The organism is Variovorax sp. EL159, assembly GCF_900100965.1.
Lineage (GTDB): Bacteria > Pseudomonadota > Gammaproteobacteria > Burkholderiales > Burkholderiaceae_C > Variovorax.
The window spans coordinates 1-57,671 of the sequence record NZ_FMUJ01000003.1 but is presented as its reverse complement, the minus strand read 5'-3'; the positions used below and the strand labels follow the sequence as shown (position 1 = coordinate 57,671).

Annotated in this window: 48 protein-coding genes and 1 tRNA gene (1 of these 49 running past the window's edge); 30 read left to right on the top strand and 19 right to left on the bottom strand. The window is 65.6% G+C overall.

Going from position 1 to position 57,671, the window contains the following annotated elements:
• From nusA to BLQ28_RS12385, 7 genes are all read right to left on the bottom strand, one after another.
• Positions 1-278 carry the start of a transcription termination factor NusA gene (nusA, locus tag BLQ28_RS12415; protein WP_093239560.1) on the bottom strand. 1,216 nt of this gene lie to the left of the window's left edge, so only the first 278 of its 1,494 coding nucleotides appear in the window; its start codon is at positions 276-278; its stop codon lies off the left edge, out of view.
• Positions 279-294: 16 nt separating this feature from the next.
• Positions 295-948, bottom strand: coding sequence for a ribosome maturation factor RimP (gene rimP / locus BLQ28_RS12410; protein WP_093239559.1), 654 nt, complete (start codon positions 946-948; stop codon positions 295-297).
• 187 nt (positions 949-1,135) lie between these two features.
• Positions 1,136-2,335, bottom strand: coding sequence for a YbfB/YjiJ family MFS transporter (locus BLQ28_RS12405; RefSeq protein ID WP_093239557.1), 1,200 nt, complete (start codon positions 2,333-2,335; stop codon positions 1,136-1,138).
• Between the two features lie 16 nt (positions 2,336-2,351).
• The gene (locus BLQ28_RS12400; protein ID WP_093239555.1) at positions 2,352-3,986 is read right to left on the bottom strand and encodes an ABC transporter ATP-binding protein; all 1,635 of its coding nucleotides are present in this window, start codon (positions 3,984-3,986) and stop codon (positions 2,352-2,354) included.
• Positions 3,986-5,050 carry an ABC transporter permease gene (locus BLQ28_RS12395; protein ID WP_093239554.1) on the bottom strand — a complete coding sequence of 355 codons (1,065 nt, stop codon included), beginning with the start codon at positions 5,048-5,050 and terminating at the stop codon, positions 3,986-3,988. Before BLQ28_RS12395 ends, BLQ28_RS12400 begins: the two co-directional genes overlap by 1 nt.
• 10 nt (positions 5,051-5,060) lie before the next feature.
• Complete coding sequence (locus tag BLQ28_RS12390) at positions 5,061-6,092, bottom strand: microcin C ABC transporter permease YejB (RefSeq protein ID WP_093239552.1); 1,032 nt, start codon at positions 6,090-6,092, stop codon at positions 5,061-5,063.
• 61 nt (positions 6,093-6,153) lie between these two features.
• Entirely contained in the window at positions 6,154-7,977 is a 1,824-nt protein-coding gene (locus tag BLQ28_RS12385; RefSeq protein WP_093239550.1) for an extracellular solute-binding protein, read from the bottom strand.
• A 37-nt stretch (positions 7,978-8,014) separates the two neighbouring features.
• On the opposite strand from BLQ28_RS12385, the gene fabI reads away from it, so the two are divergent.
• Positions 8,015-8,797, top strand: a complete 783-nt coding sequence (gene fabI, locus BLQ28_RS12380) for an enoyl-ACP reductase FabI (RefSeq protein WP_093239549.1) — start codon at positions 8,015-8,017, stop codon at positions 8,795-8,797.
• Positions 8,798-8,864: 67 nt separating this feature from the next.
• Entirely contained in the window at positions 8,865-9,719 is an 855-nt protein-coding gene (locus tag BLQ28_RS12375; RefSeq protein WP_093239547.1) for a DNA ligase, read from the top strand.
• 59 nt (positions 9,720-9,778) lie between these two features.
• Here BLQ28_RS12375 and BLQ28_RS12370 read toward each other — a convergent pair whose 3' ends face one another.
• A complete protein-coding gene (locus tag BLQ28_RS12370) occupies positions 9,779-12,076 on the bottom strand; it encodes an arginine/lysine/ornithine decarboxylase (RefSeq protein WP_093239546.1) in 2,298 nt (765 codons plus the stop codon).
• A gap of 214 nt (positions 12,077-12,290) precedes the next feature.
• On the opposite strand from BLQ28_RS12370, the gene BLQ28_RS12365 reads away from it, so the two are divergent.
• The 5 genes from BLQ28_RS12365 to BLQ28_RS12345 all read left to right on the top strand — a co-directional run bounded on the left by BLQ28_RS12365 (position 12,291) and on the right by BLQ28_RS12345 (position 14,866).
• Complete coding sequence (locus BLQ28_RS12365) at positions 12,291-12,716, top strand: NfeD family protein (protein ID WP_093239544.1); 426 nt, start codon at positions 12,291-12,293, stop codon at positions 12,714-12,716.
• A gap of 36 nt (positions 12,717-12,752) precedes the next feature.
• Positions 12,753-13,682, top strand: a complete 930-nt coding sequence (locus tag BLQ28_RS12360) for an SPFH domain-containing protein (protein ID WP_093239542.1) — start codon at positions 12,753-12,755, stop codon at positions 13,680-13,682.
• 35 nt (positions 13,683-13,717) lie between these two features.
• A tRNA-Ser gene (locus tag BLQ28_RS12355) sits at positions 13,718-13,808 on the top strand.
• Between the two features lie 212 nt (positions 13,809-14,020).
• Positions 14,021-14,377: a hypothetical protein gene (locus BLQ28_RS12350; RefSeq protein WP_093239541.1), complete on the top strand. Its 357-nt coding sequence runs from the start codon at positions 14,021-14,023 to the stop codon at positions 14,375-14,377.
• A 99-nt stretch (positions 14,378-14,476) separates the two neighbouring features.
• Positions 14,477-14,866 (top strand): response regulator, encoded by a 390-nt coding sequence (locus BLQ28_RS12345; protein WP_093239539.1) that lies wholly within the window; start codon positions 14,477-14,479, stop codon positions 14,864-14,866.
• A gap of 81 nt (positions 14,867-14,947) precedes the next feature.
• On the opposite strand, the gene BLQ28_RS12340 is transcribed toward BLQ28_RS12345, so the two are convergent.
• The 4 genes from BLQ28_RS12340 to BLQ28_RS12325 all read right to left on the bottom strand — a co-directional run bounded on the left by BLQ28_RS12340 (position 14,948) and on the right by BLQ28_RS12325 (position 18,668).
• Positions 14,948-16,156, bottom strand: a complete 1,209-nt coding sequence (locus BLQ28_RS12340; RefSeq protein WP_093239538.1) for a branched-chain amino acid ABC transporter substrate-binding protein — start codon at positions 16,154-16,156, stop codon at positions 14,948-14,950.
• A 136-nt stretch (positions 16,157-16,292) separates the two neighbouring features.
• On the bottom strand, positions 16,293-16,700 hold the full coding sequence (locus tag BLQ28_RS12335) for a hypothetical protein (RefSeq protein ID WP_093239536.1): 408 nt from the start codon (positions 16,698-16,700) through the stop codon (positions 16,293-16,295).
• A gap of 1 nt (position 16,701) precedes the next feature.
• Positions 16,702-17,142, bottom strand: a complete 441-nt coding sequence (locus BLQ28_RS12330; RefSeq protein ID WP_093239535.1) for a DNA polymerase III subunit chi — start codon at positions 17,140-17,142, stop codon at positions 16,702-16,704.
• A complete protein-coding gene (locus BLQ28_RS12325; protein ID WP_093239533.1) occupies positions 17,139-18,668 on the bottom strand; it encodes a leucyl aminopeptidase in 1,530 nt (509 codons plus the stop codon). Before BLQ28_RS12325 ends, BLQ28_RS12330 begins: the two co-directional genes overlap by 4 nt.
• Positions 18,669-18,689: 21 nt before the next feature.
• Between BLQ28_RS12325 and lptF the strand changes: the two genes are divergently transcribed.
• From lptF to BLQ28_RS12290, 7 genes are all read left to right on the top strand, one after another.
• Positions 18,690-19,820, top strand: coding sequence for an LPS export ABC transporter permease LptF (lptF, locus tag BLQ28_RS12320; protein ID WP_093239532.1), 1,131 nt, complete (start codon positions 18,690-18,692; stop codon positions 19,818-19,820).
• Positions 19,817-20,926 (top strand): LPS export ABC transporter permease LptG, encoded by a 1,110-nt coding sequence (gene lptG / locus BLQ28_RS12315; protein WP_093239530.1) that lies wholly within the window; start codon positions 19,817-19,819, stop codon positions 20,924-20,926. The genes lptF and lptG overlap by 4 nt, the downstream gene beginning before the upstream one ends.
• Positions 20,923-21,300: a sirohydrochlorin chelatase gene (locus BLQ28_RS12310; protein ID WP_093239528.1), complete on the top strand. Its 378-nt coding sequence runs from the start codon at positions 20,923-20,925 to the stop codon at positions 21,298-21,300. The genes lptG and BLQ28_RS12310 overlap by 4 nt, the downstream gene beginning before the upstream one ends.
• 63 nt (positions 21,301-21,363) lie before the next feature.
• Complete coding sequence (locus BLQ28_RS12305) at positions 21,364-22,305, top strand: CysB family HTH-type transcriptional regulator (RefSeq protein WP_093239527.1); 942 nt, start codon at positions 21,364-21,366, stop codon at positions 22,303-22,305.
• Positions 22,306-22,445: 140 nt separating this feature from the next.
• On the top strand, positions 22,446-23,621 hold the full coding sequence (locus BLQ28_RS12300; protein ID WP_093239525.1) for a pyridoxal phosphate-dependent aminotransferase: 1,176 nt from the start codon (positions 22,446-22,448) through the stop codon (positions 23,619-23,621).
• Positions 23,622-23,661: 40 nt separating this feature from the next.
• A complete protein-coding gene (locus BLQ28_RS12295) occupies positions 23,662-24,036 on the top strand; it encodes a rard protein (protein WP_256327277.1) in 375 nt (124 codons plus the stop codon).
• A gap of 155 nt (positions 24,037-24,191) precedes the next feature.
• Complete coding sequence (locus tag BLQ28_RS12290; RefSeq protein ID WP_093239522.1) at positions 24,192-24,350, top strand: DUF3309 family protein; 159 nt, start codon at positions 24,192-24,194, stop codon at positions 24,348-24,350.
• Positions 24,351-24,420: 70 nt separating this feature from the next.
• Here BLQ28_RS12290 and hrpA read toward each other — a convergent pair whose 3' ends face one another.
• On the bottom strand, positions 24,421-28,212 hold the full coding sequence (gene hrpA, locus BLQ28_RS12285; RefSeq protein ID WP_256327276.1) for an ATP-dependent RNA helicase HrpA: 3,792 nt from the start codon (positions 28,210-28,212) through the stop codon (positions 24,421-24,423).
• 471 nt (positions 28,213-28,683) lie between these two features.
• Here hrpA and BLQ28_RS12280 point away from each other — a divergent pair, with 471 nt between their 5' ends.
• The 10 genes from BLQ28_RS12280 (at position 28,684) to BLQ28_RS12235 (ending at position 40,922) form a co-directional block, all read left to right on the top strand.
• Entirely contained in the window at positions 28,684-30,657 is a 1,974-nt protein-coding gene (locus tag BLQ28_RS12280; protein ID WP_093239520.1) for an AAA family ATPase, read from the top strand.
• A gap of 40 nt (positions 30,658-30,697) precedes the next feature.
• Positions 30,698-32,044, top strand: coding sequence for an amino-acid N-acetyltransferase (argA, locus tag BLQ28_RS12275; RefSeq protein WP_093239519.1), 1,347 nt, complete (start codon positions 30,698-30,700; stop codon positions 32,042-32,044).
• A 37-nt stretch (positions 32,045-32,081) separates the two neighbouring features.
• Entirely contained in the window at positions 32,082-32,720 is a 639-nt protein-coding gene (locus BLQ28_RS12270; RefSeq protein WP_093239517.1) for a LysE family translocator, read from the top strand.
• 110 nt (positions 32,721-32,830) lie between these two features.
• Positions 32,831-34,051 carry a succinyldiaminopimelate transaminase gene (gene dapC, locus BLQ28_RS12265; protein ID WP_093239516.1) on the top strand — a complete coding sequence of 407 codons (1,221 nt, stop codon included), beginning with the start codon at positions 32,831-32,833 and terminating at the stop codon, positions 34,049-34,051.
• A gap of 47 nt (positions 34,052-34,098) precedes the next feature.
• Positions 34,099-34,932 carry a 2,3,4,5-tetrahydropyridine-2,6-dicarboxylate N-succinyltransferase gene (gene dapD / locus BLQ28_RS12260; protein WP_093239514.1) on the top strand — a complete coding sequence of 278 codons (834 nt, stop codon included), beginning with the start codon at positions 34,099-34,101 and terminating at the stop codon, positions 34,930-34,932.
• Positions 34,933-34,999: 67 nt separating this feature from the next.
• Positions 35,000-36,148: a PilT/PilU family type 4a pilus ATPase gene (locus BLQ28_RS12255; RefSeq protein WP_093239513.1), complete on the top strand. Its 1,149-nt coding sequence runs from the start codon at positions 35,000-35,002 to the stop codon at positions 36,146-36,148.
• 25 nt (positions 36,149-36,173) lie between these two features.
• Positions 36,174-37,352 carry a succinyl-diaminopimelate desuccinylase gene (dapE, locus tag BLQ28_RS12250; protein WP_093239511.1) on the top strand — a complete coding sequence of 393 codons (1,179 nt, stop codon included), beginning with the start codon at positions 36,174-36,176 and terminating at the stop codon, positions 37,350-37,352.
• Positions 37,349-38,227, top strand: a complete 879-nt coding sequence (gene prmB, locus BLQ28_RS12245) for a 50S ribosomal protein L3 N(5)-glutamine methyltransferase (protein ID WP_093239510.1) — start codon at positions 37,349-37,351, stop codon at positions 38,225-38,227. The genes dapE and prmB overlap by 4 nt, the downstream gene beginning before the upstream one ends.
• A 180-nt stretch (positions 38,228-38,407) precedes the next feature.
• Positions 38,408-40,396, top strand: coding sequence for an ABC-F family ATP-binding cassette domain-containing protein (locus BLQ28_RS12240; protein WP_093239508.1), 1,989 nt, complete (start codon positions 38,408-38,410; stop codon positions 40,394-40,396).
• Positions 40,397-40,418: 22 nt separating this feature from the next.
• Entirely contained in the window at positions 40,419-40,922 is a 504-nt protein-coding gene (locus BLQ28_RS12235) for a hypothetical protein (RefSeq protein WP_093239507.1), read from the top strand.
• Here the strand turns inward: BLQ28_RS12235 and BLQ28_RS12230 are convergent.
• The gene (locus tag BLQ28_RS12230; protein WP_093239505.1) at positions 40,873-41,106 is read right to left on the bottom strand and encodes a hypothetical protein; all 234 of its coding nucleotides are present in this window, start codon (positions 41,104-41,106) and stop codon (positions 40,873-40,875) included. The genes BLQ28_RS12235 and BLQ28_RS12230 overlap by 50 nt on opposite strands.
• Positions 41,107-41,109: 3 nt before the next feature.
• Positions 41,110-41,337 carry a helix-turn-helix domain-containing protein gene (locus BLQ28_RS12225; RefSeq protein ID WP_093239504.1) on the bottom strand — a complete coding sequence of 76 codons (228 nt, stop codon included), beginning with the start codon at positions 41,335-41,337 and terminating at the stop codon, positions 41,110-41,112.
• A 69-nt stretch (positions 41,338-41,406) separates the two neighbouring features.
• Here BLQ28_RS12225 and BLQ28_RS12220 point away from each other — a divergent pair, with 69 nt between their 5' ends.
• Positions 41,407-42,114 carry a helix-turn-helix domain-containing protein gene (locus BLQ28_RS12220; protein WP_093239503.1) on the top strand — a complete coding sequence of 236 codons (708 nt, stop codon included), beginning with the start codon at positions 41,407-41,409 and terminating at the stop codon, positions 42,112-42,114.
• Between the two features lie 297 nt (positions 42,115-42,411).
• On the opposite strand, the gene BLQ28_RS12215 is transcribed toward BLQ28_RS12220, so the two are convergent.
• Entirely contained in the window at positions 42,412-42,972 is a 561-nt protein-coding gene (locus tag BLQ28_RS12215) for a fasciclin domain-containing protein (protein ID WP_093239502.1), read from the bottom strand.
• 254 nt (positions 42,973-43,226) lie between these two features.
• Between BLQ28_RS12215 and BLQ28_RS12210 the strand changes: the two genes are divergently transcribed.
• From BLQ28_RS12210 to BLQ28_RS12200, 3 genes are all read left to right on the top strand, one after another.
• Complete coding sequence (locus tag BLQ28_RS12210; protein ID WP_143012479.1) at positions 43,227-44,825, top strand: efflux transporter outer membrane subunit; 1,599 nt, start codon at positions 43,227-43,229, stop codon at positions 44,823-44,825.
• Between the two features lie 74 nt (positions 44,826-44,899).
• Positions 44,900-46,099 carry an efflux RND transporter periplasmic adaptor subunit gene (locus tag BLQ28_RS12205; RefSeq protein ID WP_093239500.1) on the top strand — a complete coding sequence of 400 codons (1,200 nt, stop codon included), beginning with the start codon at positions 44,900-44,902 and terminating at the stop codon, positions 46,097-46,099.
• A gap of 10 nt (positions 46,100-46,109) precedes the next feature.
• On the top strand, positions 46,110-49,199 hold the full coding sequence (locus BLQ28_RS12200) for an efflux RND transporter permease subunit (protein WP_093239499.1): 3,090 nt from the start codon (positions 46,110-46,112) through the stop codon (positions 49,197-49,199).
• A 79-nt stretch (positions 49,200-49,278) separates the two neighbouring features.
• Here BLQ28_RS12200 and BLQ28_RS12195 read toward each other — a convergent pair whose 3' ends face one another.
• The 3 genes from BLQ28_RS12195 to BLQ28_RS12185 all read right to left on the bottom strand — a co-directional run bounded on the left by BLQ28_RS12195 (position 49,279) and on the right by BLQ28_RS12185 (position 55,423).
• The gene (locus BLQ28_RS12195; protein ID WP_093239497.1) at positions 49,279-49,518 is read right to left on the bottom strand and encodes a hypothetical protein; all 240 of its coding nucleotides are present in this window, start codon (positions 49,516-49,518) and stop codon (positions 49,279-49,281) included.
• A gap of 94 nt (positions 49,519-49,612) precedes the next feature.
• Positions 49,613-52,642: a GH92 family glycosyl hydrolase gene (locus BLQ28_RS12190; RefSeq protein WP_256327275.1), complete on the bottom strand. Its 3,030-nt coding sequence runs from the start codon at positions 52,640-52,642 to the stop codon at positions 49,613-49,615.
• A gap of 132 nt (positions 52,643-52,774) precedes the next feature.
• Positions 52,775-55,423 carry a GH92 family glycosyl hydrolase gene (locus BLQ28_RS12185; protein ID WP_256327274.1) on the bottom strand — a complete coding sequence of 883 codons (2,649 nt, stop codon included), beginning with the start codon at positions 55,421-55,423 and terminating at the stop codon, positions 52,775-52,777.
• Positions 55,424-55,669: 246 nt separating this feature from the next.
• On the opposite strand from BLQ28_RS12185, the gene BLQ28_RS12180 reads away from it, so the two are divergent.
• The gene (locus tag BLQ28_RS12180) at positions 55,670-56,647 is read left to right on the top strand and encodes a LacI family DNA-binding transcriptional regulator (protein WP_093239494.1); all 978 of its coding nucleotides are present in this window, start codon (positions 55,670-55,672) and stop codon (positions 56,645-56,647) included.
• 476 nt (positions 56,648-57,123) lie between these two features.
• On the top strand, positions 57,124-57,671 hold a 548-nt coding region (locus BLQ28_RS12175), incomplete at its 3' end, for a carbohydrate porin (protein ID WP_256327273.1).

Below are 57,671 nucleotides of genomic sequence, written 5' to 3'. Positions count from 1 at the left end.
CCGACTTCGATGTCCGACATTTCTTCCTTGGCTTCGAACAGGAGGATTTCCTGGTCGGGCAGCTGCAGGCCGGCCTCGTCGGGAACGACGTGCCAACGGCGGAAGGTCTCGTAGTCGCCACTGTCGCGATCGACCGAGACGCGGATGTCCACGTCACCCTGATGGAGCTTCTTGGTGGCTTGCGCCAGTGCGGACTCGACTGCGCCGAAGACGACGTCACGCTCGACGTTCTTCTCGCGCGAGATCGCATCCACCAACATCAACATTTCGCGATTCATGCCACCACTCCTCTGGTCAGTCCGGAACATTCGTTCCGTCGTCAATATCCGAAAAACCCGGTTGGGTTTTGGCCTTGCGGCCCTTGAAATCCACAATGGGCGCAAGCCGCGCATCGCGCAGCTCGTCCAGCACAAAGCCCAGCGCATGCAACGGTGCAGGCGCGCGCTTCTTGCTCACTTTTTGACCCGGCTTGGGCTTGGGCGCATCGCTCCAGACGATTTGCCAACCCGGGGCCGCACCTTCGGCAGCCCCTTGCGCCTTTTCGGCACGCTCCAGCGTGCCGCGAAACTTCTTGCGGGTGGCCGACACCTGGCCCGCCGCGGCAGCCCCCATGGGCGCCTTGAGCGTGATGTCGATTTCCGACCCGACAAAACGCTCGAAATCCTGCTCATTGCGCAGCGGGCGATCGATACCGGGCGAGGAAACCTCGAGCCGCTTGTAATCAACGCCATCGACTTCGAGCGCGAACTGCAATTGCCGCGTGACTTTTTCGCAGTCTTCCACCGTCACGAACGGCTCGGGCACGCCGGCAGCCACATCTTCGGAGGTGGGGGCCGTCCAGGGCAAATCAATCGTCACGCGCAGCAATCCCCCGGCCGAGCGTTCGATCTCAACCAGGTCGTAGCCAAGACCGGCCACGGTTTGTTCCACTATTTGCTGCAATGCCACGTGTTTGAAAGTGCCTTTTAAATACCGAACCCGCGCATCCGCCCCGCCGCGGATGCCCGAATCCCAATGATCTCAATGAGTGCTCAGAATGAATAGACCAAAAAAAACGGGCGGTTGGTACCCGCCCGTTTGGTCGTGAGCCTCGAATTATATGCTATTCGTGTGATAAATGAAGGGGCATTCGCACTCAGGCAGCCAGTGGCGCACGAGATTTGGACCAAACCACCGCAAACAACACCGCCCCGAGCGCCAGCGCAGCGGCGGCGACCAGCAACGGGAGTTCGAAAGACCCGGTTCGCTGGGCCAGCGGCGCCGCAAAGAGCGGCCCGATGATCTGCCCCACGCCATACGACGCCGTCGCGTAGCCGATCAGCCCGGCGGCCGCATTGCCACGCAGGCGGCGCGCCTCCCGCATCGCGAAAAGCGTGATGGCCGTGAACGGCATCCCGAGCAACAGGCTGCCAAGCGCGAACCCGCCGATGGTCGGCCATGCCACCGACAGCACCACGCCGAGCGCCTGCAGCGCATAAGCCACGGCCAGCAACAGGCGGTTGTCCCAGTGGGTCGGCGCGCGTGCCCCGATCAGCGCGCCCGGAATGATGGCCAGCCCGAACAGCGGCCAGAAGAAGTCGGGCCACGACGAACCGGGCAACGCCTGGCGCGCGATCACCGGGAGAAAGGTCGCCGTGATGATGTAGCCGAAACCCGCCAGACCATAGAGCGCAACCAGCCAGATCGCGTCGCTGCGGGCGGCCGCCGTTCCAGCAGCAGCGCCTGCCGTCACTGGCGCCGGCGCAGCGGTGCCGCTCGCCGGCTGTTCGCCATCGTCGAACACGCGCCAGATCACGGCGATCAGCGCGATCGCGAGAAGACCAAGGCCCATCCACCCCGCTTCGGAACCCCAGCGCCCCAAAGCGCCGCCCAGCAATCCGGTCATCGCGATCCCGATGCCCGGCCCGGTGTAGATCACGCCCGCCAGCGTCGGCGCATTCGTTTCGGCCAGCCGCCGCATGCCCCAGCCCGAGGCAAAAACGAAGACCCAGGCGCTCATCACGCCCGCCGCAGTACGCAGGACACCCCACCCGATGAAGCTGTGCAGCAGCCCCATGCCGAGCAGAAGCGCCGCGGTGGCAACCAACCCGCCGCGCACCATGCTCGACGCCTTGATCCCGATGGCCGCACAGCTGACCGCACCGAAGAAATAACCCAGGTAATTGAGCGACGCCAGCACGCCGCCGCCCGCCAGCTCCAGCTTTCCCTCGTGCAGCATGATGGGCAGCATGGGCGTGAAGGCAAAGCGCCCCAGGCCCATCGCCACTGCCAGGGTGACCATGCAAGCCAGCGCTGCACGCCAGGCACCGCGCCGGTCGCGTCCGATTTCCGACATTTCCTGCAATCTCCGTTTATTCCAGCAGCGCCGCGGCCACCAATTTTTTTGTATAGGGATGCGCCGGCGCATCGAGCACCCGCTCGACCGGCCCGGCTTCAAGGATCGCCCCGTCCTTCATCACAATGACCTCGTGCGCCATGGCGCGGATCACTTCCACATCGTGCGTGATCAGCAAATAGCTCAGACCCCGCTCCCGCTGCAAGCGCTGCAGCAGGCTCAGCACCTGCTTCTGGATCGTCACGTCGAGCGCACTGGTCGGCTCGTCGAGCACCAGCAATTGCGGATCGACGATCAGTGCGCGCGCAATCGCCAGGCGCTGGCGCTGCCCGCCCGAAAACTCATGCGGGTAACGCTCGAGGAGCGACGGAAACTGCGCCTCGGTCAACCCGACGTCGGCCAGTGCCGTGAGTGCGCGGGCGCGGCGGGCCTCGGTGCCGAGTTCGGGCGCATGCACGCGCAAACCTTCGCCCACGATCTGCTCCACCGTCATGCGCGGCGAGAGCGATGAAAACGGATCCTGGAACACCACCTGCATGACCCGACGCAGGCCCAGGTCGGAAGCCCGATCGACAGCCCACCCCTTGCCATCGACCTTCAACACGCCCTGGTGCTTCAGCAGGCCAAGCGCCGCAAGCGCGAGCGTCGACTTGCCCGAACCCGACTCCCCGACCACGCCCAGCGTTTCGCCCGGCACGATGCGGAAGTCCGCGCCTTGCACGGCGACGAATTCACCCTTGCGGAACCAGCCCGCGAAGCCGGGGCGCGGCACCGGGTAGATCACGCGCAGGGCTTTGGCTTCGAGCACCGGTGCCGCCTCGTCCCGTGCGGCGACCGCCACCACATCGCGCTGCGGATGGCTGTCGATCAGCTTGCGTGTGTACGGATGCTGCGGCGCCTCGAACACGCCCGCCACGGCGCCATGCTCGACCACGTGGCCGCTCTCCATGACCACCACCCGGTCGGCGAAGCGACGCACCAGGTTCAGGTCGTGCGTGATCAGCAGCACGGCCATGCCGTACTTGCGCTGCAGGCCGGCCAGCAGTTCGAGGATTTGCGCGCGCACGGTGACGTCGAGCGCGGTGGTCGGCTCGTCCGCGAGCAGCAGGCGCGGCTTGCAGGCGAGCGCCATTGCGATCATGGCGCGCTGCCGTTGGCCGCCTGAAAGCTGGTGCGGAAACGCCCTCGCCCGCCGCTCCGGCTCCGGAATACCGGTGTCGGCCAGCAACTGGACGGCTGCCGCTTGCGCGGCACGGGCCGACAACCCTTCATGCAACTCCAGCACCTCGGCGATCTGGTCGCCGACGCTGTAGAGCGCATTGAGTGCGGTCATCGGCTCCTGGAAGATCATCGCGATCTCCTTGCCTCGGATGCCACGCAATTCGCGCTCGGGGATCGACAGCAGATCGCGCGCGTTGTTCTGCGCATGCTCCGGGCCGAAGAGCCTTGCGACGCCAGCAAGATCGGCGTTCTGCACCAGGCGCAGCAGCGACAGCGCCGTGACCGTCTTGCCCGAACCCGATTCGCCGACGAGCGCGAGTTTTTCGCCCGCGGCGATCTGGAAGTCGATGCCGTGCACCACCTCCTTGCCGCTGAACGCGATGCGCAGGCCCTTCACGTCGAGCAGGGGTTGGCTTTTGGTGTCGCTCATCACTTGTCGGCCTTCCGGGGGTCTAGTGCGTCGCGCAGCGCGTCGCCCATGAAGGTCAGCAATGCCAGGGTGAGCACGAGCACGCCAAAGGTAGCCAACGAGATCCACCAAGCGTCGATGCTGGACTTGCCCTGACTGAGCAGTTCCCCCAAAGACGGCGTGCCCGGCGGCACGCCCAGCCCCAGAAAATCGAGCGAGGCCAGCGCCAGGATCGACGCACTGATCCGAAAAGGCAGAAAGGTGACAACAGGGACCATGCTGTTCGGCAGGATATGGCGCCACATGATCTGCAGATTGCTCACTCCGAGTGCACGGGCGGCGCGCACGTAGTCCATCTGCCGGTTGCGCAGGAATTCGGCGCGCACGTAATCGGCCAGGCCAATCCAACCAAACAAGCTCAGGATGATCAGCAGCAGCGCCACACTCGGCGCAAAGATTGCACTGAAGATGATCAACAGGTACAGCTCGGGCATCGAACCCCATATCTCGATCGCCCGTTGCATCAGCAGGTCGGTCTTGCCAGCGAAATAACCCTGGATGGCACCTGCCACCACACCCAGCACCGTGCCGATCGCGGCCAGAGCAAGGCCGAACAGCACGCTCACGCGAAACCCATAGATCAATTGCGCCAAGAGATCACGGCCGCGGTCATCTGTACCCAGCCAGTTTTGCCACGATGGCGGACCCGGTGCCGGGTCCTTGGCGAAGTAATTGATGGTGTTGGCGCCATAGCGGTTGGGCGCATACAGCGCCCAGTTGCCCTTCTCCCGCAAGCGCGCCTCGATGAAGGGGTCAAGATAATCCGTGGGTGTCTGAAAGTCGCCGCCAAACACCGTCTCGGGATACTCACGCAGCACGGGGAAGTAGGTTCGCCCCTCGTAGCGCACGATCAATGGCCGGTCGTTGGACAGCAGTTCAGCGCCCAGGCTCAGCAACACCATCGCGCTGAACAGCATCAAGCTCCAGAAGCCAAGCCTGTTGCGCCGGAAGCGCCGCCAGGCACGGCGCCCCGGGGACAAGGAAACAGGCACCGCATTGCCCCCTTCAGGACCGCCGGAGGTCATTGCGGGAGGGTCAGTCAAACTTGACACGTGGATCCACCCAGACGTAGCAGAGGTCGCTGATCAGCTTGGTCAGCAGGCCGATCAGCGTGAAGAAATAGAGCGTGCCCAGCACCACGGGATAGTCGCGCCGGATCACGCTTTCATAACTCAGCAGGCCCAGCCCATCGAGCGAGAACAGCGTTTCGATCAGCAGTGAACCGGTGAAAAAAGCCCCGATGAAGGCCGCAGGAAAACCCGTGACGATCGGAATCAGCGCGTTGCGAAACACGTGCTTCCACAGCACCTGGCGGTCCTTGAGCCCCTTGGCACGCGCCGTCAGCACGTACTGCTTGCGGATCTCCTCGAGGAAGGAGTTCTTGGTAAGGATCGCGGTGATCGCAAAGCTGCCGAGCACCATGGCAGTCACCGGCAACGTGATGTGCCAGAGGTAGTCGACGATGCGTGCGCCCCAGCTGAGCTCATCCCAGTTCGATGATGTGAGCCCGCGCAATGGAAACCACTGCAGCTGCCCACCGAAGATCACCAAGAGCGCGACGCCGAGCACAAAACCCGGAATCGCATAGCCGACCAAGACGAACACCGACGTCCAGAGGTCGAAGCGGGAGCCCGCGCGCACAGCCTTCGCCACGCCAAGCGGCACCGCAATCGCGTAGCTGATGAAAAAGGTCCACAGACCCAGGCTCAGCGACACCGGCAGCTTTTCAACGATCAGCGCCCATACGCTCTTGTTCTGAAAGAAACTTTGGCCAAGATCGAAGCGTGCAAACCGACTCAGCATCTGGGTGAGCCTCTCGAGCGGTGGCTTGTCAAAGCCATACAGCGCCTTGATCTCCTCCAGCCGTTTGGGGTCCACGCCCTGCCCGCCGCGGTAGGTGCCTCCACCCGAATCGGCACCCGAGCCGCCCGCAGCCACGCGAGACTCGATCAGGTATTGCTGGACAGGCCCTCCAGGCACAAACTGGATGACGCCGAAGGTGATGATGATGACGCCCAGCAACGTGGGAATCATCAGCAGCAGCCGGCGCAGGATGTAGCCGCTCATAGAAAATGCTCCATGCCTGACGCTGCGGTACCCGCGCCGTTAGCCTTGGTGAAGTGCATCTTCACCGTCCACCCACCTCGCCCGGACCGCGCCACCATGTGAGCATGGCCCACTCTTCGGCGAGCGCATAGGGCGGCATGGGATCGTGATGCGCCGTGCGCCATGCGTCGTAGACGATGCGGTGCGACGTCAGCGTCCATTGCGGGATCAACAGGTGGCTGTGCATGATGACGCGGTCGAGCGCGCGGCAGGCGGGCAACAGTTCCTCCTTCGAGGTTGCACCCACGATGCGCCCGAGCAGATCGTCCACCGCGGGACTCTTGACCCCGGTGAAATTTCCCGAGCCCTCGGTGTCCGCGGCCTTGCTGCCGAAAATCTCCATCATTTCCTGGCCCGGGTTGTGGGTGCCCTGGAAGTTGATGGTGACGATGTCGAAGTCGAACTGGTCCATTCGCTGCTGGTACAGCGCGTAGTCCACCGCATTGAAATTCAACCGGATGCCCAGTTTTTCGAGATTGCGTATCCACGGCGAGACGGTCCGTATGCCTCCCTCTCGGCTATCGAGGTAACTCAGCACCATCGGCTGGCCCTGCGCATTGCGCAGAGCACCATCGCGATAGTCCCAGCCGGCTTCGTGCAGCAGGTCGCGCGCTCGGCGCAGGTTGTCTCGAAGCGACCGGCCTTCGCCTTCTGTGGCGGGCGGTGTGTACATGGGCCCGAACACGGCGTCTGGCACCTTGCCGCGCCAGCGCTCCAGCAGGGCGTTTTCTTGTGCCGACGGCAGTCCTGTCGCCTCGCACTGCGTATTGCCGAACAGGTCGTGCACGCGTGGGTATCCCCGGTAGAACAGTTGCCGGTTCATCCAGTCGTAGTCCAGTGCCAGCCCCAGGGCCTCGCGCACCCGGACATCCTTGAGCAAGGGGCGGCGCGTGTTGAGAACATAACTCTGGTATCCAGACGGATGGCGGTGCGGAAACTCCTGCTTGACCAATTGCCCGCTGTCGAAACGCCGTCCATTCACACGGCGAGCCCAATCGCCGGCCGAATAGAAACTCATGAAATCGAACTCGCCAGCCTTCAGGGCTTCGAGCCTGGCCGTGTTGTCCCGGTAGATCTTGACGGTGATCCGCTCGAAGTTCGCGGTCCCACGTCGCACATTGAGCTCACGTCCCCAGTAGTTCGGATCGCGTACATAGGTGATGTCACGCCCAAAAATCACCGGGCCAATACGATAGGGGCCGCTGCCGATCGGCGTGTCGGTCACGATCTGGTCGAACGGCTTGGCCTTGCCGTCCTTCATGCCCCAATGCCGGCTGAACACCGGCACAAGGGTGCCCACAGTCAACGGGAGCTCACGGTCGGGGCGCTTGAAGCGGAAACGCACCGTCAGCCGGTCCAGAACCTGTACGTCGCGCACCTCCTGCAGCAAGGTCGCGAACTGCGGCATCGCCTGCGGACTGCGCAGCGTATCGACCGTGTATTTCACATCGGCCGCCTCCACCGGTGTGCCGTCGTGAAAGCGGGCTTCCTGGCGCAGGCGAAACACCACGCTCAGCCGGTCTGGCGCAACCTCCACGTCCTCGGCCAGCAATCCATATGCAGAGGCGGTCTCGTCGAGCGACGCGCTCAGCAGCGTTTCAAAGAGCAGTTGCTGCAGATAGGCCGGCGGTGAACCCTTGAGGGTGAATGGGTTGTACTTGTCGAAGGTCGAATAGCGCAGATTGCTCACCAGCCGCAGTTCGCCGCCCTTGGGCGCGTCGGGGTTGACGTAATCGAAGGACTTGAAGCCCTGCGCGTACTTCAGGTCGTCCCAAAGTGCATATCCATGCGCGGCCCACGCGGGGAACGCGCACACCAACAACCACCCGACCCAGAGAAACCGCATGCGAGAATTCTGCCCAAGATTTTCACAAGGCAACTTCATGGGCTTTCTTTCCGGCAAAAAACTGTTGATCACCGGTGTGTTGAGCAATCGCTCCATTGCTTATGGCATTGCCAAGGCCTGCCATGAGCAGGGCGCCGAGCTCGCCTTCAGTTATGTCGGCGAACGATTCAAGGACCGTATCACCGAATATGCCGCAGACTTCGGCTCGAAGCTGATTTTCGACTGCGACGTGAGCGACGACGCGCAGATCGACAAGCTCTTCGCCGATCTCGCCCAGGCCTGGCCGAAGTTCGACGGCTTCGTTCACAGCATTGGCTTCGCACCGCGCGAAGCCATCGCGGGCGACTTCCTCGAAGGCCTCTCGCGCGAGGGCTTCAAGGTCGCGCACGACATCAGCGCGTACAGCTTTCCGGCCATGGCCAAGGCGGCCCTGCCCTACCTCAACGACAAGTCGGCCCTGCTCACGCTGACCTACCTGGGCGCCGAACGCGCGCTGCCCAACTACAACACGATGGGCCTGGCCAAGGCTTCGCTCGAAGCCTCGGTGCGCTACACCGCCTCCTCGCTCGGCCCGAAGGGCATGCGCGTGAATGGCATCAGCGCCGGCCCGATCAAGACGCTGGCGGCCAGCGGCATCAAGGGCTTCGGCAAGATGCTGGCCGCCGTGGCCGACGCCTCACCGATCCGCCGCAATGTGACGATCGAGGAAGTTGGCAATGTGGCCGCCTTCCTGCTGAGCGACCTGGCCAGCGGTGTGACAGCAGAGATCACCTACGTGGACGGCGGCTTCAGCAACGTCGTCGGGGGCATGGCGGAATAAGCGCCGAGCCCAACTGGCTTGAAGCGGCCGCCCTGCGGCCGTTTTTCGCTCTTTATTTCATAGCATCGTGCTGAATCGACGCACCCTTCTGCTGGCCGGCCTCGGCGTGTCACTGGCGCGCGGCGCGTTCGCGCGCGACGCCGCGCCCTCGCTGATGCTCGCCGAGGTCTACCGTCGCGGCATGTCGCTGAACGACTACTGGGTCAGCGAAAAATTCGATGGCGTGCGCGGCTACTGGGATGGCAAGCAGCTATGGACGCGCGGCGGCGAAAAGGTCGTGGCGCCAGCGTGGTTCACCGCCCCGCTTCCCCGGCAGCCCATGGACGGCGAACTGTGGGCGGGCCGCGGCCGTTTCTCTCACGCGGTATCGACCGTGCGCAGCCAGACGCCGAACGACGTCGCCTGGCGCGAGATGCGCTTCATGGTGTTCGACCTGCCATCACAAGGCGGCGACTTCACCACCCGACTGGCGGCCCTGCGCAAGCTGTTGCCCATCACCGATGCGCCCTGGATCGTGCCCGTTCCACAACAGCGCGCGACCACGCACGAGGAACTGCAGGCTCTGCTCGACAAGACCGTGAAGATGGGCGGCGAAGGCCTGATGCTGCATCGCGGCAGCTCGCTCTACCTGGGTGGACGCAACAACGACCTGCTGAAGGTCAAGCCCTTCGACGATGCCGAGGCACGCGTCGTAGAGCATGTGCCCGGCAAAGGCAAGCACAGCGGCCGGCTCGGCGCGCTGGTGGTCGAAACGCCCGAGGGCAAGCGCTTCAAGCTCGGCAGCGGCCTGACCGACGCCGAGCGCGAAAACCCGCCGCCGATCGGCAGCTGGGTCACTTACCGCTACAACGGCCTGAACCCGAGCGGCCTGCCCCGCTTCGCGCGCTTCATGCGGATTCGAGAAGACGCTCCGCGTTCCTGAAGAAGAAAACAAAAGGGGCGCCGCTGCGGCGCCCCTTTCTCGATTGCAGCCGTCAGCTGTCAGCTGGCCTTGCGAACGCAATCCGCGTAGTAACGCTTCTTGCCCGTCTCGTCGATGCGCGCCACCAGACCATGGATGTCGGTCTCGAAGCCCGGGCACTGGGTGTTGAACTCGCGCGAGAACTTGAGGTAGTCGACGATCTTCTTGTTGAACACCTCGCCCGGAATCAGAAGCGGAATGCCCGGTGGGTACGGCGTGATCAGGCTGGTGGTGATGCGGCCTTCGAGTTCGTCGATCTCCACGCGCTCGGTCTTACGGTGCGCGATGTGGGCGAAGGCGTCGCTGGGCTTCATGGCCGGCGTGAGGTCGCTCAGGTACATCTCGGTCGTGAGGCGGGCCACGTCGTAGCGCGCATACAGCTGGTGGATGTGCTGGCACAGGTCGCGCAGGCCCAGGCGTTCGTAGCCCGGGTGCTGCTGGCAGAACTCCGGCAGGATGCGCCACATCGGCTGGTTGCGCGCGTAGTCGTCCTTGAACTGCTGCAGCGCAGTCAGCAGCGTGTTCCATCGGCCCTTGGTGATGCCGATGGTGAACATGATGAAGAAGCTGTACAGGCCCGTCTTCTCGACGATCACGCCGTGCTCGGCGAGGAACTTGGTCACCACGCTCGCGGGAATGCCGGTCTCGGCGAAGTTGCCTTCGAGGTCCAGGCCCGGCGTGACGATGGTCGACTTGATCGGGTCGAGCATGTTGAAGCCGTCGGCCAGTTCACCGAAGCCGTGCCAGTTGCGCGGCGACTTCTTGCTCTTCGGCTGGCGATTCTTCTCGCCGTGCATGATCCAGTCTTCGGCACGGCCGATGCCTTCGTCGACGAGCTTCTCGGGGCCCCAGACCTTGAACCACCACTCGTCCTTGCCGAACTCTTCCTCGACCTTGCGCATGGCGCGGCGGAAGTCGAGCGCTTCAAGAATGCTTTCTTCCACCAGCGCGGTGCCGCCGGGCGGCTCCATCATGGCGGCGGCCACGTCGCAGCTCGCGATGATCGCGTACTGCGGGCTCGTGGACGAGTGCATCAGGTAGGCCTCGTTGAAGAGGTCGCGGTCGAGCTGACGGTTCTGCGAATCCTGCACCAGCACGTGGCTGGCCTGGCTGATGCCGGCCAGCAGCTTGTGGGTGGATTGCGTGGCGAACACCAGCGATTCCTTCGGCCGCACGCGGCGCTTGCCCATCGCGTGGTAGGCGCCATAGAACGGGTGGAAGGCGGCGTGCGGCAGCCAGGCCTCGTCGAAGTGCAGCGTGTCGACGTAGCCGTCGAGCATGTTCTTGATGGTCTCGGTGTTGTAGATCACGCCGTCGTAGGTCGACTGGGTGAGCGTCATCACGCGCGGCTTGACCTTGTTCGGGTCCACGTCGGCCAGCAGCGGATTGGCCTTGATCTTGGCCTTGATGGCGCTCTGCTCGAACTCGCTCTTCGGAATCGGGCCGATGATGCCGAAGTGGTTGCGCGTGGGCTTCATGAACACCGGGATCGCGCCGGTCATGATGATCGCGTGCAGGATCGACTTGTGGCAGTTGCGGTCGACCACGACCACGTCGTCGGGCGCCACCGTGTGGTGCCACACCATCTTGTTGCTGGTGCTGGTGCCGTTGGTCACGAAGAAGCAGTGGTCGGCATTGAAGATGCGCGCCGCATTGCGTTCGCTGGCCGCCACGGGGCCGGTGTGGTCGAGCAACTGGCCGAGTTCTTCCACGGCGTTGCAGACGTCGGCGCGCAGCATGTTCTCGCCGAAGAACTGGTGGAACATCTGGCCCACCGGGCTCTTGAGGAACGCCACGCCGCCCGAGTGGCCCGGGCAGTGCCACGAGTACGAACCGTCCTCGGCGTAATCGATCAGCGCCTTGAAGAACGGCGGCTGCACGCCTTCGAGGTAGGCCTTGGCCTCGCGGATGATGTGGCGCGCCACGAACTCGGGCGTGTCCTCGAACATGTGGATGAAGCCATGCAGCTCCCGCAGGATGTCGTTCGGGATGTGGCGCGAGGTCTTGGTTTCGCCGTAGATGTAGATCGGCACGTCGGCGTTCTTGCGCCGCACTTCGCCGATGAAGTTGCGCAGGCTCAGCACGGCGGGGTCGAGGTCGGGGCCGACCGTGAACTCCTCGTCGTCGATCGACAGGATGAACGCGCTGGCGCGGCTTTGCTGCTGCGCGAATTGGCTCAGGTCGCCGTAGCTCGTGACGCCCAGCACCTCGAAGCCCTCGCTTTCGAAGGCTTGCGCGAGCGCGCGGATGCCGAGGCCCGAAGTGTTTTCGTAGCGGAAGTCCTCTTCGATGATGACGATGGGAAAGCGGAATTTCATGAGCGGGGCTCCGGACAGGCAGTAAGGCGAGGCAATGAGGCGAGGCGCGAAGTGTACGGAATTCAGATGAAGAATCTGGTCAGCCTGCAGCAAGACATTCGAGCCATGGCGGCAAGAGCCACTTCCGCAGGGAAAGTACCCCTACGTAACACAAGCGCATGAAACGCTATGCCTCAGAATGGCGCGGATCGAACAAGCATAAAGAGGAGTTGTCATGGCGAATTCCACCGTCTGGTGGCTGATAGCAGGCGCCGCCATCGTGGTCGAGCTGCTGTCCGGCACGGTCTACCTGTTGCTGCTGGCCGCTGGCTTTGCCGCCGCGGCCATCGCGGCGCACCTGGGTTTTGGCACCGTCACGCAATTGCTGGTGGCGGCGGTCATCGGCGTGGGCGCCGTGCTGGTCTGGTATTCGATCCAGCGCAAGCGCCCACCGGCACCGCCGACAGGCACGAACCGCGACGTGAACCTCGACATCGGCGAAAGCGTCTTCGTCGACGCGTGGAACCCCGACGGCACCGCCACCGTGCGCTATCGCGGCGCGCAATGGACCGTGGTGCCGCGTGCGGGCCGCGCACCCTCGACCGGCGAGCATCGCGTGGTCGAGATCATTGGCTCCCGTCTTGTCGTCGACAAGGTCTAGTCAGTCAGAACACAGAACCCGAAAAGGAAGCGCACCATGGAATTTTCCGTACCTCTCATCATCCTGGTCATCGCGATCATCTTCATCAGCCAGTCGGTCAAGTTCGTGCCGCAGCAGAACGCCTGGGTGCGCGAGCGCCTGGGCAAGTACCACGGCACCATGACGCCCGGGCCGAACTTCCTGATCCCGTTCATCGACCGGGTGGCTTACAAGCACAGCCTGAAGGAAATCCCGCTCGACGTGCCGAGCCAGATCTGCATCACGCGCGACAACACGCAGCTGCAGGTCGACGGCATCCTGTACTTCCAGGTGACCGACCCGATGCGCGCGAGCTATGGCTCGTCGAACTACATCGTGGCCGTGACGCAGCTCGCACAGACCTCGCTGCGCAGCGTGATCGGCAAGCTGGAACTCGACAAGACCTTCGAGGAACGCGACGTCATCAACGCCCAGGTGGTGGCCGCCATCGACGAAGCCGCGCTCAACTGGGGCGTGAAGGTGCTGCGCTACGAAATCAAGGACCTGACGCCGCCCAAGGAAATCCTGCTGGCCATGCAGGCGCAGATCACGGCCGAGCGCGGCAAGCGCGCGCTGATTGCCGCATCGGAAGGCCGCCGCCAGGAACAGATCAACATCGCCACTGGCGAGCGCGAGGCGTTCATCGCCCGCTCCGAGGGTGAAAAGCAGGCCCAGATCAACAACGCCCAGGGCGAGGCCGCAGCCATCACGGCCGTGGCGACCGCAACGGCGGACGCCATCGAACGCGTGGCTGCCGCCATCCGGCAGCCCGGCGGCGAGCAGGCCGTGCAGCTCAAGGTGGCCGAACGCGCCGTCGATGCCTACGGCAAGGTGGCCGCGGACTCCAAGACCACGCTGATCGTGCCGAGCAACATGACCGAGACCGCAGCGCTGATCTCTTCGGCCATGCGCATGATCCAGACTGGCAAAAGCTCCGGCCCAACCTGAAAACGGCCCGAAGCCACGCTACAATCGTGGGCTCAGGAGCGGTGGATGAGCGGTTTAAGTCGCACGCCTGGAAAGCGTGTGAGGGTTAATAGCCCTCCGCGGGTTCGAATCCCGCCTGCTCCGCCAGAGATTGATTGTTCGTAACCGTTCGCGAACATGCAGACAGCAAGAAGCCCAAGTCGCCACAAGCACTTGGGCTTTTTTGTTGCCCACGCTGTCCTTGCTGCCTGCAAGACACGCGATGCGTTGCTTTGCAGCAACTGCGCGTCGCAAGCACGGGCCCTTTCGTCTGGCGTACGATCCAAACGTTTTACTTTCAAGCCCGCAAAGGAACCTCGATGGCTGGACAACCCGAAACCTCGCCGCGTGGCACGACACCACTCGACAAGACACTCGCCAAAAGCGAGCAGGTGGCTGCCGATGTGCAGAGGGCATCGGACAACCTCGCCGTGGTGAGCACCGTGCTCGAACAGGAACTGCCCGACGAAGTCCAGGTCGGCGAGGTGGCGCAGGCCATCGAGCACACGAGCCAGCTCGAAGAAAAGTTGGCCAAGTCGGCCAAGAAGCTCGCCGAAGTGAATGCGGCCCTGAGCGAAGAGATCGAGAAGCGCCTCGAAGTGACCGCCGAACGCGACGAGAGCCAGGCGCTGGCCGAAAAGCTCAAGGCCAAGATCCGTTCCGACGGCGCAGGCTGACCCCGGATCGCGCGCGGATCCCTCCGTCCGTATCCCTTCTCCTACGCTGCGGCGGCGCCAGGCACGCTACGCTATTGGTTCTCAAAGCGAAACCACGGCATGGCCCTCATCACGTTCCTCGTCGAGGACAACAAGACCATCAGGGATAACCTGGTCCCGGCCCTCGAGGATCTGGTCAATGGCCGTGTGGTCGGCTTCGCCGAAACCGAGTCCGACGCGCTCGAATGGCTCGCAGCCCACCCGGACGACTGGCAGTTGCTGATCGTCGATCTCTTCCTGAAGGAAGGCTCCGGCCTCGGCGTGCTGGCCGGGCGCAAGTCGCGCAAGCCGGGCCAGCGTGTGGTGGTGTTGAGCAACTACGTCACGGGGGACATCCGGGCGCGCTGCGAGGCTCTGGGCGCCGACGCCGTGTTCGACAAGTCGCACGACCTCGACGCCTTCATCGAGTACTGCAACACCGACCGCCCTTCGGGCCTTGCCGCGCTCTGAGCCAGCTCAAGCAGCAGACATGAAAAAAGGGCCCGAGGGCCCTTTTTTCTTTGGCGGAAAACCGCCCGGTTGCCGATGCGATCAGCGCACCACGGCGATCTGCGTACGCACGCCACCCTTGTAGGTGTACAGCGTCAGTGCACCATTCTTGATGTCGCCCTTTTCGTCGAAGGCGATCGGGCCGGTCACGCCCTTGTACGAGATCTTGCCGACTTCAGGCAGGTACTTTGCCGGGTCCGAAGAACCAGCAGCGACCATTGCCTGGGCCAGCACGTTGACCGCGTCGTACACGTACGGTGCATAGATCTGCACGTCGACGCCGTTCTTGGTCTTGAACTTGGCCTTGAAGTCTTCCAGCGGCTGCTTGAAGTCGCCGTCGACACCGCCGGCTTCCGCGCACACCACCATGTCTTCGCCGATGGCATCGCCAGCCAGCTTCGGCAGTTCGCCGGTGCACAGGCCGTCGCCGCCCATGAACTTGACGTTCAGGCCGAGCTGCTTGACCTGCTTGAGCATCGGGCCGCCGACAGCGTCCATGCCGCCGAAGAACAGCACGTCGGGCTTGGAGGCCTTGAGCTTGGTCAGGATGGCGTTGAAGTCGGTCGACTTGTCGGTGGTGAATTCGTGGCCCACGATGGTCGCGCCTGCGGCCTTGGCCGACTTCTCGAATTCTTCGGCAACGCCCTGGCCGTAGGCCGTGCGGTCGTCGATCACGGCGATGTTCTTGCCCTTGAGGGTTTCGACGGCGTACTTGCCGAGCGTGCCACCCAGTTGCGTGTCGTCGGCCACCACGCGGAACGTGGTCTTGAAGCCTTGACGCGTGTACTTGGGGTTGGTTGCCGAGGGCGAGATCTGCGGAATGCCGGCGTCGCTGTACAGCTTCGAGGCGGGGATGGTGGTGCCCGAGTTCAGGTGACCGACCACGCCGTTGACCTTTTCGTCCACGAGCTTCTGGGCCACGGCCGTGCCCTGCTTCGGATCGCCTGCGTCGTCTTCGGCGACCAGTTCGAACTTGGCGACCTTGTCACCGATCTTGAGGCCCTTTGCATTCAGGTCTTCGATGGCCATCTTGGCGCCGAACTCGTTGTCCTTGCCCAAGTGGGCGATGGGACCGCTGGTAGGTGCCACGTGACCGATCTTGACGACCAGGGTGTCTCCGGCAGGTGCTGCAGGTGCGGGGGCCGCAGCCGTGGGCGCCGGCGTTGCCGCGGGTGCAGCAGCTTCTTCTTTCTTGCCGCAAGCCACAAGCGTGATTGCAGCCAGTGCGACCGCAGTCCATTTCAATTGCATGGGAACCTCCAGAACTTGGATGAAAAGAATAAAAAACCGGTCGTGTGATCCGGGCGCGCAGACCTCGCAAGTTTCGCGCCGCAGACCAGCGGCACCCTCACGCCCTTCCGACCTGCGGCGCAGTTTAGCCGAGGATTTACGCGCCGGAAGCTGGCGTAGACCCTGTGTTTTCGGAGAGTTCGGCGGCCATTGCCTCGATCACCAAAGCACGCAGGACGGCCTCGATTTCATTGCGCAAACGCGGCACCATTGCATCGAGTTGATGCTGAACAGCAGCTGACACGGTGTCGCTCAAACGCTCTTCCAGAGACAGGTCGACACGCTGCAGCACACGGTGCAGAAGCTGCTCTTCGAGGCTGACGATTTCCGCTTGCGAAAGCTGGGCGGAGGGAGGCAAGGCAACGGCGCTCGCCAGGTCGGGCTGGGGCGTCGATGCGGCGGACGCACCATGGAGCGCTTCGGCGGCGACGGGCTCCGCCGGGATCTCGAGCACCGTGGTCAGGGTGGGAACGAACCGGGGCGGCGTGCGCAGCGTACTGGCCATGTCAGGAGCTCTTTGCGAAGTCGTGCGGCTGGATGGTGTAGCCGCGGTCGGCATAGTGGCGCCAGCGCGAGCGACCGACCTGTCGGTCGTTGGTCTCGTCGCTCACGATGTCGATGAGGCGCTCGTAGCGCTCGAAACCGGCAGGCACTTCGAGGCCGAGGTTCACCAGCATCTCGCGGTGCGGCAACGCCGTCGCATCGGCGCCGTCCACGGAAAGAACGACCGGCGAACGGGCGACAACATGCGCCGGCGCATCGCCGCGGCAATGCGCGACGAAGTCCACGGGCGACAGCTGCCAAAGGGCGGCATCCACTGCGTCCAGCATCTGCGGGTCGCCCACGACCACCACGCGCAGGCCGCGCGCATTGACGGCCTTGCGAACCAGCCGGCAGGCATAGTTCAGCTTGTCGGGCGCGTTGTAGTGAAAGCCGATTTCCGTCACTTTGCGGACCGGGCCTTTCGAGCCGGCGCATCCGAAGCCTTCGACGACGCCTTGCGTTCAGCCTTCGCGGCCGTGTCGGCCGCACCGCTGCTCGCGCGATTCGTCAGGTAGGACACCAGCAGGCCCACCGGTCGACCGGTTGAGCCCTTGGCCGCCCCGCTCTTCCAGGCGGTGCCCGCGATGTCCAGGTGCGCCCACGGGAAGTCACTGGCAAAACGCTGCAGGAACTTGGCGGCGGTGATCGCGCCACCGGCACGGCCCGCGATGTTGGCCACGTCGGCGAAGTTGCTCTTGAGGCCTTCGGCGTAGTCGTCGTCGAGCGGCAGGCGCCAGCAGCGGTCTTGCGATGCCTCGCCGGCTGCTTCGAGTGCCGAGGCCAGCGTCTCGTCGCTCGAGAACAATCCGCTGCGCACACCGCCGAGCGCCACCACGCAGGCGCCAGTCAGCGTGGCGATGTCGATCACCGCGGCCGGGTCGAAGCGCTTGGCATAGGTCAACGCATCGCACAGGATAAGGCGGCCTTCGGCGTCGGTGTTGAGCACCTCGATGGTCTGCCCGCTCATGCTGGTCACCACGTCGCCCGGCTTGACAGCCTTGCCGTCGTTCATGTTTTCGCACGAGGGAATGAGACCGACAACATTGATGGCGGGCTGGATGTCGCCGAGCGCGCGGAAGGTGCCGAGCACGCTCGCGGCGCCGCACATGTCGAACTTCATCTCGTCCATCTCGGCCGCCGGCTTGAGCGACACGCCGCCGGTATCGAAAGTGATGCCCTTGCCGACCAGCACGACGGGCGCCTGATCTTTCGACGCGCCCTGGTAGCGGAGCACGATGAAGCGCAGCGGCTCGGCCGAGCCTTGGGCCACTGCAGCGAACGAACCCATGCCGAGCTTTTCGACTTCCTTCGGGCCGAGCACCTCGCACTTGATGCGCGGCAGCTTGGCAAGGTCCTTGGCGGCTTCGCCAAGCAGCGTGGGGGTGGCATGGTTGGCGGGCCGGTTGCCCCACTCCTTGGCCAGTTCGATGCCCAGCACGGTGGCACGGGCCTCATTGAAAGCACCGTTCACGCCGGAAGCATCGGCCACGCCGACGGTCAGGTGGCGGATGCTGCGCGGCTCGGCTTTCGACTTGGTGGTGGTGTAGACATAGCTGGCATCGGCCGCGGCCGTGACGGCGCCAGCCACTGCGGTGCCGTCCGCGGCCTGCGCGAACACCACGACCACCCGTTTCGGCCCCTGAGCCTTGACCGCATTGACTGCCGCGGTCACGCCGCTGCGCACCGACGCGAGCTTGCCGTCGCCGATGGCCGCGAACACGACGCGCGACGCCACGACGTCGTCGGGGCGGTACAGCGTGAGCAGCTTGCCGGCCTTGTCGGGCAGGTCGCCGGCCTTGCGGGCACTGGCGGCCAGCACGGAAAGCGGGTCTTTGGTGGTGAGGGGAGCGCTGCCGACGAGCACGATCAGGACATCGGATTTCTCGGCTGCAGCCTGGGCGACGGTGAGGGTCTTGAGTTGAAAGTCCATAATCCTTTTTTTCCTCGAACGATGTTATTCCATTCTTCCCTACGCAAGGAGCTGTCGCGCAGCTTCGGAGCGACCCTCGTGGTTCTGGTCACCATCGTGATGACCATGATGCTCATCCGTACCCTCGGGCTCGCGTCCAAGGGCAGTGTGAATCCGCAGGAGGTGTTCCTCGTGATGGCCTACACGGTGCTCGGCTACATGCCGACCATCCTGAGCCTGAGCCTGTTCATCGCCATCGTCGGGACGCTCTCGCGCATGTACCGCGACAGCGAAATGGTGATCTGGTTCTCCAGCGGACGCGGGCTGGTGGACTTCGTGAAGCCGCTGTTCCGCTTTGCCTGGCCGGTGCTGGTGCTGATCACCGCCATGGCGCTGATCGGCTGGCCATGGGCCAACTCGCAGACCATCGGCATGCGCCAGCAGTACGAGCAGCGCAGCGACATCGAACGCGTCTCGCCAGGAGAGTTCCGCGAGTCGGCCGGGCGCATCCGCGTCTTCTTCGTCGACAAGGAAACGCCGGGCGACGCCACGGCCACGAACGTCTTCATCTGGTCGATGGAAACCCTCAAGCAGGTCACCACGTCGGCACGCAGCGGCCACATCGACACCATCGGCGATAGCAAGTACCTGATCCTGGAGAACGGCCAGCGCCTGGAACGCCCCTTCACGCCGACCGAACCTCTCAAGATCAGCGAGTTCAAGACCTACGGCACCCGGGCCGGCGGCAGCTCCGGCCTGACCGACAACACGACGCCACCGCGCGCCCTCAACACCCTTGCGCTTCTTCGCGAACCCAACGACGCCAACCTCGGCGAACTGGGCTGGCGCCTCGGCATGCTGCTGGCCGCCATCAATTTCGTGTTGCTTGCGCTGACGGTGTCCAGCGGCAACCCGCGCGTGGGCCGCAGCGGCAACATGGTGCTGGCGCTCTTCGCGTTCATTCTTTACTACAACATGCTCAACCTCGGGCAGAGCTGGGTCAGCGCCGGGCGTTATGGCCTGGGCTCCTTCATGCTCCTGCTGCACGGCGGTGTGTTCCTCGCCGCCATGGTCTGGCTGACCCTGCGCAACAACAACTGGAGCCGCAAGAAGACAGTCCGCGCAAGCTTGCCGCAGACGCTCTCGCCTCCAAAGATCGACCCTACCTCGTGAAAACCATCCGACGCCTGATCTACGTCGAGGCACTGAAGGCCGTTGCCTTCGTGACGCTCGGCTTTCTGAGCCTGTTCTTCTTCTTCGACTTCGTCGACGAGCTTCAGTCCGTCGGCAGGCCGGAGAGCCTGGCCTACGGGCCGATGCAGGCGCTCATCTACGTCACGCTGATGATCCCGAACCACCTCTACGAATTGCTGCCGATCACCGTGCTGATCGGCTGCATCTTCGTGATGGCGCGGCTCGCGCAGAGTTCGGAATACACCATCCTGCGCACCAGCGGCCTGGGCCCCTGGCGTGCGCTGCGCACGTTGCTGCTGCTGGGCATGGGCTTCGTCATCCTGACCTTTGCGGTCGGCGACTACGTGGCGCCGATCTCCGGCCGCACGGGCCAACTGATCAAGTCGCGCTACCAGGGGACCTATTCGTTCGTCGGCAACACCGGCGCCTGGCTCAAGGAGAAACGCGACAACATGTCGTATGCGGTCAACGTGCTGTCGATTTCCCGCGACGGCGAACTTCGCAATGCGCGCATCTTCGAGTTCGACCCGAACGGCTACGTGAACAGGCAACTGGCCGTCAGCAGCGCGCGCATCTACGACGGCCACTGGGTGCTGTCGGACATCGAGCAGCAGGACTACGACACGAGCGGCAAGAACGACACCGCCCACATCACCACCACCAAGATCCCGCAGATGGACTGGCCCACCTCGCTGACCGCCGAAATGGTGTCGGTCGCGCTGCTGCGGCCGGACCGCATGAGCACCATCGACCTGTTCGACTACATCCGCCACCTGGATGCCAACGGCCAGACCGCGCAGCGCTACGAGATCGAGTTCTGGCGCAAGGTGTTCTACCCGCTCTCGTGTCTGGTGATGGTGGTGCTCGCCCTGCCCTTTGCCTACCTGCACTTCCGCCAGGCCGGCATCACCACCTACGTGTTCGGCGGCGTGATGATCGGCATCAGCTTCTTCCTGCTGAACAACGTGTTCGGCTACCTCGGCAATCTCAGCAACTGGTCGCCATGGCTGACGGCCGCCGCGCCGGGAATGATCTATTCGGTGATGTCGTTGACGGCCTTCAGCTGGCTGGTCTTGCGAAGATGACCCCCGCCGGATCGGTGCTGGGCATCGTCCTGCTGGCGCACGGTTCGCGCGACGAGCGCTGGCGCCAGCCGATCGAAGCCGTGGCCGCGCGCGTGTGCCAGTACGCGCCCGACGCCCGCGTGACCTGCGCCTACATGGAACTGGCCACGCCCGACCTGCCGACGGCAACCGCCGCGCTGATTGCCAGCGGCGCGCGTGCCATCCGCGTGGTTCCGCTGTTCCTGGGCATGGGCAAGCACGCCCGCGAAGACCTCCCGCTGCAGATCGAGGCGCTGCGGCAGCGCTGGCCCGACATCGACTTCACGCTCGCCCGCATCGTGGGCGAAGAGCCCGAACTGGTCGACCTGCTGGCCAAAATTGCCATCAAATCCTGAACATCCGGCAATTTCGATAGATTCCGAAGGCATAATGAATTCCGCAATAAGACGGAATTTGATATGAATCTGCATCAGTTCAAGTTTGTTCAGGAAGCCGTGCGGCGCAACCTGAACCTCACCGAGGCGGCCAAGGCGCTGCATACCTCGCAACCGGGCGTCTCCAAGGCGATCATCGAACTCGAGGAAGAGCTGGGCGTCGAAATCTTCGCGCGCCACGGCAAGCGGCTCAAGCGCGTGACCGAACCGGGCCAGCACGTCATCGCCAGCATCGAACTGATCATGCGGGAGGTCGGCAACCTCAAGCGCATCGGCGAACAGTTCAGCGCACAAGACAGCGGCACCCTTTCGATTGCCACCACCCACACCCAGGCCCGCTACGTGTTGCCGGTGCCCGTGGCCAACCTGCGCGAGGCGTACCCGAAGGTCAACGTCAGCCTGCACCAGGGCTCGCCCGACCAGGTGGCGCGCATGGTGATCGACGAGATCGCCGAGATCGGCATCGCCACGGAGTCGCTCGACGGCTATGCCGAGCTGGTGACGCTGCCCTGCTACGAATGGCAGCACGTGCTGGTGCTGCCCAAGGACCATCCGCTGGCGGCCAAAGAGCGCGTGTCGCTCGAAGACCTGGCGAGCGAACCGATCATCACCTACCACCCGTCGTTCACCGGCCGCACGCGCATCGACCACGCCTTCGCGCAGAAGAAGCTCACCCCGCGCATCGCGCTCGAGGCGATCGACTCCGACGTGATCAAGACCTACGTGCGCCTCGGGCTGGGCGTGGGCATCGTGGCCGAAATGGCGGTGCGCGACGAGTCGAATGCCGACCTCGTGGTGCGCCCGATGGGCCATGTGTTCGGCCAGAATATTGCGCGTGTCGCCTTCAAGCGCAGCGCCTACCTGCGCAACTTCGTCTTCAAGTTCGCAGAACTGCTGTCCGACCGGCTCGACCGCAACCTGATCGCCAAGGCCCTGAGCGGCCATCAACAAGACTACGAGCTATAGGATCACCCCCAGTCTTCGCGCACTTCGTGTCGCTACGCCACCCCCCTTCCAGGGGGCAACACCAGCGGCCCGGCAAAGCCGGTTCCGCGGTGTTCCACGAAGGAGTGCGAGGCGGCAGAACATCCGAACCTACGACCACCATGAGTACCGTTCTTTCTTCTCCCCGCACGCCCGGGATCACCACTAAGCTGCCGGCTGTCGGCACCACCATCTTCACGGTCATGTCGACGCTGGCCGTCGAGAAGAACGCGGTCAACCTGGGCCAGGGTTTTCCGGATTTCAACTGCGATCCGAAGCTGCTCGAAGACGTGACGGCCGCCATGGCCGCGGGCCATAACCAGTACCCGCCGATGCCCGGCATCCCGGCACTGCGCGATGCCATCTCGGCCAAGATCTCGGCGCTCTATGGCCACAGCTACAGCGCGGCCACCGAGATCACTGTCACCGCCGGCGCCACGCAGGCCATCATCACGGCCATCCTCGCCATCGTGCGGCCTGGCGACGAAGTGATCGTGCTGGAGCCCTGCTACGACAGCTACGTGCCCAACATCGACCTGGCCGGTGGCCGCGTGGTGCGCGTGCCGCTGGTGCCCGGCACCTTCCGCCCCGACTTCGACAAGATCGCAGCCGCGCTCACGCCGCGCACACGCGCGATCATCATCAACACGCCGCACAACCCGAGCGCCACGGTCTGGACCGACGCCGAGATGCGCAAGCTCGAAGAGCTGCTCGCGCCGACCGACGTGTTCGTGATCGCCGACGAGGTCTACGAGCACATGGTCTTCGACCAGGCGCGGCACGAGAGCGTGGCGCGCTACCCCGGCCTTGCGGCACGCAGCTTCATCGTGAGCAGCTTCGGCAAGACCTACCACGTCACCGGCTGGAAGGTGGGCTTCGTGGCCGCGCCGGCGCCGCTGATGGCCGAGTTCCGCAAGGTGCACCAGTTCAATGTGTTCACCGTCAACACGCCGATGCAGCACGCACTGGCACGGTACATGGCCGACCCGAAGCCGTACCTCGAACTGCCGGCTTTCTACCAGCGCAAGCGCGACCTGTTCGCCGCCGGCCTGGCCGAGAAGACGCGATTCAAGCTGCTGCGCAGCGAAGGCAGCTACTTCCAGTGCGTCGACATCTCGGCCGTGAGCGATCTGTCCGAGGCCGATTTCTGCCTCTGGCTCACCAGCGAGATCGGCGTGGCGGCGATCCCGCTGTCGGCCTTCTACGGCGATGGCTTCGACCAGCGCGTGGTGCGCTTCTGCTTCGCCAAGAAAGACGAGACGCTGCTCGCCGCGCTGGACCGGCTCGCGCGGCTCTGACGTCGGCAACCGCCCTGCAGCAGGCAACACTGGCATGACGATGAATCGTCCGCGTTGGGTCTTGTTGCTGCTGGGTGCGTCTTTCTTCGTCGCGGGCGTGGCAGATGCATTCCTTCCGCCGCTGCGGGGCAAGGACTACACCGTGGTCGATGTCGTCCATGCCTTCGTCATCGGGGCGCTGTGCTACACGTGGTGCAGGGCCGAAGCGCTGGCACGCGGCGTCGTCCCGCCCGGCCGCTCGGCGCTGGTCGCCGGCCTCTTCCCGTTGCTGGGTCTACCGATCTACTTCTTCCGTACGCGCCCCTGGCGACTCGCCCTGGTGGCCACGCTGTGGGCGCTCGGTTTTCTGCTCGCGGGCCTCCTGCTCTCGGCCGCGGGCACCTTGCTGACCGAGCAGGTGCTGGTCCGAAGATAGGCCTCGCGGTACTGCGCCTGCCTGCAAGCGAGCCGGCAAAGCGCCGACACCGCAGTAGGACGGCCCTGACCGTCGGAGGGCCGCCCCTCCCGCGCTTCATGCCCCTGGAGACGATGAGCATCAAGGCTCGTCACAACAACGTCCCAGGAGAAAACATGTCGCTCTCGTTCATTCTGTTGATCGTCCTGATCCTGATATTGATAGGCGCACTGCCGAGCTGGGGCTACAGCCGGTCATGGGGCTACGGGCCCAGCGGCGGCCTGGGGCTGGTGGTGCTGATCGTGGTGATCCTCGTGCTCATGGGACGCATATAGGCCCATCGCATCCCCCCAATGAAAAAGCCCGCGCTGCGGGCTTTTTCTTTGTCTTGTGGCACCGGCCCCGTCAGGCCTGCAGTTGCGCCCAGGCCTTGTCCAGCCGCTTCACGCTCACGGGTTGCGGCGTGCGCAGCTCCTGCGCGAAGAAGCTCACGCGCAGCTCTTCGAGCAGCCAGCGGAACTCGAGCATGCGGTCGTCCACCACGCCCTTGCGCTCCGCCACCAGGCGCCAATAGCGCTGGTCCTGCGGGCGCAGTTCGGACAGCTTGGCGGTGTCGCGCGCAGGGTCGGCGCGCAGCTTGTCGAGCCGCAGCACGATCGCCTTCAGGTAGCGCGCAAAGTGCTGCAGCTGCGTCCAGGGCGCATCGGCGATGAAGCGCTTGCCGACCAGCCGTTGCAGTTGCTGCGCGGCGTCCTGCACGGCTTCGGGCTGGATCTTCGTGTCCTTGATCTTGCGTGCGGCGGCGGCGTACTCGACGAGGATGATCGACGCGAGCCGCGCCACCTCGTTGGCGATCAGCGTGAGGCGGCCACGGCCCTCTTCGAGCCGCTTCTTGAAGGCGAACTCGTCGGTGGGCAGAGGCTCCTGCAGGAAGGCTCGGTCGATCGCCACGTCGATGATCTGGGTGCGCAATTCTTCAGACGTGCCGAGCGGCATGTAGGCCACCGACATCTTCTGCAAGTCGGGAATGTTCTTCTCGAGGTACTTGAGCGCGTCTTTCAGCTGCAGCGCGAACAGGCGGCGCAGACCGGCGCGGTGCTTGGCGGCGGCCACGGCCGGCTCGTCGAACACCTCGATGGTCACGGCGTCGCCTTCATCGCGCAACGCAGGGAAGCCGATCAGCGATTGCGAGCCACGGCGCACTTCCATCAGCTCGGGCAGCTCGCCGAAAGTCCAGGTCGTGTAACGCTGGCCTGCGGGCAAGGCCGCGACGGCCGGCTCGGCCGCGGCATTCTTCTTCGCGCTTGCCTGCGGCTGCCCATCGGCCGAAGCCGCTGTCTTCTTCTCGGGTGACGCCTTGACGTTGAGCCCCGCCAGCGCCTGGAACGCACCGCGTGCCTGCGCACCCAGCTCCGCCTTCAGCGCACCAAGGTTGCGCCCCATGCCGAGCTGCCGCCCGTGCTCGTCGATCACGCGCAGGTTCATGAACAGGTGCGGCGGCAGCATATCGAGCTTGAAGTCGGCGCGCTTGACGTCGATGCTCGTCATGTCGCGCACGCGCTTGAGCAGCACATCGGTCAGCGAACCGGTGCCGAACAGTTCGGGCACCGACAATGCCTCGGCCAGCTTCGACGCCGACTCGGGCAGCGGCACCAGCCGCGAACGCGGACGCTGCGGCAGGCTCTTGAGCAGCGCCTGGATCTTGTCCTTGAGCATGCCGGTCACGAGCCACTCGCAACGCTCTTCGCTCACCTGGTTGAGCACGAACAGCGGCACGCTGACGGTCAGGCCGTCTTTCGCGTCGCCGGGCTCGTGTAGGTAGCTGGCGGCGCAATCGACACCGCCGAGCCGCAGGGTGGGCGGGAACGACTGCGTCGTGATGCCCGCCGCCTGGTGGCGCATCAGCTCATCGCGCGTCAGGTACAGCAGACGCGGCTGCTCCCTCGATGCGTGGCGATACCAGTTCTCGAAGGTGATGCCGCTGGCCACGTCGGCTGGCAGTTGCGCGTCGTAGAAGGCAAAGATCAGTTCGTCGTCGACCAGCACGTCTTGCCGGCGCGATTTGTGCTCCAGCCCCTCGACCTCGCGCACCAGCTTGCGGTTGGCCGTGAGAAATGGGAACTTGCTTTCCCACTGGCCGCCGACCAGTGCTTCGCGGATGAAGATCTCGCGCGCCGCGACCGGATCGACCTTGGTGAAATCAACGCGGCGCCCGCTGTAGACCACCAGCCCATACAGCGTGGCCCGCTCCAGCGCGGAAACCTGCGCGCCCTTCTTCTCCCAATGCGGATCGAGCAGCTGCTTCTTCAGCAGATGGCCCGCCACCTGCTCCAGCCACTGCGGTTCGATGTTGGCGATGCCGCGACCAAACAGGCGCGTGGTCTCGACCAGCTCGGCCGCAACGATCCAGCGACCGGGCTTCTTCTTCAGGTGAGCACCTGGGTGCTTGTAGAACTTGATGCCGCGCGCACCGAGGTAGGCCTCGTCGTCTTCCAGCTTCCAGCCGACGTTGCCCAGCAGGCCCGCGAGCATCGACAGGTGCAGCGGCTCGTAGCCCGCAGGCTCGGCATTGATGCGCCACTTGTGCTCGGTCACCACCGTGAGCAGCTGCGAGTGAATGTCGCGCCATTCGCGCACGCGGCGGATGTTGATGAAGTTCTGCCGCAGCAACTGCTCGTACTGGCGGTTGCTGAGCTTGTGCGTGTCACCGTGGCCGCCGCGTGCGTCGGCGATCCATTTCCACAGCCGCAGGTAGCCGCTGAATTCGCTCTTCTCGTCGTCGAACTTCGAATGCGCCTGGTCGGCCTGCTGCTGGGCTTCCATCGGCCGGTCGCGCACGTCCTGCACGCTGAGGGCGGAGGCGATGACAAGCACTTCTTCGAGCGCGCCGCGCGTGCGGGCCTCCAGGATCATCCGGCCCACGCGCGGATCGAGCGGCAGCTTGGCCAGCTCGGCACCGGTGGCCGTGAGTTCGTTGGCGTCGTCGACCGCGCCGAGTTCGTTGAGCAACTGGTAGCCGTCGGCGATGGCGCGCGGCGACGGCGCTTCGAGGAATGGGAAGCGCGCCACGTCGCCCAGGCGCAGCGACTTCATGCGCAGGATCACGCCCGCGAGTGAGGAGCGCAGGATTTCCGGATCGGTGAAGCGCGGGCGGCCTTCGAAGTCTTTCTCGTCGTAGAGGCGAACGCAGATGCCGTTGGCCACGCGGCCGCAACGGCCCGCGCGCTGGTTGGCGGCAGCCTGGCTGATTGGCTCGACCAGCAGCTGCTCGACCTTGCTGCGGAAGCTGTAGCGCTTGACGCGCGCCGTGCCGGTGTCGATCACGTAACGGGTGCCCGGCACGGTGAGTGATGTCTCGGCGACGTTGGTGGCGAGCACGATGCGCCGGCCCGTGTGGCTGTCGAAGATGCGGTCTTGCTCAGGGCCCGACAGGCGCGCGAACAGCGGCAGCACCTCGGCGTTGCGAAGCAGCGGCTGGTGGCTCAGGTGGCGGCGCAGGTGGTCGGCCGCCTCGCGAATTTCGCGCTCGCCGGGGAGGAACACGAGGATGTCGCCCGCGTTGTGCGGGTCGCGCCAGAGTTCGTCGACGGCATCGGCGATCGCGTCGTTCAGGTCATGCTCGCGCGATTCCTCGAACGGGCGATAGCGCTGCTCCACCGGAAAGGTGCGGCCCGACACGTAGATGATCGGCGCCGGTCCCTTGGCCGACGCGAAGTGCTGCGCGAAGCGATCGGCGTCGATGGTCGCCGAGGTCACGATCACCTTCAGGTCGGGACGGCGCGGAAGAATCTCGCGCAAGTAGCCGAGCAGAAAGTCGATGTTCAGCGAGCGCTCGTGGGCCTCGTCGATGATGAGCGTGTCGTAGGCCTTGAGCAGCGGATCGGTCTGCGTCTCCGCGAGCAGGATGCCGTCGGTCATGAGCTTGACCGAGGCGTCGCGGCTCAGGCGGTCCTGGAAGCGCACCTTGAAGCCGACCACATCGCCCAGCGGCGTCTTCAGCTCTTCGGCGATGCGCTTGGCCACCGAGCTCGCGGCGATGCGGCGCGGCTGCGTGTGGCCGATCAGCCGGCCCTTGCCCGGCTCGGCATTGAGCTTGCCGCGGCCAAGAGCCAGCGCGATCTTCGGCAGCTGCGTGGTCTTGCCCGAGCCTGTTTCACCGCAAACGATCACGACCTGGTTCGCCAAGATGGCGGCCATGATTTCGTCGCGCCTGCCCGAGACAGGGAGCGATTCGGGGAATTCGATGCGAAGGGGTGTCGTGGTCGTCAAGGGAAGGCAGTCGTCGTCGGTCGCGTGCGCCGCCTGCACGAGGGCAGGCAGGCAAACCGTCGATTATCGACGGCCACCGCGGTTGTTGCACGACATCCACAGCGCGCGGCTTCGTTGCAACACGCGGCGTAAATAGTCTTTACTCCGCCGCAAACCGCCACTACGATCGCACCCCATGTCCTATCGCCTTGCCCCCACCACCTTGCGCCGTCGCTGCGCAAGCCATGCGCTCGCCGCGCATGGACGGGTCAAGTTGCCTCGCCCGGCCTGAAGCCCGCGCCCTTGTGCGCGCTTCGAGCACAGAAGCGCCGCAACTGAATCCCACAGCGTCTGCCTGCCGTGTCCTTCACCCCGAAGGAGCGGCCGCTTTTTCGTACCTGTTCGTTTCATAAAAAAATCATGTCCAAAGACATTCATTCCGACCTGCATGCCCAGCTCTCAGAGCGCACGCGGCACCTGCAGACCGTCGCCGAAGCGCTGAAGACCGAGCTCTTCGGCATCGACGACATCATCGATCGCGTGATCGATTCGCTGCGCGCCTGGTATGTGCTACCCCAGCTCATCAGCCGCCCCGTCATCGTCTGCCTCTGGGGCCTGACCGGCACCGGCAAGACGCAGCTGGTGCGCAAGCTCGCGCAGCACCTGGGCTTCTACGACCGCTTCATCGAAGTGCAGATGGACGGCTTCAGCCACGGCTCGGGCTACCACAGCCGCGGTTCGATCTCGGCCATGCTGGCCGAATCGGGCATTGCCGAGGGCACGCCGGGCATCCTGGTGCTCGACGAGTTCCAGCGCTTTCGCACCGTCGACAACGGCGGCCACGACGCCAAGGTCGAGCGCTACCAGGACGTGTGGGCACTGCTGTCCGATGGCCGCCTGCCGCCCGCGCTGTCGATGCTGGGCGAGATCGAATCGTCGCTCGCCCAGGCCGAGTTCGTGCAGGACCGCGACGGCCCCGCCGACAAGAAGAAGGACGGCAAGAAGCGCAAGCTGCACCTGTCGCCCTGGGAGGCACGCGAAGTGAAGCGCTGCCTGAAGCTGTCCGAAACCCTGCTGCAGATCATGGCGTGGAAGCCCGCCGAGGTGCACGCGCGCCTGCGCGCCTTCCGCGACACGCAGCAGAGCTGGGAAACCGACTACAGCAAGCTGCTGGTGTTCGTCTCGGGCAACCTCGACGAGATGTACGCCGAGACGGCGCAGCGCGTCGAAGACTGCGACACCGACGCCGACATCTTCCATGCGCTGACCAAGAAGCTCTCGGTCATCGACGTCAAGAAGGCGCTGGCCGAGCGCTTTCGCCCCGAGCAGATCGCGCGCCTTGGCAACAACCACGTGATCTACCCCTCGTTCAACCGCGCGACCTACGTGCGCCTGATCCTGTCGATCTGCGACCGCTACGTGGCCGAGATCCAGGAAAGCTCGGGCGTGCGCTTCGTGCTCGACGCCAGCGTGTACGAGCAGATCTACGCCAACGCCGTGTTCCCGGCGCAGGGCACGCGCCCGCTGTTCTCGTCGATCCACGCGATCCTGAGCGCGACGCTGGTCAACGCCGCGCTGTGGGCGCTGGAGCACGGCGCCAACGGCAGCGAGCCGGTGTGGCTGACGCTGGACCCCGACGTCCCGTGCATCGCGGCCAAGTACCGCAAGGCGCGACGACAGTTCCCGATCGCGCTGGAACTCAACCGCCTCAAGCAGCGTTCGAGCGAAGACTTTCGCGCCCTGCTCGCCGTGCACGAGGCAGGCCACGGCGTGATCTACGGCGTGCTGTTCGGCCGCGCACCGCAAGAGATCAAGATCAACGTGGCCTCGTTCGAGGGCGGCTACAACAGCTACGAGCAGCGCAAGACCTGGTCGAAGGAGAACCTGCGCGACCGCATCTGCGTGAGCCTGGCAGGCCGCGCGGCCGAGCAACTGGTGTTCGGCGAGCAGGCCTGCACCTCGGGCGCGTCGCAGGACTTCATGCAGGCCACGTCGAACGCCGCGCAGTACGTGCGCCACTTCGCCTTCGGCACGCGCCTGAGCCGCACCGACGTCGCCAACGACCCGAACGACAACCTGAACACCGATCTGGAGGCCACCAACCCCGAGATCGAGGCCCTGCTGACGCAGGAGCATGCGCGCGCGCTGGCGCTGCTCAAAACGCACACGCCGGCGCTGATGGCGGTGGTCGATGCGCTGATGCGCGAGGGCTCGATCGCGCCCGCCGAACTGGCGGCCATGCTCGGCCTGCCGGCATCCGTGCCCGGCGAGTCGACCGACGCCTACGCCGCGCTGCTGGCGGAGTTCCGTTCGCAGGTGGCCGCCGTCCCGGCACCGGCCCGCGCCAGGGGTCCGAAGGCCAGTGCGGCCCGGGTGCTCAAGGCCCTGGCCTGAGTCAGGCAAATCTCGCTCCATGAATGCACAATCACGCCCCATGTCCACCGTCTTCAATTTCACCTTCGTGCCCTGGTTCCGCTCGGTCGCGCCCTACATCCACACGCATCGCGGTAAGACTTTCGTGGTCGGGCTGGCGGGCGAGGCCATTGCGGCGGGCAAGCTGCAGAACATCGCGCAAGACTTGGCGCTGATCCAGAGCATGGGCGTCAAGATCGTGCTGGTGCACGGCTTCCGCCCGCAGGTCAACGAGCAGTTGGCCGCCAAGGGCCACCAGGCGCAGTACTCGCACGGCATCCGCATTACCGACGCCGTGGCGCTCGACTCCGCGCAAGAGGCCGCCGGCCAGTTGCGCTACGAGATCGAAGCCGCCTTCAGCCAGGGCCTGCCGAACACGCCGATGGCCGGCTCGACGGTGCGGGTGATCTCGGGCAACTTCATCACCGCGCGCCCCGTGGGCGTGGTCGACGGCGTCGACTTCAAGCATTCGGGGCTGGTGCGCAAGGTCGACGCAGCCGGCATCCGCCGCACGCTCGACTTCGGCGCGATGGTGCTGATGTCGCCCTTCGGCTTCTCGCCCACCGGCGAGGCCTTCAACTTGACGATGGAAGAGGTCGCCACCAGCGTCGCCATTTCCATCCAGGCCGACAAGCTGATCTTCTTGACCGAGATCCCGGGTATCCGCATGGACAGCGAGCTGCCCGAGAGCGAGGACAACCCGATCGACACCGAGCTGCCGCTGGACGCCGCCGAAAAGCTGCTCGCCTCGCTGCCGCCCGCGCAGCGCCCGACCGACACCGCCTTCTACCTGCAGCACTGCGTGAAGGCCTGCAAGGCCGGCGTGGAGCGCAACCACATCCTGCCCTTCGCGCTCGACGGTTCGCTGCTGCTCGAGATCTATGTGCACGACGGCGTCGGCACCATGGTGATCGACGAAAAGCTCGAAAGCCTGCGCGAAGCCTCGGTCGACGACATCGGCGGCATCCTGCAGCTGATCGAGCCCTTCGAGCGCGACGGCACGCTGGTCAAGCGCGACCGCACCGAGATCGAGCGCGACGTGGGCCACTACACGGTGATCGAGCACGATGGCGTGATCTTCGGCTGCGCGGCGCTCTACCCCTACCCCGAGGCGAAGACGGCCGAGATGGCGGCGCTGACCGTGTCGCCGCAATCGCAGTCGCAGGGCGACGGCGAGCGCATCCTCAAGCGCATCGAGCACCGCGCCAAGGCCATGGGCCTGGAAAGCATCTTCGTGCTCACCACGCGCACCATGCACTGGTTCCTCAAGCGCGGCTTCCAGCAGGTCAACCCCGACTGGCTGCCCGAAGCGCGCAAGCGCAAGTACAACTGGGACCGCAAGAGCCAGGTGCTGGTCAAGAAGATCTGACGAACCGCTGAAAACCCCGACGAAGGAGATTGCCCCGATGACGCTCGCCACCGCCCTGCTCTTCGCCATCGTGGCCTTCGCCGCCATCGCCACGCCCGGCCCCACCGTGCTGCTCGCGCTCAGCAACGGCTCGCGGCACGGCGTGCGGCGGGCCCTGCCGGGCATGCTCGGCGCGGTGCTGTCGGACTTCGTGCTGGTCGGCGCCGTGGCACTCGGCCTCGGCGCGCTGTTGGCGGCGTCGGAGTTCTGGTTCTCGATGCTGAAGTGGGTTGGCGCGGTGTACCTGGCGTGGCTCGGGCTGCGCATGCTGCGCTCCAAGGGCGGCTTCCAGTTGCCGACCGCCGATGCCGCCGCGTCGGTGACGGCGGGCGAAAGCCGCCGGATCTTCTTCAAGTCCTTCCTGGTGGCGGTGACCAACCCCAAGGGCTACATCTTCTGTTCGGCGCTGCTGCCGCAGTTCATCGACCCTTCGGCTGCGCAAGCGCCGCAGTACCTGATCATTGCCGTGATCTTCGCGGGCCTGGACATGACGGTGATGCTGGCCTACGCCTTCGTCGGAGCCCGCGCGATCCGTCTGCTGACGGTGTCGGCCACGCGCTGGATCGACCGTGCGTGCGGCGGCATGCTGCTGGCGCTGGCCGGCTCGCTGGCCTTCTACCGGCGCAGCGCGACCTGATACCGATCAGTCGGCCCATGTGGTCGACTGGTGGTCGGGGCCACGACGCTGACATTTGTCAGTAGCCGCTTCGCCGGGAGCGGTAACAGGTGTCACCGATAATCCCGGGCATGAATCCCTTGCTTTCCAGGTTGCAGCCCTATCCCTTCGAGCGGCTGAAGCAACTGTTCGCGGGCGTCACGCCCAACCCCGAGTTCCCGGCCATCAGCCTTGGCATCGGCGAGCCCAAGCACGCGACGCCCCCCTTCATCAAGGAAGCACTGAGCGCCAGCCTCGGCTCGCTGGCCGCCTACCCCGCCACCGCAGGCGACCTGAAACTGCGCACGGCCTTCACCGACTGGCTGAAGACCCGCTACAGCCTCGCGCTCGATCCGGCCACGCAGGTGCTGCCCGTCAACGGCTCGCGCGAGGCGCTGTTCTCGCTGGCCCAGACCGTGGTGGACGCCACCGTCTCGCCGCAGCCGGTGGTGATGTCGCCCAACCCGTTCTATCAAATCTACGAGGGTGCCGCGCTGCTCTCGGGCGCCGAGCCGTACTACGTGCCCAGCGTGCCGTCGCGCAACTTCGCGGTCGACTGGGACAGCGTGCCCGAGGCCATCTGGGCCCGCACCCAACTGGTGTTCGTCTGCTCGCCGGGCAACCCCACGGGTGCCGTGATGGCCCTGGACGAATGGAAGAAGCTCTTCGACCTGTCCGACCGCCACGGCTTCGTGATCGCGGCCGACGAGTGCTACAGCGAAATCTACTTCCGCGACGAGCCCCCGCTCAGCGGCCTTGAGGCCTCGGTGAAGCTCGGCCGACCGGATTTCAAGAACCTGATCGCCCTCACCTCGCTGTCCAAGCGCAGCAACGTGCCCGGCCTGCGCAGCGGCTTCGTGGCCGGCGACGCGGCCATCATCAAGAAGTTTTTGCTTTACCGCACCTACCACGGCAGCGCCATGAGCGGCACCGTGGCGGCCGCCAGCATCGCGGCCTGGGGCGACGAAGCGCACGTGATCGAGAACCGCGCCAAGTACCGCGCCAAGTTCGCGGCCGTCACGCCGCTGCTCGAACCCGTGCTCGACGTGCGCCTGCCCGACGCCAGTTTCTACCTCTGGGCCGGCGTGCCCGAAGTGTGGGCTGGCGACGACGAAGCCTTCGCCCGCGCGCTCTACGCTCAATACAATGTGACGGTTTTGCCGGGGAGCTATCTGGCCCGCGATACGGCGCACGGCGCCAATCCTGCGAACCCAGGCAAAGGCCGCATCCGCATGGCGCTGGTGGCCGAAACGGCCGAATGCGTCGAAGCCGCCGAACGCATCGTCCGCTTCGTCAAAGACGGCCGCCGCTGACCCTTCGCCCCGCTTCCCTGCCCCATTTTTCACCCGAGACTTTCTCCATGACACAGCAACTGCAACAGATCATCGACGCCGCGTGGGAAGACCGCGCCAACATCTCGCCCGCCGCGGCCCCCGCCGAAGTGCGCGACGCCGTCGAGCACGTGATCACCGAGCTCAACAACGGCAAGCTGCGCGTGGCCACCCGCGAAAGCGTCGGCAAGTGGACCGTGCACCAGTGGATCAAGAAGGCCGTGCTGCTGTCGTTCCGCCTGAAGGACAACGAACAGATGCAGGCCGGCTCGCTCGGCTTCTACGACAAGGTCGCGACCAAGTTCTCGCACCTGTCGGCCGGCGAGCTGAAGGAATCGGGCGTGCGCATCGTGCCGCCAGCCGTGGCCCGCCGCGGCAGCTTCATCGCCAAGGGCGCGATCCTGATGCCCTCGTACGTGAACATCGGCGCCTACGTGGGTGAAGGCACCATGGTCGACACCTGGGCTACCGTGGGTTCGTGCGCACAGATCGGCGCCAACGTGCACCTGTCGGGCGGCGTCGGCATCGGCGGCGTGCTCGAGCCGCTGCAGGCCGGCCCGACCATCATCGAAGACAACTGCTTCATCGGCGCCCGCTCCGAAGTGGTCGAAGGCGTCGTGGTCGAAGAAAACTCGGTGCTCGGCATGGGCGTGTACCTCGGCCAGAGCACCCCGATCTTCAACCGCGAAACCGGCGAAACCACCTACGGCCGCGTGCCGTCGGGCAGCGTCGTCATCAGCGGCAACCTGCCCAAGAAGACCAAGTCGGGCCAGGACTACAGCACCTACGCCGCGATCATCGTCAAGACGGTCGACGCGCAGACGCGCTCCAAGACCAGCCTGAACGACCTGCTGCGCGACTGATCGCAGCCGGCCTTGCGCCACGACTGATCCTTCCCCTTAGAAAAACAGCACCCGAGGAGAGAGACCGATGAACATGATGGAGCGAATTCTTCGTTTGATGGCCGAGCGCAAGGCCTCCGACATCTACCTCTCGGCCCACTCTCCGGTGCAGATCCGGATCAACGGCAACTGCGTGCCCATCAACGCGCAGGTGCTGCCGCCCGCGGCGCCGCTTGCGCTGCTGGCCGAGGTGGTGCCTGCCGCGCGCATCCAGGAGCTGGAAAGCACGGGCGAGCTGAACGTGGCCATCGCCCTCGAAGGCGCGGGCAACTACCGCATCAGCGCCATGCGCCAACGCGGCAGCTACGCGGTGGTGGTGCGGCATATCGCCTCGAAGATCCCGAGCTTTGCCGACCTGAACCTGCCCGACATCCTCAAGACGCTCATCATGGAAAAGCGCGGGCTGATCCTGATGGTGGGCGCCACCGGCGCGGGCAAGACCACCACGCTGGCCTCGATGCTCGACTACCGCAACGAAAACGCGAGCGGCCACATCCTCACGGTCGAAGAGCCGATCGAGTTCACCTACACCAACAAGAAGTCGCTGGTGAACCAGCGCGACGTGGGCAGCGACACCGCCTCGCTGCAGGTCGCGCTCAAGAACGCGTTGCGCCAGGCGCCCGACGTGATCCAGATCGGTGAAATCCGCGACCGCGAAACCATGAGCGCCGCGATTGCCTATGCGCAATCGGGCCACCTCTGCGTGAGCACGCTGCACGCCAACAACAGCTACCACGCGCTCAACCGCATTTTGAGTTTCTACCCTGTCGAAGTGCGCCCCACGATGCTGGGCGACCTCGGCTCGGCGCTGCGTGCCGTGGTGTCGCAGCGCTTGCTGCGCACGCCGGCCGGCGCCCGCGTGCCGGCGCTCGAAGTCATGCTCAACACCGCGCTGGTGGCCGAGCTGATCGAAAGGGGTGATTTCTCCGCCGTCAAGGAGGCCATGGTGCAATCAATGGCCGAAGGCTCGCAGACCTTCGAGGAAGACATCGCGCGCCTCATCATCGAAGAGCGCGTGACGCGCGAAGAAGGCCTGGCCCAGTCCGACTCGCCCACCAACCTGCTGTGGCGCCTGCAGAACCGCGCCGCTCCCAAGCCGCAAGCCGACGACCGCAACCTCACGGACCAGGTCGACGAACCCACCTTTACCGACATCACGCTCGACGTGAAGTTCTGAACCCAGCCTTTCCGGCTTTTCTCCGATGTCCCGCACGCTCCAGCTCGCCGAACAACTCATCTCGCGCCCCTCGGTCACCCCCGACGACGCGGGCTGCCAGCAGATCCTCGGCGAGCGGCTGGCGCAACTGGGCTTCACGCTGGAAACCATCGAAAGCGGCCCGGCCGACTTTCGCGTGACCAACCTGTGGGCGGTGCGCCGCCCGGCCGGAACGGCCGCAACCAAGACGCTGGTGTTCGCCGGCCACACCGACGTGGTGCCCACCGGCCCGGTCGAGCAATGGACCAGCCACCCGTTCACGCCCACGCACCGCGACGGCAAGCTCTACGGCCGCGGCGCCTGCGACATGAAGACCTCGGTGGCCGCCTTCGTGACCTCCATCGAAGAGTTCCTGCAGGCCACGCCCGAGCCCAGGCTCACGCTGGCCCTGTTGCTCACCAGCGATGAAGAAGGCCCCGGCGTCGACGGCACCGTCATCGTCTGCAATGCGCTGGCCGCGCGCGGAGAAGTCATCGACTACTGCATCGTCGGTGAGCCCACGGCCGTCGAGCGCTGCGGCGACATGATCAAGAACGGCCGCCGCGGCACCATGAGCGGCAAGCTCACGGTCAAGGGCGTGCAGGGCCACATCGCCTACCCGCACCTGGCGAAGAACCCTGTGCATGCAGTGGCGCCCGCGCTGGCCGAACTGGTGGCCATCAACGCCGCCGGCGGCTGGGACGCCGCGAGCAACCCCTACTTCCAGCCGACCAGCTGGCAGATCAGCAATTTCCACTCGGGCGCCGGCGCGAGCAATGTGATTCCGGGCAGCGCGGTGATCGACTTCAACTTCCGCTTCTCGACCGAATCCACGCCCGAGTCGCTGCAGCAGCGCGTGCACGCCGTGCTCGACGCGCATGGCCTCGACTACACGCTGGCCTGGACCGTCGGCGGCCTGCCCTTCCTGACCACGCCCGGCGAACTGGTGGTGGCGGTGCAGGGCGCCATCCGCGAAGAAACCGGCATCGAGACCGAGCTGTCGACCAGCGGCGGCACCAGCGACGCGCGCTTCATCGCCAAGATCTGCAAGCAGGTGGTCGAACTGGGCCCGGTGAACGCCAGCATCCACAAGATCGACGAGCACATCGACGTGACCGAGATCGAGACGCTCAAAAACATCTACGTGCGCACGCTCAAGCAGCTCGACGCCGCGCTCGCCCGATGAGCACCGTCATCGAGCTGATCGAAACCGGCGCCCAGCGCCTGGCTGATGCCGGCGTGGCTTTCGGCCACGGCACGGCCAATGCCTTCGACGAAGCCGCCTGGCTGGTGCTGTGGCGCCTGAAGCTGCCGCTGGACGACATCGACGCGGTGGCCGACAAGCCCGTGTCGCCGGCCGACGCCGGCAAGGTCGTCGCGCTGATCGACGAGCGCATCGCCACGCGCAAGCCCGCCGCCTATCTCACGAAAGAGGCCTGGCTGCAGGGCGTGTCTTTCTACGTGGACGAGCGCGCCATCGTGCCGCGCAGCTTCATTGCCGAACTGATCGCCGATGGCAGCATCGACTACTGGCTTGGCCCGCACACGCAACGCGTGCTCGACCTGTGCACCGGCAATGGCAGCCTTGCCGTTATCGCGGCCCTGACCTACCCGGACGTCACCGTGGACGCGGCCGACCTCTCGGTCGAGGCGCTCGAAGTGGCAGCCATCAACGTCACCCGGCACGAACTCGATGCGCGCGTGAAGCTGGTCGAATCTGATGGCCTGGCCAAGCTGGCCGGCCCCTACGACCTGGTGCTGTGCAACCCGCCCTACGTGAACAGCGCGAGCATGGCCGCCCTGCCCGCCGAATATCGCGCCGAGCCCGAACTCGCGCTGGCCGGTGGCGTCGACGGCATGGATTTCGTGCGCCGGCTGTTCGCCGACGCGCCCTCGCGCATGAGCGAGCAGGCGGTGCTGGTGCTGGAGATCGGCAACGAACGCGATTACTTCGAGGCTGCGTTTCCGCAGCTCGAAGTGGTGTGGCTCGAAACCTCGGCAGGCGAAGACCAGGTCCTGCTCGTGACCCGGGCGGCACTCGCGTCGCTCGCGCGGCCATGACGGTGGCCTGTGCCGGCGTGCGTTAGCTGCGCCCGCCCAAGCCTCTTTTTTTCAGCCGGCCATCGGGCCGGATTTCGCAGCCACTGCTGCGCCCCCTTCATCGGGTGATGTCCCCATTTGCCCCTTCGCGCCAGGCCGCCAAGGGCCGGACGGGATAATCGCCCCCACGGTTCCTATTTCATGATTACTCTCAAAAACGTCATTCTTCGCCGCAGCGCCAAGGTTCTGCTCGACGGCGCCACCGTCACCCTCAACCCCGGCGAGAAGGTCGGGCTGGTGGGCCGCAACGGCGCCGGCAAGTCGACCCTGTTCGCCCTGCTCAATGGCACGCTGCACGAAGACGGCGGCGATTTCTCGGTGCCCAAGCAGTGGCGCATGGCCCAGGTGGCGCAGAACATGCCCGAAACCGAGGAGTCGGCCACCGACTTCGTGGTGGGCGGCGACACCCGCCTGGCCGAGCTGCGCGAGTCGCTGGCAGCCATCGAGGCCGCCTACGCCGAGAACCCCGACGATGCCGACATCGGCATGGAGCTGGCCCACGCCTACACCGACCTGGCCGATGCCGGCGAGCACGACGCCGTGCCGCGCGCACAGGCGCTGATCCTGGGGCTGGGCTTCAAGTCGCACGAGCTCGACCAGCCCGTCAACAGCTTCTCGGGCGGCTGGCGCATGCGCCTGCAGCTGGCCCGCGCGCTGATGTGCCCGAGCGACCTTCTGCTGCTCGACGAACCCACCAACCACCTGGACCTGGACGCGCTCGTCTGGCTCGAAGCCTGGCTGCAGAAGTACCCGGGAACCATGATCGTCATCAGCCACGACCGCGAGTTTCTCGATGCCGTGACCGACGTCACCCTGCACATCGCCAACGCCCAGCTCACACGCTATGGCGGCAACTACAGCAAGTTCGAGGACATGCGCGCGCTGCAGATGGAGCAGCAGCAGCAGGCCTTCGCCAAGCAGCAGGACAAGATCGCCCATCTGCAGAAGTTCATCGACCGCTTCAAGGCCAAGGCCAGCAAGGCCAAGCAGGCGCAAAGCCGGGTCAAGGCGCTGGAGCGCATGGAACGGGTGGCGCCGCTGCTGGCCGAAGCCGACTTCAGCTTCGAGTTCAAGGAGCCGGGCAACATTCCCAATCCGATGCTGTCGATCAGCAACGCGAGCTTCGGCTACGTTGTCGAGAGCGAAGAGCCCAAGACCATCCTGCGCGGCGTCAACCGCTCGGTGCTGGCGGGCCAGCGCATCGGCATCCTGGGGGCCAATGGCCAGGGCAAGTCGACGCTGGTGAAGACCATCGCGCGCGAAATGGGTGCGCTGGCGGGCCAGGTCACCGAAGGCAAGGGCCTGAACATCGGCTACTTCGCGCAGCAGGAGCTCGACGTGCTGCACCCCGGCAGCAACCCGCTCGAACACATGGTGCGCCTGGCGCGCGAGATGGGCGGCAACGCCAAGGAGCCCTCGGGCGAACAGGCGCTGCGCGGCTACCTGGGCAGCTTCAACTTCAGCGGCGACATGGTCAAGCAGCCCGTGGGCACCATGAGCGGCGGCGAAAAGGCCCGCCTTGTGCTCGCGATGATGGTGTGGCAGCGCCCCAACCTGCTGCTGCTGGACGAGCCCACCAACCACCTGGACCTGGCCACCCGCGAGGCCCTGGCCGTGGCGCTCAACGAGTTCGAGGGCACGCTGATGCTGGTGAGCCACGACCGAGCCCTGCTGCGCTCGGTGTGCGACGAGTTCTGGCTCGTGGGCCGAGGCGTGGTCGGCGACTTCGACGGCGACCTCGACGACTACCAGCGCTACCTGCTCGACGAAGCCAAGCGCCTGCGCGAAGAGGCGAAGGTCGCGGTGCGCGAGGCCGAGACCGCCGCAGCCGCTGCTGCAGCCGCGCCGGTTGCAGCAGCAGCACCGCAGCAGCGCAAGCAGGACGCCCAGGAGCGCCAGCAGCGCAGCGACCAGGCCAAGCCGATCAAGCGCGAGATCGCCCAGATCGACGAACGCCTGGCCGCGGCCGGCACCGAACGCACCGCGCTGGAGGAACGGCTGGCACAGCCGCTGCCACCGGCCGAGATCGCCGAAGCGGGCAAGCGCCTGAAGGCGATCAACGACGAAATCGGCCGCCTCGAAGAACGCTGGCTGGCCCTTTCGGATCAACTGGAAGCACTGGCCGCCTGACGCGGCAGAAAAAGGACTCCGCATGCCGTCTGCCATCGAACTCGCCCAAGGCGACGAAAAGCTGATCGCGGCGGTCCACCGCAGCCGCCGCCTGATCGGTCGCAAGGCCCTGATGGCGGCCGCCGCCAGCGCGGTACCGCTGCCCGGCATCGATTGGGCAGCCGACGCGGCCCTGCTCTCGCGGCTGGTGCCGCAGATCAGCGCCGAGTTCGGGCTCTCGGTCACCCAGGTCGAAAGGCTCGCGCCGCACCAGCGCGAGCGCATCCAGAAGGCGGCCACCACGGTGGGCGCCCTGCTGGTCGGGCGGCTGGTCACGCGCGACCTGCTGATCCGGCTGGCCAAGCACGCGGGCGTTCGCCTGACGGCCAAGCAGGCGACCAAGTACGTGCCGATTGCCGGGCAGATCGTGTCTGCCGCACTCGGCTATGCGGCGCTGCGCGCCCTGGGCGAACAGCACATCAAGGACTGCGTGCGCGTCAGCGCCACTCTCGCTCTCGCGCCGCCCGAAGCGCACGCGAGCGCCTGAGCGCCTCGCCGTCGAACAGCACCATCGCCGCGCCCAGCGCGCCGATCAGCCCGAAGGCGCCACCGCCGGCAATGCCATGGCGCGCCGCCAGAAGCCCGTAGATCAGCGTCGCGAGGGACAGCAACGCCAGCAGCGCGCACAGTGCGCGGTCGAGCCACAGGCCCGGCGACGAAGGCCTGCGCACCGTTCATTCATGAAGGCGTGGCCAGGCAAAGGGCGCCGGCCGGATGGTCGCCTCTTTCACCGCCTGTTCGTGGGCGTGCAACAGCGCCAGATAGTGGCGCGACATCACGTCGTTGACCCGCCCCAGCCCGATCTTGCTGACCGTGGGCTGCGGGATCCCGGTTCGTTCCTGTATCTGCTTTTGCGTGAGCCCCATGGCCCTCAGCGCCAGCACCAATTCACGTGGCTTCATGACAAACACTCCCTTTTTTATATTTCTCAGTTTAAAGGTAATATTCACATAGGCTTAAATCTTCAGTCCATGGAGACTATTGCCACACGCGCCAAGGCCGCCCGCAAGTACGCGAAGATGACTCAGCGCCAAGCTGAGGCCGCCTCCGGCGTCAAGCAGGCGAGCATCTCGAAGATCGAACGTGGCGACACCACGCGCACCATCGGCCTGCTGGCGCTGGCACGCGTCTACCGCGCCGACCCCAACTGGCTCGACACGGGCGACGGCCCGGCGCCCTGGGACCCGGTGCAGATCCGCAAGTCGCAGAACAGCGTCAACGAGCCCGCCGCCCTTTACCGCGTCGTGCGCGTGCCGCCGGAAGTGCCGTGCTTCGCGCCCGGCACACCCGACACCGTGCCGCTCATTTCCTGGTCGCAGGTCGCCAAGTGGGAGAAGACCAGCGCACTGACCACCGACCGCTGGATTCCCTGCGTCGCCCATCACAGCCCCGATACCTATGCGCTGCGGGTGCAGGGCGACAGCATGACCGCGCAAAGCGGCGAGTTGAAGAGCTACCCCGAAGGCTCGATCATCTTCGTCGACACCAACCTCAAGACTCCGGACGATGGCGAGCGCGTCATCGCCCGGCTCGAAGAGGGCAACCTGATCACCTTCAAGGAATTCAAGCAGCAGGACGATCGCACCTGGCTGCTGCCGCTGAACCCGAAGCACGAGCCGATCCGCACCAAGTTCACCGTGCTCGGCACCGTCATCGGAAAGTGGGAAGACGAAGACTGAGGCCCTCGCGCATCTTCACATTTCTTCACCTTCGCACGGGGGCAAAAGGTCAGGTTGCGGGCAGGTTCAAAAGAGATAGTCATGGCTCTCCCTGTGGCCTGCACTCTCTGATCCTCCCTCCTCCAGCAGGTCACCTTCCAGCCCGCCTCGTGCGGGCTGTTTTTTTTAGGGCTTGTTGCTCGCCCCCAGGCTGCGCGCACTTCATGTCGCTGCGCCAACCCTCTATCGGGGGCAACACCTGAGGCCCGACGAAGCCGGTTCCCCGGTGTTTCTGGAAGAAGACGAAGACTGCTGAAATTACTTCGGCAGCAGAACCTTGTTGACCACGTGGATCACACCGTTCGACTGGTAGACATTGGGAATGGTCACCGTGGCCGTGCCGCCCTTCTCGTCGGTGATCGTGATCTTGCCGCCCTTCTCCTTGGCAACCAGCAGGCCACCCGCCACGGTCTTGAGTTCGGCCGAACCCTTGCCCGCCTTGATCTCTTTCTTCAGTTCGGCCGCATCGAGCTTGCCGGCCACGACGTGATACGTCAGCACGCCGGTCAACGCGTCCTTGCTCTCGGGCTTGAGCAGCGTGTCGACAGTGCCGGCGGGCAGCGCGGCGAAGGCTTCGTTGGTCGGGGCGAACACGGTGAATGGACCCGGGCCCTTCAACGTATCGACCAGCCCCGCCGCCTTGACGGCAGCGACCAGCGTGGTGTGGTCCTTGGAGTTGACGGCGTTGTCGATGATGTCCTTGGTCGGTAGCATCGGCGCGCCGCCCACCATGACGGAAGCGGCCATGGCCGAGATGGCACCGACGGAAATCGCGATGGCAAGGGTCATGCCGGCGAGGCGATGGAATGTTCTTTGCATGGAGATGCTCCTGGTTGAATGGACCGCTGCAGAATCGCGGCGGCTGTCATCCATACGGGCCTCCGCCTGGAACAGATTCGACTTCGGCGAAAAGAAAAGAGGTTTTCGCAGCCAGTGCACTTCGCGCCATGCCCGCGCTTTTCGCGCCTTGTAGTACCAATTTCGTCGCACCGCTCTTGCGCCGTGGCGCGCGTGCAGCGACATTTCAGGAAAGTCAGTTACCCCGGCCTTTCCGGGTGTACAAACGCTGCCCCATGCCCCATCAAGAAAACAATGCGTTGGAGGATCACCCCAGTTCGTCGCGCGCGGCCATCGCGCGCCGGCGGCCGGGGTGGCCCGCTCATGGTGCCGTGCTCGGCGCGGCCCTGTTCCTGAGCGCCTGTGCGGTCGGTCCCGACTTCGCGACGCCCGATCTGCCAGCCGCCGCCAAGGGCGCCGACTACACGCCCGCCCCCATGCCCCCGCGAACGGCGCAGGCGGCGGTGCCGGGCGGCCAGTCGCAAGAGCTGCTGGCGGGCCGCGACATTCCCGCGCAGTGGTGGGAGGTGTTCCGCTCGGAGCCACTCGACCAGCTGATTCGTGCCTCGCTCGCGCAGAGCCCCACGCTCGCGTCCGCACAGGCCGCGCTGCGCGAAGCCGAAGCCACCTACGAAGCGAAGTCCGGCAACCTGCTGTGGCCGCAGGTCAACGCACAGCTCGGTGCGCAGCGCGAGCGGGCATCGCAGGTCACCACCCAGGTGCCGGGCGGGCAACTGCTTTCTCTTTACAACGCGTCGATCAACGTCAGCTACAACCTCGACGTGTTCGGCGGCGCGCGCCGCCAGGTCGAAGGCGCGCAGGCCGCCGTCGAGGCGCAGCGCTACCAGGTCGAGGCGGTCTACCTCACGCTGACCGCGAACCTCGTGACCACCGCCATCCGCGAAGCCTCGCTGCGGGCGCAGTTGCAGGCCACGCGCGAAGTGCTGCAGGCACAGCGCGAGCAATTGAGCGTGATCGAAAAGCAATTCGACACCGGCGCCATTCCCAAGTCGATCGTGCTGCAGCAACGCACGCAAGTCGCGCAGACGCAGGCCACCCTGCCCCCCATCGAGAAGTCGCTCGCACAAACGCGCCATCAGCTCGCGGTGTTCGCGGGGCGCCTGCCCTCCGAAGCGGGCCTGCCCGAGTTCGACCTGTCGAGCCTCACGCTGCCGCAGGCCGTGCCGCTCTCGCTGCCGTCGGAGCTGGCCCGGCAGCGGCCTGACGTGCGCGCCAGCGAAGCACAGCTGCACCAGGCCAGCGCCGCCGTCGGCGTGGCCACCGCCAACCTCTATCCGCAGATCCAGCTCTCGGGCAGCTACGGCAACAGCGCGACGCGCGCACGCGATCTGTTCAGCGGCCCGACCACCTTGTGGAGCGTCGGCGCCGGGCTCACGCAGCCGCTCTTCAATGGCGGCGCGCTGCGGGCGCAGAAACGCGCAGCAGAGGCTGCATACGACTCGGCGGCGGCGCAGTACCGCAACACCGTGCTCGGGGCCTTCCAGAACGTGGCCGATGCCTTGCGCGCGCTCGAACTCGACGCCACCGCGTTGCAGACCCAGGCCACGGCCGAATCGCTGGCCCGGCAATCGCTCGACCTGACGACGACGCAGTTTCGTGCCGGCGCCGTCAGCTATGTGCAGCTCCTGACCGCGCAGCAGGCCTGGCTCCAGACGCACACCGCGCTGGTGCAGGCCCAGGCCGCGCGCTATGCCGACACGGCCGCCCTCTTCCAGGCCCTGGGCGGCGGCTGGTGGAACCGCGGCGAACTCGCCAACGCGTCCATCGCCCCGGCCGCCGGCGCCACGCCCGCAGCGGCACCGGCGCAGAACTGAACCCCGCTGCGGCATGACCTCGCCATGCCGCAGCACCACACCCCTTCATCCATAACTCGAAGAGAAGCCTACCCATGACCCGGAGAATGATCATCATGATCGGCTGCGTGCTGCTGCTGGTCGCCGCCCTGGCGCTCGGCAAGTTCCTGCAGATCCGCGCGTTGATTGCCGCCGTGCCCAAGCCCGCCCCGCAGACCGTGTCGACGGTGCAGGTGCAGAAGCTGAACTGGCAATCGCAGTTCGCCGCGGTCGGCACGCTGAACCCGGTGCGTGGCGCCGACCTTAGCACCGAAGTGGCCGGACTGGTGCGCAACGTGCACTTCAAGTCCGGGCAGGACGTGAAGGCCGGCGCGCTGCTGGTCGAGCTGAACGCCGACTCCGACATCGCCCTGCTGCATTCCGCCGAAGCCGCCGCCGCGCAAGCCGCCATCGTGCTCAAGCGCGACCAGGCGCAGCTCGCGGTGCAGGCCGTGAGCCAGGCGCAGATCGACGCCGACACGAACGACCTGAAGGCCAAGCGCGCACAGGTCGAGCAGCAGGCCGCCGTGGTGGCCAAGAAGTCGATCCGCGCGCCCTTCTCCGGCCGCCTAGGCATCACCACGCTGAACCCGGGCCAGTACGTGAATGCGGGCGACAAGCTGGTCACGCTGCAGACGCTCGACCCGATCTACGTCGACTTCACGCTGCCGCAGCAACAGCTCTCCGGACTGGCGGTCGGCCAGGTGGTCAACCTCTCGGTCGACACTTTCCCCGGCCAGGCCTTCAGCGGCAAGATCAACGCGATCAGCCCGAAGGTGGACGCCACCACGCGCAACGTGCAGGTCGAGGCGACCATCTCGAATCCGAAGCAGTTGCTGCTGCCGGGCATGTTCGCCACCGTGAAGATCGACATCGGCGGCTCGCAGGAACAGCTCACGCTGCCCTCCACTGCCGTCACCTACAACCCGTACGGCTCGACGGTGTTCGTCGTGAAGACGGCCGATGCATTCAAGGCCGCCACCGCGCCTGCGGCACCCGCTGCCCCTGGCGCACCGGCTGCACCGGCGGCCCCTGCCAACAACAACGCGCCGAGCGGACAACAGCTCGTGGCGCAGCAGGTCTTCGTCGAGACCGGCCCGACGCGCGGCGACCAGATCGCCATCGTCAAGGGCCTGGAAGCCGGCCAGGTGGTCGTGAGCAGCGGACAGAACAAGCTGAAGAACGGCACGCCGGTCGCCGTCGACAACAGCGTCCAGCCGGCCAACAGCCCGAACCCGACGCCGCAGGAAAAGTGAGGCCGACCGCATGAACTTCACCGACATCTTCATCCGCCGGCCCGTGCTGGCGATGGTGGTGAGCCTGCTGATCGTGGTGCTGGGGCTGCGCGCGCTCTCGGGCCTGCCGGTCAACCAGTACCCGAAGACCGAGAACGGCGTGGTCACCATCAGCACCGCCTACTACGGCGCCGATGCGGCCACGGTCGCGGGCTTCATCACGCAGCCGCTCGAAGCCGCCGTGTCGCAGGCTCAGGGCATCGACTACCTGTCGTCGTCCAGCAGCCTGGGCGTGTCGACCATCACCGCCACCCTGCGGCTGAACTACGACTCGAACCGCGCGCTGACCGAGATCAACACGCAGGTCAACTCGGTGCGCAACCAGTTGCCGCCGCAGGCACAGCAGCCGGTGCTGACCGTCGCCACGGGCCAGACCACCGATGCCATGTACATCGGCTTCTACAGCGACACGCTGCCCAACAACAACGTCACCGACTTCCTGGTGCGCGTGGTGCAGCCCAAGCTCAACGCCATTCCCGGCGTGCAGACCGCTGAAATCCTGGGCGCGCGCACCTTCGCGCTGCGCGCCTGGCTCGATGCGCAAAAAATGGCCGCCTTCGGCGTGACCGCCACCGACGTGAGCGCGGCGCTGTCGGCCAACAACTACCTGGCGGCCGTGGGCGCGAGCAAGGGCCAGATGGTGACCGTGCCGCTGACGGCCGGCACCTCGCTGCACAGCGTGGACGAGTTCAAGCAGCTGTCGGTCAAGAGCGCCAACGGCGCGATCGTGCGGCTGCAGGACGTGGCCACCGTCACGCTGGGTTCCGAGAACTACGACTTCAACGTCGCGTTCAACGGCGTGCGCTCGGTGTTCATCGGTATCAAGGTCGCGCCCGAGGCCAACATCCTCGAGGTGGCCAAGCAGGTGCGCACGACCTTCCCCGAGCTGCAGGCACAGCTGCCCAGCGGCCTGACCGGCAAGATCGTCTACGACTCCACCGACTTCATCAACACCTCCATCAGCGAAGTGATCAAGACGCTGGTCGAGGCGCTGCTGATCGTGACGGTGGTGATCTACCTCTTCCTGGGCAGCCTGCGCGCAGTGCTGGTGCCGGTGATCGCGATGCCGCTGTCGCTGATCGGCACCTTCTTCGTGATGCTGGTGCTGGGCTACTCGATCAACCTGCTCACGCTGCTGGCGCTCGTGCTGGCGATCGGTCTGGTGGTGGACGACGCGATCATCGTGGTCGAGAACGTCGACCGCCACATGCGGGAGGGCAAGACACCCATGCAGGCCGCGCTGCTCGCGGCGCGTGAGCTGGGCGGGCCCATTCTGGCGATGACCGTGGTGCTGGTGGCCGTGTACGTGCCCATCGGCTTCCAGGGCGGCCTGACCGGTTCGCTCTTCACCGAGTTCGCCTTCACGCTCGCAGGGGCGGTGGTGGTGTCGGGCGTGGTGGCGCTCACGCTGTCGCCCATGATGTGCTCGCGCATCTTCAAGCCCGAGCAGGACAGCGGCAAGTTCGCGATGAAGATCGAGCACATCTTCGAGCGCGTGCACCATCGCTACCAGCTCATCCTGCGCGGCGTGCTGCGCACCTGGCCGGTGATGATCGTGATGGGCGTCATCCTCATCGGGCTCTTGTTCGTGATGTTCAAGATGTCGAAGTCGGAGCTGGCACCTGAAGAAGACCAGGGCATCGTGCTGTCGCAGGTGGTGGGTGCGCCCACGGCCACCATCACGCAGATGCAGACCTACGCCGACCAGATCTTCAAGGTCGCGCACGACACGCCCGAATACGCGCAGCTGTTCCAGCTGACCGGCGTGCCGAGCACCAACGCGGGCATTGCCGGCGTGCTGCTCAAGCCCTGGGACGAGCGCACGCGCAGCGCGCACGACATCCAGACCGACCTGCAAAAGCGCTGGAACGGCATTGCCGGCGCCAAGGTGGTGGCCTTCCAGTTCCCGGCGCTGCCGGGCGCCTCGGGCCTGCCGGTGCAGTTCGTGATCAAGACCACGGAGCCGTTCGAGAACCTCAACACGCTCGCGCAGCAGATCATGGACAAGGCGCGCGCGGACGGAAAGTTCTACTACATCGATGCCGACCTGAAGATCGACCTGCCGCAGGCCACCGTGGTGGTCGACCGCGACAAGATCGCGTCGCTCGGCATCACGCAGCAGGACGTGGGCAACGCGCTCGGCGCGGCGCTGGGCGGCGGCTACGTCAACTACTTCTCGATCTCGGGCCGCTCCTACAAGGTGATCCCGCAGGTGCAGCAGGTCGACCGGCTCAACCCCTCGGACGTGCTGAACTTCTACATCAAGACGCCCAACGGCGTGGTGCCGGCCAGCACGGTCGCGAGCCTGAAGTACACGGTGCAGCCCGAGACGGTGAACCACTTCCAGCAGCTGAACTCCGTGACCATCCAGGGCGTGCCCAGCGGCACGCAGGGCGAAACGCTGGAGTACCTGCGCGGCGTGGTGCAGCAGCTGGCACCAAGCGGCTATACGGTCGACTACTCGGGGCAGTCGCGCCAGTTCGTGCAGGAGTCGGGCAACTTCGCCATCACCTTCGTGTTTGCGCTGATCATCGTGTTCCTGGCACTGGCCGCGCAGTTCGAGAGCTTCCGCGACCCGGTGGTGATCCTGGTGTCGGTGCCGCTCGCCCTCTTCGGCGCCATGATCTTCATCTTCTGGGGCTTCGCCTCGATGAACATCTACACGCAGGTCGGGCTGGTCACGCTGATGGGCCTCATCAGCAAGCACGGCATCCTGATCGTCGAAGTGGCGAACCGCCTGCAGAAGCAGGGCCTGAGCAAGCTCGACGCCATCGTCGAGGCCTCCGGCACCCGGCTGCGCCCGATCCTGATGACGACGGCGGCCATGGTGTTCGGCGTGCTGCCGCTGGTCATTGCCTCGGGTGCCGGTGCTGCAGGTCGCAAGGCGATGGGCATCGTGATCTTCAGCGGGTTGTCGATCGGCACGCTGTTCACGCTGTTCGTGGTGCCGGCGATGTACCTGTTCATCGCGGCGCGCCACGAGAAGGAAGAGCAACAACCGGCAGCCGAAACGCCGGCGCTCGGCGGCCCCGGCCACGGGTCGGTGGCACCCGAAGCCTGATCGCTTCCCCCTCAGCAAAAAGCCCGCAGTCGAAAAGACTGCGGGCTTTTTTGATGGGCTGGCCTTGCGGCCTTTTGCTTCAGTCGCAGCGGTAGACGACTTCTCCGGCGGGAACGCCGGCTGCCGGGTCTTCCGCTCCCTGGTTGGCCAGGAAGCGCATCGGCGCGCCAAAGTTGCGGCAGTAGTTCTCCGCATCCTGCGCGGTCGGCGACTTGAAGACGCCGTCGCCGAGCGAGGTATAGCGAGGGGCGGCTCGCGTGACACACCCGGCGGCCGACGCGGCCAGGACGAGAACGGAAAGAGCAATGAAGGGGCGCATCGGAAGGAGCAGTTGCCGCAGCTTGAACTGGAAATGAGGAACGGCGACTGTAGCGCCCTTCGCGCCCCCTGCTTCAACGGACCATTTCAGCGCATCACTTCAGCGTCATGGCGAACACGTGCATGACCGCGCCGTTGTCGGTCTGGAACGGCAGCGTCACGCTCTTGACCATGCGCTGCTTGTCCAGGCCGGCGTCCCAGTAGAAGACGAAGGCCTTGGTGGTGTCCGCCTTGCCGCTCTTGTCGACGCGGTGGTCGGTGGTCAGCGCAACCTTGTTGTAGGCACCCACCTTGCCCCCGCCGCCGCCCAGGGTCCAGTCGTCGAAGCGCAGGTCGAAGCCCTGGCTGGTGCCATCGGTGTAGGTCACCGTCAGCTTGCCCGTGGGCGCGGTCGACGCGACGGTGGCGCTGCCGAGCAAGGCCAGCGTGCCTGCCGCCTGCGGCTTGGCGAAGCTCAGCGTCTGCCCTTGCACGACCATGTTGTCGAGCCCCGCCTTGCCGTCCGGCCATGTGAAGTCGATGCCGTTGAAGGACACGGTGCCGCCCGGCGTGGCACCCGCCGCGGCCAGTGCCTTCGCCGAATAGCTCCAGCCGCCCATGTCGAAGGTGTAGCCCTCCAGCGAGCGGTCGGTGGCCTGGCCGTCGACGCCGATGCCACGATTGCTCAGCGCCGCGTCGAGGCTGTCGAAACCGTCGAGCCCGAACGACGGCATCCGCGCGGCCGAGTCCTTGCCCCACTGCGATTCGCCGGTGCCCAGCGCAAAGCCCAGCGTCGATTCTTTCTTGAGGTCCGCCAGCCACACCCACGGCATGTCGATCGCCTGCCCGTCCAGCTTCAGGCTCTGGATGTAGGGCGCGTTGGTGCCGGCACCGGAGGCATCGAGCGTGAGCTTCTTCGCGCCATCGGCCCAGCGGATCACCACCTGGTCGAAGACCGGGCTGCCGATGGTCAGGCCGCCGACCGACTGGATCTCGGGGTAGAGCCCCATCGCCGCCCACACGTACCAGGACGACACGGCACCCAGGTCGTCGTTGCCCGGCAGCCCACCCGCGTCATCGAAGAACACGGTGTTGATCACGTCGCGCACCACCTTCTGGGTGCGCCACGGCGTGCCCGTCCAGTTGTAGAGCCACGGCGTGGCAAAGCTCGGCTCGTTGCCGACATAGAAGTTCGGCTTGTTCATGCCCGCGTTCAGGTCCTGAAAGAACGCATCGAGCCGGGTGACCACCGCGGCATTGCCGCCGACCAGCCCGATCAGGCCACGCGCGTCGTACGCCGACATCCAGGTGTACTGCTCGGCATTGCCCTCCACCATGTCCGCATTGGCCGTCGGGTCGAACATCCAGCTGCCGTCGCGAAAGCGTGGCAGGAGCTGCTTGCGGTCGGTGTTGAACTGGTTCTTCCAGTTGGCCGAACGGCTGAGGAACAGGCGGTGGTTCGTCGTGTCGCCCAGCGCCTTGGCCATCTGCGAGGTCGCGAAGTCGGCCGTCGCGAATTCGAAGGTCAGCGAGCCGGCCCACCAGCCGTTGTCCTTGGCGGCATAGCCGCGCGTCAGGTAGTCGCCCATGCGGTTGGCGTCGTCGCGCAGGCCGCTGCCGGTGCACCTGAGGTCGGCCTTGTTGCCGACCAGGGTCATGTAGCCGAGCGCCTTCTTCGCGTCGAAGTTCGTCGCACCGAAGGCGTAGGCGCCCGCGACCGTCGGCACGCCGGAGTCGCCCGGCATGATGCCCTGGTCCGAGTTGACCGGCGCCCAGCGCGGAATGGCGCCGCACTGGTCGGCGTCGTTCACCAGCGACTGCATCATGTCGCTGGCCTCTCGCGGAAACAGCATGCCGGTCAGCGGCATCAGGCTGCGGTAGATGTCCCAGTTCGAGAAGTTGACGTACTGCGTGCGGCCGTCCTGCACCTGATGCACCGCCTGGTCGAAGCCGATGTAGTCGCCGGTCACGTCGCTGTTGATGTTTGGCGAAAGCAGCGCGTGATAGAGCGCGGTGTAGAACTTGCGCCTTTCGGTCTGCGTGCCGCCGCGCGTCTGGATGGCGTTCAGCCGGTCGTTCCATGCGTCGGATGCGGCGGTGCGCACGGTGTCGAAGCTCCAGCCGGGGCTTTCTTTTTCCAGGTTCTTGCGCGCGTTGTCGCTGCTCACGTACGACAGGCCGATCTTCATCATCACCGCCGGCTTGCTGCCGGTGGCAAAGCTCACGTTGGCCTTGCCGCCCTTGATGGTGGCGGTGATCTCGCGATCGAACTTTGCGTAGAAGTACAGCTTGTACGTGCGCGCGCCACAGAAATTGCCGCCCACCGTGGAGCCCGAAAGGCCGTCCTTTCCTTCCAGCTGGATCGCGCCCGTGGTGGAGGCGATGGTGTTGGTGCGGGTGGCATCGATCACCAGGTACGGTGTCTTGCGGGTGCTGTCCAGCGCCGACTGCGCCGGGTAGGTGAAGCGGCCGAAGCCGGTGCGGGAAGTGGCCGTCAGCTCGGTGGTCACGCCGTCTTTCAGTGTGACCTTGTAGTAGCCGGGGCTGGCCTCTTCGTCCTTGTGGTCGAAGTTTTCCTGGGCGCCGGGACCGACCGAGGCTGTGTCGAAGGTCGGCATGACCGGCAGCTCGCCCTCGTTGCCGTCGCAGCCCGAGCCGCTCATCTGCGTGAGCGGAAAGCCGATGATGGTTTTCTCTTTGTAGATGTAGCCCACGGGGTGGTCGGTGCCGCCGTTGCTCGGCGTCATCGGTGTCCACTGCACCATGCCGAAGGGCGTGGTTGCCCCCGGAAAGGTGCCGCCGCGCGCGCCGGCCGGTACGGGGTCGGAGGCCGGCTTGGTCGCATCCGCCGTGCCGACGAAGGGGTTCACGTAGCCGGTCAGCGATTGCTTGGTGAACGCCTCCACCGGCGTTGCGGGCGGCGGTGCGGCGGTCTTCACCGGCAGTGCCGCCGTGTCCGTGGGCGAGCCGGTGCCCGCGACGGTGACGAGGCTTTCGCCACCCGCACTGCCTGCACTGCCCGTGCTGCCCGCAGCGCCGCTCCCGAGCCCGGCCAGCGATGTGCTCGATCCGCCACCACCGCAACCGAAAAGAGATGCCGCGCTCAAGGCGACCGCGAGCACCCGTGTCCGATGAATCTTCATCATGGTCATGTCTCCTGGATTTCCGATGACAGGGGCGGCCTGCGCCCCAAAGCGAAGCCGATGCGGCTGCTTCGTCGAAAGGAGGCGGCTCCCCGCCCCTTGCTTTGCTGCACGCGCGTCAAGCCGCGCGGCAGTTCAACCCGGCGACGCGGTCGCCTTGGTGTAGTCGGCGGCGGGGCCTGAAGGCGGCGTCAATGCCGGATCGGAGGCCCAGTCGGTGGGCGTGGGCGACAGCGTGAAGCTGAGCGTTCCGCCGCCCCTGATCTTGTCCAGCGGCAGCCACGACCCTGCGTAGGCCGTTCCGTTGAGCTTCATCTCGCCGATGTAGCGCACGTCGTCGAGCAGCGCCTGCCGGTCGGCCTCGATGCGCAGCTTCTTTCCGTTGCCCAGCCAGAGCGTCATGCCCGAGAACTGCGGCGTCGATACCGCCAACCCCGGTGCCGAGGGGATCACCGGATACAGGCCCATCGCCGCCCACACATACCAGCCCGACGTGGCGCCCATGTCGTCATTGCCCGGCAGGCCACCTGCGCCCAGCGAGAAGTTCTTCTTCAGGATGACCGGGATGATGTACTGCGCGTACTTGGCCGAGCCGATCCAGTTGTAGGCCCACGGCGTCTGGAAGGCGGGCTCGTTGCCGATGTAGTAGCCGGAGGAGCTTTCGCCGCCGTTCAGCTTCCTGCCGCTCGGGTCGGGCCCCTTGGTCGGGTCCACCGCATTCACGCTGAACAGGTCGCTGAGCCGCTTGAGCGCCGCGGTCCTGCCGCCGAGCTTGTCGACAAGGCGGGTCCAGTCGTAGGCAAAGGTCCAGATGTAGTTCTGCTCGGTCGACTCGTGGAAGTCGCCGCTGCCCGACCAGTCGCCGGCCGCGGTCTTCGACTGCAGCGACTTCGTGGCGTCGTTGAAGATGTTCTGCCAGTTGCCGGCCCGCTTGAACACCTTCTGAATCACGCCGTCGTCGGCAACCCTCGTGTCGGGGAGCGCATCGAGAAACGCACCGACCGAGCGGTCCGTGGTGATCGCTTCGAGCGTGGTCGACGAGGGCTTGTCGTACTGCCTGTCGGACGGAATCCAGCCGAGCTTGATGTAGTCGATGCGGCTGTCGCCCGGCTTGCCGATCGCGAACTTGTCGTTGCACTGGCTGTTCGTGTCACCGACCGACTGGAGCATGAATTTGCGCGCCGTCGCCAGGTCGAACTTTCTCGCGCCGAACAGGTAGGAGCCCGCGACGACCGTGGGCGCGTGGTCGCCGTTCATCGGCACGGTGTCTTCGCTGCCGTCCACCCAGTGCGGAAAGGCGCCGCATTGCTGCGCGTCGGCCACCAGCGACTGGATCATCTCGCTGGCCTCGTCGGGCGCGATGAGCGCCAGCAGCTGCGACTGGCTGCGGTAGGTGTCCCACATCGAGAAGCCGCTGTAGTGGGTCTTGTAGCCCGCGTCCTTTCCATCGACCTTGAACTTGTAGTTGGCGACGTTCTCGTTGGCCCGCGTGGGCAGCACGTCGTTGGATTGAGAAAGATCGACCTGCTTCATGCTGCGGTAGTCGCCATTGACGTCGCTGTAGACCGTCGGGCCGCTGTAGACGCGGTAGAGCGCGGTATAGAACTTCGTCAGCTGTGTGACGGCATCGTCCTTCTTCTTTGCATCGACCTTGTCGATCTCGCCTGCTTTCGCAAGGTCGAGCTGCACGACGTTCAACCGGCTGTTCCAGTTGTTGTCGGCCGCCGTCCTGACCGTGGCGAAAGACCAGTCGGCGTTTTCCGCATCGAGGTTCTTCCTGGCGTTGACGGTGCTGACCGAAGAGATCCCGACCTTGACCTGCACCGCAAGGTCTGCCGCGCCCAAATCGAACTGCAGGATCGCGGCCTTGCCCGATACGGCGGAGCTTGCCTTCAGCGGCTTGTCGAAGGTCGCGTAGTAGTAGACGGGCTGCTTCCACGTGCCGCCGCAGAACTCGTTCGCAACGGCGGTGCCGGAGACGGACTTGCGGTCGTCGCTCAGCTTGATGTCCGTGAGGTCGGTGTAAGGAACGCCCTCCTGGTTGGGGTTGTTGCGGGCTGAGTCGATGACGAGGAAGGCCTTGTCTTTGTCCGTGTAGCTGATCTTCGCCATGCCGGTGCGCGTCGTCGCGGTCAGCTCGCTGGTGATGCCGTTGTCGAACTTCACCTTGTAGTAGCCGGGCGCGGCCGACTGGTTGGCCTTGTCGTAGGAGAGGCCGTCCGAAGAGATCGCGGCGTTGGTGCTGTTCGGCAGCAAGGCCACCGCCCCCTGCCCTCTGCAGCCGGGGCCGTTGAGGTGGGTCATGCTGAAGTAGCGGATGGCCTTGTCGTCGTAGTAGTAGCCGCCCGAGCCGAAGCCCCACGGCGCGTTGCTCCCTTTCGTGTCGGGGCCGAAGCTCACCATGCCGAAGGGCGTCTGGGCACCGGGATTGACGTTGCCGGAGTGGCCGCTGCCGGTGTCGGATATCTTCGTTCCGACGAACAGGTTGACGTACTTCGTCAGCGCCGGAATGTCGACGCGCGAGTCCGCTGCTGGTGCTGGTGCTGGTGCTGGTGTCGGTGTCGGTGTCACCGTGCCGCCATCCGGCCTCGCAACCGGTCCGCTCGCGACCTCGGACGCATCCGGCGGCGTTGACGTTGCGGTGGGTGTCGTTGTTGTCGTCGCCGTCGTCGTCATCGGCAACGGACCGCTGAAGCCGCCCGAGCTGCCACCGCCGCAGCCACCCAGCAACGACACGGCGACCAGCCCCGCCGCCAGGTTTCCGCACGCGCTTTTCTTTTCCATGTTGTCTCCCTTTGCTGCTTGCACATCGCCCGGAGCCCGAGCGCCAAACGGGCGCAGTGTATGTACGCCCTCCGCGCAAGCGCGCTTGTGATTTCCCGAACGAAACACAGCGCTGGCAAGGAAACAAATCGGCGTGCTTCCTCTCCCCGCGCGGCTGGTGCGCGTGTGAAGCACTGCCTCGACAACCCATTGCAGTCGCAGTAACAATGATGTCTTCCAAGTGACCGCACCACCCCTGAACGATCCATGCCCGTAACCATCCGCGATGTGGCCGAGGCCTCCGGCGTCTCCATCAGCACCGTCTCGCGTGCGTTGAAGAACCAGCGTGGCCTGTCCGACGACACACGTCGGTTGATCCGGCAAGTGGCGCGCGAGATCGGCTACAACTCCGGGCGCCTGCGCGGGGCCAAGGCCAAGCAGCTGGCCTTCATGGTGCACAGGCAACACAGCCACTTTTCGACCAACCCGTTCTTCTCGGACGTGCTGCATGGCGTCGAAGAGGCATGCCGCAAGTTCGGCATCGTGCCCACGCTGCTGACCTGCGGGCCGACCGATCCGATCCGCGAGCAGTTGCGCATGCACGAGCCCGACATGGTGCTGGCGGCCGGCTACTTCGAGAGCGAGGTGCTCGACATGGTCGCGGGGCTGGACCTGCCGATCGCGCTCATCGATTGCTCGCTGCGCGACCTTCCTTCGGTGAACCCCGACAACGCGGTGGGCGGCTACCTGGCCACCCAGCACCTGCTGGACATCGGCCGCCGGCGCATCGCCTACATCGCGGGCTCGCTGGCGCACGTGAGCATCCTGGAGCGTGCGCAGGGCTATCGCCGCGCGCTGTTCGAAGCCGGCATCCTGGCCGACCCCGAACTCGAGGTGGTGGCACCGCCAGGGCAACTGCACGACCTCGGCGCGATGGCGGCCATGCAGCAACTGCTGCGGCTGCGCAGGCCACCCGATGCCGTGTTCGCCTACAACGATGCGGCAGCGCTGGCGGCGCTGGCGACTTGCCGGCAGGCAGGCCTGTCGGTGCCGGGCGACATCGCCATCGTCGGCTTCGACGACACCCTGGCCGCCGCGCAGGCCGACCCGCCGCTGACCACCCTGCGCGTGGACCGGCAGGAGCTTGGGCGCTTCGGCGTCGAGCTGGTGATGCAGGGGTCTTCCATGCCCAGGCTCAACACGCTGCCGGTCGAGCTGATCGTGCGGGCCAGCACCCGGGCCTGACGCCTGCCCCGAAGGCCGTGCCGCGATGCCGGCGCGGCGTGATGCCCGGTGCTTTGTTGCGCTGGCCATGCTGTGTTTCGTTCGGGAAATCACAAGATGCCGCACGAAATCGCGCTCCTACACTGCGTGCCGTCACACATCGGGCACCCGCATCCGGGCCCCGTTGACAAGACGCAGCACAAGAAAGAGGAGCCGCCACACATGCCGACGAACTGCACGCACACACCGTGGATGCCTGCGCGCCGTCCCCCGCTGTCGCCTTCCGTCGAGCCCGGGCTTCGTGCCGCGCCTTTCTCTTTTCATGACCGCTTCGCACATCGCCCGATGAGGCGATAGCGCGCCCTCTTCCCCCTTTCCCCCTCTCCGTCTGAGCGTGACACCGCCGGTTTCCGGCCGGTGCGGGACAGCTTGTGCCCGAAGCGCCCGGACGGCCCTTGCGTACCTCCCACAACAACCACCTGACCAAGGAGACAACCGTGAAATTCAAGCTGAACCGAACCACTGCCGCAGCCCTCGTGCTGTTCGCCGGCATCCACGGACTGGCCCATGCCCAGTCGATGGACACGCCCACGGACGCACCACCCGAAGCCGAGGTCAAGACCGACCCCACCAAGGACTTCATCAAGAAGGTCAACGACGCCACCGGCCTGGAGTTCTGGGGCTACGGCCGCGGCGGCTTCTTCGGCGCGCCCAAGGGTGCACCCAAAGGCGGCTACTCGCTGGGCGGCGACCTGCAGAAGTACCGCCTGGGCAACGAGGGCGACAACTACCTGGAATTCGGCATCGGCAAGAAGTTCGACCTGGGCGGCGGCATCAAGTGGGGCGTGTTCTACATGCCCACGATCTACAACGGCAAGAGCGGCACGGCGCAGGCCTACTTCTCGCTCAGCGGCATCTTCGGCAACAGCGCCACGCTGTGGGCCGGCCAGCGCTACCACCGCATCCAGGACGTGCACATCGTGGACAAATGGGTGGTGGAGGACGGCGACAACTACGGCGCCGGCATCGACGACATTCCGCTGGG

Bases quoted from the DNA above. Each gene is read 5' to 3' on its own strand.
- BLQ28_RS12215 (WP_093239502.1), bottom strand. From the start codon at position 42,972: ATGCAAAGAACATTCCATCGCCTCGCCGGCATGACCCTTGCCATCGCG.
- BLQ28_RS12400 (WP_093239555.1), bottom strand. From the start codon at position 3,986: ATGAGCGACACCAAAAGCCAACCCCTGCTCGACGTGAAGGGCCTGCGC.
- BLQ28_RS12180 (WP_093239494.1), top strand. From the start codon at position 55,670: ATGCCCGTAACCATCCGCGATGTGGCCGAGGCCTCCGGCGTCTCCATC.
- BLQ28_RS12240 (WP_093239508.1), top strand. From the start codon at position 38,408: ATGATTACTCTCAAAAACGTCATTCTTCGCCGCAGCGCCAAGGTTCTG.
- BLQ28_RS12310 (WP_093239528.1), top strand. From the start codon at position 20,923: ATGACCCCCGCCGGATCGGTGCTGGGCATCGTCCTGCTGGCGCACGGT.
- BLQ28_RS12390 (WP_093239552.1), bottom strand. From the start codon at position 6,092: ATGAGCGGCTACATCCTGCGCCGGCTGCTGCTGATGATTCCCACGTTG.
- BLQ28_RS12335 (WP_093239536.1), bottom strand. From the start codon at position 16,700: ATGGCCAGTACGCTGCGCACGCCGCCCCGGTTCGTTCCCACCCTGACC.
- BLQ28_RS12210 (WP_143012479.1), top strand. From the start codon at position 43,227: ATGCCCCATCAAGAAAACAATGCGTTGGAGGATCACCCCAGTTCGTCG.
- lptF (WP_093239532.1), top strand. From the start codon at position 18,690: ATGTTATTCCATTCTTCCCTACGCAAGGAGCTGTCGCGCAGCTTCGGA.
- BLQ28_RS12270 (WP_093239517.1), top strand. From the start codon at position 32,082: ATGACGCTCGCCACCGCCCTGCTCTTCGCCATCGTGGCCTTCGCCGCC.
- BLQ28_RS12325 (WP_093239533.1), bottom strand. From the start codon at position 18,668: ATGGACTTTCAACTCAAGACCCTCACCGTCGCCCAGGCTGCAGCCGAG.
- BLQ28_RS12185 (WP_256327274.1), bottom strand. From the start codon at position 55,423: ATGGAAAAGAAAAGCGCGTGCGGAAACCTGGCGGCGGGGCTGGTCGCC.
- BLQ28_RS12360 (WP_093239542.1), top strand. From the start codon at position 12,753: ATGGAATTTTCCGTACCTCTCATCATCCTGGTCATCGCGATCATCTTC.
- fabI (WP_093239549.1), top strand. From the start codon at position 8,015: ATGGGCTTTCTTTCCGGCAAAAAACTGTTGATCACCGGTGTGTTGAGC.
- BLQ28_RS12195 (WP_093239497.1), bottom strand. From the start codon at position 49,518: ATGCGCCCCTTCATTGCTCTTTCCGTTCTCGTCCTGGCCGCGTCGGCC.
- BLQ28_RS12225 (WP_093239504.1), bottom strand. From the start codon at position 41,337: ATGAAGCCACGTGAATTGGTGCTGGCGCTGAGGGCCATGGGGCTCACG.
- BLQ28_RS12350 (WP_093239541.1), top strand. From the start codon at position 14,021: ATGGCTGGACAACCCGAAACCTCGCCGCGTGGCACGACACCACTCGAC.
- BLQ28_RS12340 (WP_093239538.1), bottom strand. From the start codon at position 16,156: ATGCAATTGAAATGGACTGCGGTCGCACTGGCTGCAATCACGCTTGTG.
- BLQ28_RS12295 (WP_256327277.1), top strand. From the start codon at position 23,662: ATGAATCGTCCGCGTTGGGTCTTGTTGCTGCTGGGTGCGTCTTTCTTC.
- BLQ28_RS12200 (WP_093239499.1), top strand. From the start codon at position 46,110: ATGAACTTCACCGACATCTTCATCCGCCGGCCCGTGCTGGCGATGGTG.
- BLQ28_RS12300 (WP_093239525.1), top strand. From the start codon at position 22,446: ATGAGTACCGTTCTTTCTTCTCCCCGCACGCCCGGGATCACCACTAAG.
- BLQ28_RS12405 (WP_093239557.1), bottom strand. From the start codon at position 2,335: ATGTCGGAAATCGGACGCGACCGGCGCGGTGCCTGGCGTGCAGCGCTG.
- BLQ28_RS12205 (WP_093239500.1), top strand. From the start codon at position 44,900: ATGACCCGGAGAATGATCATCATGATCGGCTGCGTGCTGCTGCTGGTC.
- BLQ28_RS12190 (WP_256327275.1), bottom strand. From the start codon at position 52,642: ATGATGAAGATTCATCGGACACGGGTGCTCGCGGTCGCCTTGAGCGCG.
- BLQ28_RS12255 (WP_093239513.1), top strand. From the start codon at position 35,000: ATGAACATGATGGAGCGAATTCTTCGTTTGATGGCCGAGCGCAAGGCC.
- dapC (WP_093239516.1), top strand. From the start codon at position 32,831: ATGAATCCCTTGCTTTCCAGGTTGCAGCCCTATCCCTTCGAGCGGCTG.
- prmB (WP_093239510.1), top strand. From the start codon at position 37,349: ATGAGCACCGTCATCGAGCTGATCGAAACCGGCGCCCAGCGCCTGGCT.
- BLQ28_RS12235 (WP_093239507.1), top strand. From the start codon at position 40,419: ATGCCGTCTGCCATCGAACTCGCCCAAGGCGACGAAAAGCTGATCGCG.
- dapD (WP_093239514.1), top strand. From the start codon at position 34,099: ATGACACAGCAACTGCAACAGATCATCGACGCCGCGTGGGAAGACCGC.
- dapE (WP_093239511.1), top strand. From the start codon at position 36,174: ATGTCCCGCACGCTCCAGCTCGCCGAACAACTCATCTCGCGCCCCTCG.
- hrpA (WP_256327276.1), bottom strand. From the start codon at position 28,212: ATGGCCGCCATCTTGGCGAACCAGGTCGTGATCGTTTGCGGTGAAACA.
- BLQ28_RS12395 (WP_093239554.1), bottom strand. From the start codon at position 5,050: ATGACCTCCGGCGGTCCTGAAGGGGGCAATGCGGTGCCTGTTTCCTTG.
- BLQ28_RS12345 (WP_093239539.1), top strand. From the start codon at position 14,477: ATGGCCCTCATCACGTTCCTCGTCGAGGACAACAAGACCATCAGGGAT.
- argA (WP_093239519.1), top strand. From the start codon at position 30,698: ATGTCCACCGTCTTCAATTTCACCTTCGTGCCCTGGTTCCGCTCGGTC.
- BLQ28_RS12290 (WP_093239522.1), top strand. From the start codon at position 24,192: ATGTCGCTCTCGTTCATTCTGTTGATCGTCCTGATCCTGATATTGATA.
- BLQ28_RS12220 (WP_093239503.1), top strand. From the start codon at position 41,407: ATGGAGACTATTGCCACACGCGCCAAGGCCGCCCGCAAGTACGCGAAG.
- BLQ28_RS12305 (WP_093239527.1), top strand. From the start codon at position 21,364: ATGAATCTGCATCAGTTCAAGTTTGTTCAGGAAGCCGTGCGGCGCAAC.
- BLQ28_RS12370 (WP_093239546.1), bottom strand. From the start codon at position 12,076: ATGAAATTCCGCTTTCCCATCGTCATCATCGAAGAGGACTTCCGCTAC.
- BLQ28_RS12280 (WP_093239520.1), top strand. From the start codon at position 28,684: ATGTCCAAAGACATTCATTCCGACCTGCATGCCCAGCTCTCAGAGCGC.
- BLQ28_RS12365 (WP_093239544.1), top strand. From the start codon at position 12,291: ATGGCGAATTCCACCGTCTGGTGGCTGATAGCAGGCGCCGCCATCGTG.
- BLQ28_RS12385 (WP_093239550.1), bottom strand. From the start codon at position 7,977: ATGCGGTTTCTCTGGGTCGGGTGGTTGTTGGTGTGCGCGTTCCCCGCG.